The organism is Devosia sp. CAU 1758 (assembly GCF_054482695.1).
This window is the reverse complement of the sequence record NZ_JBTLRJ010000003.1, coordinates 339680-397350: the sequence shown is the minus strand read 5'-3', so window position 1 is coordinate 397350 and position 57671 is coordinate 339680. Positions and strand designations below refer to the sequence as shown.

Genomic DNA, 57671 nt, shown 5'->3' with positions numbered 1-57671 from the left:
AATTGCAGGCCTTTGCCAGCGATGGGCTTCTCAACATCGTCGGTGGCTGCTGCGGCTCGACGCCGGACCATATTCGCGCCGTGGCCCAGATGGCCGCGCAATATCAGCCACGTCCGGTGCCTGAGGCGGAAAAACTCCTGCGACTGGCGGGCCTCGAAGCCTTCACGCTGACCGACGAAATTCCCTTCGTGAATATCGGTGAGCGGACCAATGTCACGGGCTCGGCGCGGTTCAGAAAGCTGATCACCGCTGGCGATTATACCGCCGCACTCGACGTCGCGCGGGACCAGGTGGCCAATGGCGCCCAGATCATCGACATCAACATGGATGAAGGCCTGATCGACAGCCAACAGGTGATGATCGAGTTCCTCAACCTGCTTGCAGCGGAACCCGACATCGCCAAGGTGCCGCTGATGATCGACTCTTCCAAATGGGAAGTGATCGAGGCTGGGCTCAAATGCGTGCAGGGCAAGGCGCTGGTCAACTCCATCTCGCTCAAGGAAGGCGAGGAGGCGTTCATCCATCACGCCAGGCTGGTGCGGGCCTATGGCGCGGCCGTGGTGGTGATGGCGTTCGACGAGACCGGACAGGCAGACACCAAACAGCGCAAGGTCGAAATCTGTGCGCGGGCCTACAAGATCCTCACGGAAGTCGTTGGTTTTCCTGCCGAAGATATCATTTTCGACCCCAACGTGTTCGCGGTGGCGACGGGCATTGAAGAGCACAACAATTACGGCGTCGATTTCATCGAAGCGACCAGGGAAATCACAGACAGCCTGCCCCATGTCCACATCTCGGGCGGCATCTCCAACCTGAGCTTCTCGTTCCGCGGCAATGAGCCGGTTCGCGAGGCCATGCATGCGGTGTTCCTCTACTATGCCATCCAGAACGGCATGGACATGGGCATCGTCAATGCCGGTCAGCTGGCCGTTTACGAGACCATCGACAGGGAACTTCGCGATGCCTGCGAGGACGTGATCCTCAACCGCCGCGCGGATTCCACCGACCGCATGCTGGAACTGGCCGAGCGCTACAAGGGCCAGGCCGGCGGCGAAGGCAAGGCCAAGGACCTCTCCTGGCGCGAGCTGCCCGTGGGCGAGCGCATCACCCATGCGTTGGTCAATGGCGTCACCGAATATATCGAGGCCGATACCGAGGAAGCGCGCGCCCAGGCAACCCGGCCGCTGCACGTCATCGAAGGGCCCCTGATGGCCGGGATGAATGTGGTGGGCGACCTGTTCGGTTCGGGCAAGATGTTCCTGCCCCAGGTGGTCAAGTCTGCCCGCGTGATGAAGCAGGCCGTGGCCTATCTGATGCCCTATATGGAAGCCGAGAAGGACGCCAATGGTGATGCCGCCGGCCGCAAGAGTGCCGGCAAGGTGCTGATGGCGACGGTCAAGGGCGACGTGCACGATATCGGCAAGAACATCGTGGGCGTCGTGCTCTCGTGCAACAATTACGAGATCATCGATCTGGGCGTCATGGTGCCGACCCAGAAGATCCTCGAAACGGCACGATCCGAGAAGGTCGACATCATCGGGCTCTCCGGCCTCATCACCCCATCGCTCGACGAGATGGTGCATGTGGCCTCTGAGATGGAGCGCGAAGGCTTCGACATTCCCCTGCTCATCGGCGGGGCGACGACCAGTCGCGTGCATACGGCGGTCAAGATTCACCCGCGTTACGCTCGTGGCCAGGCCGTGCATGTCAACGATGCCAGCCGTGCTGTTGGCGTGGTTTCGAACCTGCTCTCGAGTGACACCAAGGTAACGTTCATCGAGGGGGTCCGGGCCGAATATGCCAAGGCCGCCGCGGCGCATGAGCGGGCCGAGTCCGAAAAGCGGCGCCTGCCGCTGACTTCGGCGCGCGCCAATGCCTTCAGACCGGACTGGACCGGCTATACACCGCCCAAGCCGAGCTTCACCGGCACGCGGGTGTTCACCGAGTTCGACCTGGGCGAACTGGCCCGCTACATCGACTGGACACCATTCTTCCAGACCTGGGAGCTCAAGGGCCGTTATCCGGCCATTCTCGAGGATGAGAAACAGGGCGAGGCCGCGCGCGCGCTCTGGGCCGATGCCCAGGCCATGCTCGCCCAGATCATCGAGGAAAAGTGGTTTGCGCCCAAGGCAGTCGTGGGTTTCTGGCCGGCCAATGCGGTGGGCGACGATATCCGCCTGTTCACCGGCGAGGATCGCCGCGAGGAACTGGCCACGCTGTTCACCCTGCGCCAGCAACTCTCCAAGCGCGATGGCAAGCCGAACATGGCGCTCAGCGATTTCGTCGCGCCGGTCGAGAGCGGCAAGGCGGACTATATCGGCGGCTTCGCGGTGACTTCGGGCATCGAGGAAGTGGCCATTGCCGAGCGCTTCGAACGAGCCAATGACGATTATTCGTCGATCCTGGTGAAAGCCCTGGCGGACCGCTATGCGGAAACCCTGGCCGAATTCATGCACCTCAAGGTGCGCCGCGAACTCTGGGGCTATGGCGCCGACGAGACTCTGACGCCCGAGGAAATCATCCTCGAAACCTATCGCGGCATTCGCCCGGCCCCGGGTTATCCGGCACAGCCGGACCACACTGAAAAGACTACGCTGTTCCGACTGCTGGACGCCGAAAACACGGTCGGCGTGACCCTGACCGAGAGCTTTGCCATGTGGCCCGGCTCATCGGTTTCCGGGCTCTATTTCAGCCATCCGGACGCCTATTATTTCGGCGTCGCCAAGGTCGAGCGCGATCAGGTGCTCGACTATGCGCAGCGCAAGGGTATGGATGTCGAAGAGGTCGAGCGCTGGCTGGCGCCGATCCTCAACTATATCCCGGGCAGGATCGCGGCGGAGTAGATTTTCCTCTCCCCATTGGGGAGAGGTGGCTCGGCGAAGCCGGGTCGGTGAAGGGAAGTCCGCCGCAGCGCTATTGGGTGTTTCTGCCTCCCCCTCATCCGGCGCTGCGCGCCACCTTCTCCCCGATGGGGAGAAGAACAAGAGGTGTCTTTTTGGAATGTCTCGTCTCGATCCCATCCCCGTGACCCTGATCACCGAAAGCGGCCACCTCGTCCCGCTGGACGGGAACACGGCGCTGATCCGCCTGCCGGCCAATACCGGGCATGGCCATGCCGATGGCGACCATTGCGTCGCCTGTGCGGCCCAGGCCGACATACGGGCCCTGCTCTACAATCTGCTCGAGGAACATCGCCGCGACATGCGTCCGGCATTCTCGCGGGTGGTTGTGGATGCCAGTGCGGTGGCCGATCCGCAGCAGGTCGTTCTGGCGCTGACAGGAAAATTGCCGGCGCAGGCGCTGCGGGATCACACGGTGGCGCGGATGTTTTATCTGGCGGGGACGGACTAGATATTTCTGCCACTCAGTGTCGGGTCTGATCGAGCTGGTTGACCAAGATGTACTCGACCGCACGCGACAAAATCAGCTCGAATTCAGCGATTTGATCTTGGGACGCCCCCAGCTTGGCCAGATGGGGCGCTGAGGTGCGTATGCCCGCGACATACTCGGCCAGTTGTTTCTCGAAGGTGCCACTTACAAAGGTTTCATAGTACAATTGAGGTGCGCAATCATAGATGCGCTCCTTCCGCCTGACCCTCGACCGGGCGGGGTAGCGCTCTGCCATGCCAGGCGGCATGATGATTGGTACATAGCGTAGCTTACAATCGAACGCGGGCAGCGCCGATTGAGCAAAAAGAGTGTTTAGTAGCGGCTCTACGGCGCGCCGGCACACCTCTGAGGCAAAACCAGCAGGCTTGTAAGTTTCGGATGAGGCCACAAAAATCACAGAAGCTACCCCGTTGGAGTCAACTATAGAATGGCACCAGCGGCGTATCGGCCCGCAGGTACAGCGGATGCTTGGGCGAGCCGTCGGCATTGATGCCGAAGCACCAGAGATCGATGCCGTCGGCGCGGAGCGCCTCGACGATTTCCTGTCCAGCCGGTGCCAGCGCCTTGTTGAGTTTGCCGTGGCAGAGCACGACCCGCCCCGCCCCGCGCGCGGCCTTGCGGATGGCGGGCAGGTTGGCGGGTGAGACGGCGACAATGCCCGGAGCGACCAGCATTTTGGGGTCCGTGGCGCGGTAGTCGCCGACATTGCACTTCACCATGGCTTCAAAGCCTTCGCGTTTGGCAAAGGTCCATTCGCGGGCACAGGTCGGGTCGTCGACAGTCGCATCCGCGGTCGAGGGGTTCATGCCGATGAAGAGGATGTAGCGCTCGGGGAAGCTCTCCCCAAGCCAGCGGCGCATGATCTGCCGATAGCGCCCATCCTCGCTCATCACCGCGTCGCCGCGCACGCCTTCGCCAAGGCGAAGGCGCACCTTGCCGCCGGGATCGTGGGCGAGATCACTCATGCGGTGAGGTCGCTCGGGGGGACAAGGCCATTGATCAGCGATGCGGTGGTGATGGTGTTGGCGAGGAGGCACGCAATGGTCATGGGGCCCACGCCACCGGGCACGGGCGTGATGGCGGCGGCGACTTCGGCAGCTGCAGCAGTATCCACGTCGCCGACAAGCCGCGTCTTGCCCTCGCCCTTTTCCGGCGCGGGAACGCGGTTGATACCCACATCGATCACGGTGGCGCCCGGCTTGATCCAGTCGCCCTTGATCATCTGCGGGCGCCCGACAGCGGCCACCACGATGTCAGCCTGCCGGACGATATCGGGCAGGTTCTGCGTGCGCGAATGGGCAACGGTGACGGTGCAATTGTCGCGTAGGAGCAGTTGCATCATCGGTTTGCCCACGAGGTTGGAGCGGCCGATGATGACGGCGTGCTTGCCTTCGAGCGAGCCGAGCTCATCGCGCAGCAGCATGAGGCTCCCGAGCGGGGTGCAGGAGACTGGTCCGGGCAGACCGATCTGCACCTTGCCGACATTGGCGGGTGTGAAGGAGTCGACATCCTTGGCCGGGTCGATCGCCTCGATGACCTTGTTGGGGTCGATATGCCTGGGCACCGGCATCTGGACGAGAATGCCGTGGACGGCCGGGTCGGCGTTGAGCTGGCGGACAAGCGCCAGCAGGTCGGCCTCGGGCACATCGGCGGGCAGCTCGTGCTTGAACGAGTTCATGCCGACCTCAGCGGTCTGCTTGGCCTTGGACGAGACATAAACCTGGCTGGCCGGGTCTTCGCCCACGATGACCACGGCAAGGCCCGGGGTGATGCCATGCTCGGCCTTGAGGCGTGCCACATGGCCGGCAATGCGGCCGCGCAATTCTTCAGCAAAGCGTTTTCCGTCGATGATTTTTGCGGTCATATCGGCCCCGATCTGCTTGAATGGCAACGCGCGGGAGGAGGTCCCGTCTTTCGGCTTCGACATAAGGGATGCACGATGATCCGTCCATTGCTTTGCCTGCCGCTACTGGCGGTTTTGACCGTGCCTCTTTCGGCACAGGAGGCTTCGCTCGAAAAGCGCGTGGCAAAGCTCCATGCACTGGCGGGTGGCGACTGGTGCGAGCCGAGCGGGGTGCTCTACGACGAGGAAGAGCGCTTCAAGAGCTGGACGTTTTCCTTTCAGCCCAAATGGGACCCTGAAGGCGAACCAGAAGAAGTGACCCTGTTCAGGCTCTGGTGCATGTCGGGTGCCTACAATATCAACCACGCCTACTACATTCTAACCGAGTCCCGTGGCTTGACGCCGCTCTCCTTCGCGACGCCGTCATACGAAGCTGAGTATGGCGGGGCAGGAAGCATCGATGGTGAACTGGAAAGCCTGACGATGACCGGAATGGGAACCAGCAATATTCTGGTCAATTCCATGTTCGACCATAATTCCTTGACCATCACCGCGCATTCGCTATGGCGCGGCGTAGGCGATGCGGCCTCGTCGGGCTGGTGGGTGTTCTCAGACGGTGAATTCATCCTGCAGCAATATGACATCGACGCCAGCTATGACGGGGAGATCAATCCGGAAACGATTGTGAATTATTAGCGAGGGTGACGATATGAGCGAACAGAAAAACAAGCCGGGTACCGGCGATGTGAAACAGTATCTGGAGTCTGTGGAGGACGCGCAAAAGCGCGCCGATTCGCAGGTGCTGGTGGAGATGATGAGCGCGGTGTCCGGCGAGCCGCCGGTGCTGTGGGGCACCATGGTCGGGTTCGGTCAGTACCACTACAAATATCCCACTGGCCACGAGGGTGACGCGTTCCTCATTGGCTTTGCGCCTCGCAAGGCCGAGTTCAGCATCTATCTAATGGGCACATATTTCCCCGAAGAAAAAACCCGGCGCGAAACCCTTCTGGCAAAGCTGGGCAAGCACCGCATAGGCAAGGCCTGCCTCTACGTCAAACGCCTCAGCGACATCGACATCGACGTCCTGAAGGAACTGGCCGACATTTCGGTCAAGCGGCTGCGCGACACCTATCCCGACGCATAGAGGCCGCCACGGCATTTCTGCCGGACGGCCTCTAAGGGGGATGCAGTCCACCGCGCTGTTGAGGGCTTGGGGGACATGCGGCGAACCGCTTCCCGCTCATCGGTTGCATGGGTCGTTTGCGTCGCCGATGAACTGCATGGAAAGATGGTGGCCAAATGCGGCGAGAAAAGAGCCGGTCACCGAAGTGTGAAAGTTCGGACCAACCCCGCCGCTGCGTTGAGAAGCCGTCATCTGGGTTCTATATTGGCGCGGATTGAAGACGACGATTCCAGCATTTGGCCGCCCGATCCGCGGGTCGGCTCATGAGGACCACCATGACGACACTCAGCCCGCCGCGCCTTGAAACGCAGTCCTTTACCGATCCCGAGGCGGCATGGGCGCATATCGCCCATATTTATCACCGTAATTGCGATTTTATCCGCGGACATCTGGGCGACCTGACTCAGGGCCGGATTCCGCCCGGCCGGGTTCGTGCCTGCTATCCCCAGGTTGAAGTGCGCTCGACCAGCTATTCCAAGCATGAGAGCACCCTGCCCTATGGGTATCTGCATACGCCGGGACTCTACCGTACCACGGTCACGGCGCCTGATCTGTTCAAAGGCTATCTGCAAGAGCAGTTCTCGGTCATCCTGCACAATCATGGCGGCACCATCGATATCGGGGAATCGGACACACCCATTCCGCTGCATTTTGCGCTGGGGCCGCGCGACCATCTGGACGGGGCGGCGATCAATGCCCTGGACGCGCCGCTGCGCGACGTGTTCGACGCGCCGGATCTGACCAATACGGACGATGAGATCGCCAATGGCACCTATGTGCCGCCGCGCGGTGGGCCCTATCCGCTGTCGGCCTTTACCGGTCCGCGCGTCGACTATTCGCTGTTCCGGCTGGCCCATTATACCGGCACCGATGCCGACCATTTCCAGAACTTTGTGATCTTCACTAATTACCAGTTCTACATCGACGAGTTCTGCCGGGTGGCGAAGGCATGGATGGCCGAGAAGCATCCGCACTATCAGCGCTTCATCGAGCCGGGCAATGTTGCCACGGACAATATGTTGACCGGCGGTTCCGTCACCGGCGAGCCGCCGCCGCGCTCCCCGCAAATGCCGGCCTATCACCTGGTGGGCGATCGCGGGCGCGGCATCACCATGGTCAATATCGGCGTCGGCCCCTCCAACGCCAAGACCATTACCGACCATATCGCCGTGTTGCGTCCGCATGCCTGGATCATGCTTGGCCATTGCGCCGGCCTCCGGAACAGCCAGGAACTGGGCGATTTCGTGCTGGCCCATGCCTATCTGCGCGAAGACCATGTGCTCGACGCCGACCTGCCGTTGACCGTGCCGGTGCCGGCGCTGGCGGAAGTCCAGGTAGCGCTGCAGCAGGCCGTGGCCGAGGTGACCCAGACCGAGGGCATCGAGACCAAGAAGATCATGCGGACCGGCACCGTCGCCACATTCGACAACCGCAATTGGGAATTGCGCGACCAGACCGAGATCGTTCGCCAGCTCAGCCAGTCGCGCGCCGTGGCCCTCGACATGGAGAGCGCGACCATCGCCGCCAACGGATTCCGCTTCCGCGTGCCCTACGGCACCCTGCTTTGCGTCTCCGACAAGCCATTGCATGGCGAATTGAAGCTGCCCGGCATGGCCTCGGACTTCTATCGCACCCAGGTCAATCGGCATCTGCAGATCGGCCTGAGGGCCATGGAAATCCTGCGTGACCAGCCGGCGGAGCGGCTGCATTCACGCAAATTGCGCAGTTTTGCCGAGACGGCGTTCCAGTAGAGGCTCGGTTACGTGGTCCCACTCGTCACGACTATCGCCCTGCTCATGGTCGTTGCGTCCATTGTTCTGTTCTTCTTCGCGTTCGTGCGGATATGGCTGTCCCTGAGACGGAACAAGGACCGTGACCTGTTGAGAGTGGCTGGGACAAGGCCCTACCTAAGCAACACAAAGCTTTTGGGCTTGGCCTTTGTGGGTGTCTTGTGCGGCACGTTGCTGATCGGCATCTTGGAATGGACGGGCATGGCTTTCGCCTGATCCGACAAAGAAGCCCGGCATTGCTGCCGGGCTTCTGCATTTCAAACCGGATCGAACCGATCAGCGGCCCTTGACCACTGAATAGCCGGCATATTTGGCCGAGGAACCAAGCTGTTCCTCGATGCGAATCAACTGGTTGTACTTGGCCAGACGATCCGAACGGGAAAGCGAACCGGTCTTGATCTGCCCGCAGTTCAAGGCGACCGCCAGGTCGGCAATGGTCGAATCCTCGGTTTCGCCCGAGCGGTGCGACATCACCGAGGTGTAGCCGGCGCGGTGTGCGGTATCGACGGCGTTGAGGGTTTCCGAGAGCGAGCCGATCTGGTTGACCTTGACCAGGATGGAATTGGCGACGCCCATCTTGATGCCGGAAACCAGGCGCGCGGTATTGGTGACGAAGAGATCGTCGCCGACCAGCTGCACCTTCTTGCCGATGGCGTCGGTCAGGGCCTTCCAGCCATCCCAGTCATCTTCGGCCATGCCGTCCTCGATGGTGATAATCGGGTAGCGATTGGCCAGGTCCTCGAGAAAGCGGACATTTTCGTCCGAGGAGAGCGACTTGCCCTCGCCCACCATCTCGTATTTGCCGTTCTTGTAATATTCGGTGGCCGCGCAATCGAGGCCGAGGAAAATGTCCTCGCCCGGCTTGTAGCCGGCCTTTTCGATGGAGCGCATGATGAAGCCCAGGGCGTCATCAGCGCTCTTGAGGTTCGGGGCAAAGCCACCCTCGTCGCCGACGGCGGTGTTGTGACCCTCGGCCGAGAGGCCCTTCTTGAGCGTGTGGAAGATTTCCGCGCCGATCCGCACCGCATCGGCAATCGAGGTGGCGCCGGCCGGCAGGATCATGAATTCCTGCATGTCGATGGGGTTGTCGGCATGCTCGCCACCATTGATGATGTTCATCATCGGCACGGGCAGGACATGGGCGTTCGGGCCGCCGATATAGCGATAGAAGGGCAGTTCGCTCGATTCGGCGGCGGCCTTGGCGACGGCCAGCGACACGCCGAGAATGGCGTTGGCGCCGAGCTTGCCCTTGTTGGCGGTGCCGTCGAGATCGATCATGGCCTGATCGATGGCAAGTTGGTCAAGCGCATCCATGCCCTGGATTTCGTCGGCGATGACCGAATTGACGTTCTCGACGGCCTGGGTGACGCCCTTGCCCATATACAGCTTGCCGCCGTCGCGCAGTTCCACCGCTTCATGGGCGCCAGTCGACGCGCCGGAAGGCACCGCCGCGCGGCCAAAGCTGCCATCGTCCAGCACCACATCGACCTCGACGGTCGGATTGCCGCGGCTATCATAGATCTGGCGGCCATTGACGTGGATGATTGAAGACATGCGTGCCCTTCCCGGAAAGCTTTTGGGGTGTGGGTGTCTGTCTAGACGGGCCGTGTGACAGTGAAAAGGGGGAACGTATAAAAAACGCGTCCGGCGCTGGTCCTAGATGGCCAGTTTCCCGTTGGCGACGAGCCAGGACACGGATTCCTGCACCGCCGCCAGCGAGGTATAGCGTGGCGCATAGCCAAGCAGGCGCCTGCCCTTTTCAATGCTGGCATTGGGACTGCGGATGATGTGCTCCCAGGTCGCCTGGGCGTTTTCCGGTGTCTGCATCGCCCGCCATTCTTCCCAGGGCTGGAAGCTCAGGGCAGGTTCCTTGCCGAACCAGCGATACATAGCCTCGGCATATCCGCGCAGCGTAACCGCGCCAGGCGAGACCGCGTGAAATGCTTCACCCTTGGCCGCGCTCCAGTTCTCCATGGCTCGCATCAGCAGCATGGCGATGTCGTCAGCATGGACATGATGCACGGTCTCCATGCCGATATTGGGCAGGGCCAACGGCTCCCCCCGCGCAATGGCCTCGAACGCCGCATTGTCAAAGTGGCCGGCCGGATTGAGCGGTGACCAGCCCTGCCCCACAATATGGCCCGGATGCAGGATGGTCACCGGCAAGCCGTCGCAACGCGCGAGACCGAGCAGATAATCCTCTATCGCAGCCTTTTGCACGCCATACTCGCCGAAGGGTCGCTTGGTCACGTCTTCTGGCGTTGGTACCACTTCAGAGAAGCCGTGGGTCCAGATTGTGCCGATATGCAGGAAATGCCGGACGTTCCCAATCAGTGCCTCGGCCAATTGCCGCGCGCTGTCGAGCGTGAAGCAGATATTGTCGACGACGATGTCGCCCCTCAGATCGGCAATGGCGCGGCCAAAATCGCCAGTGGCTTCCAGCGCGTCGCGATCGAGGGAGACACTCTCCACCCGGCTCCAGGCATTGTCAGCGACGTAAGGCTGAGATGTGCCACGCGAGACCGCGACCACCTCGTGGCCGGCGTGGACCAGCCGCGGTACCAGATAAGTTCCGATATGGCCGGTGGCTCCGATGACGATAATGCGCGACATAATTGTCCTGCTCCCATCTGGTCGGGACGTTCCGACTGTCCTAACATGTCAGTGCGAACTGTCCAGTTCGCATATTCCGGAGGACAGACAATTGACCAAACCCCTCGTCAAACAGGTGGCCCATACCTGCATTTTCGCCCGCGACCTCGACGCCGTCGAAACCTTCTATCGCGATGTGTTGGGCGTGGCGCCAAAGTTCGACTTCAAGCGCGGCGAGGATCGCATCGGCTTCTATCTGGATTTCGGCAACCGCACCTTTGTGGAAGTTTTCAAGAAGGGCGAAAGCCGCTTCGAGGAGAGCAACCAGATCAACCATATCTGCTTCGAGACCGACGACATCGACGGCTTCATGGCAAATGCGCGCGCCAAGGGCGTTGCCGTCACCGACAAGAAGCTTGGCGTCGATCACACCTGGCAATGCTGGCTGGCCGACCCGAGCGGCGTGAAGTTGGAAATTTTCCAGTACACACCCGAAAGCATGCAGTTCGGCCCGGATGGCGTGATCTGCCAGATCGACTGGTAGCGGGAATTCAGGTTCGGGCGAAGCGGTTGAGAAAACCGCGGGCCAGCCCCCGATGCGCGATGTTCTCGAACATTTCGTCCGCGCCTTCGGGATCGAGCACCTCGTTTTCGGCCAGCCATTGTTCGAGATCATTCAGTTCGGGCGGTTGATAGAGTCGTAGAGTTCGTCCCGCCTCGGGCGTTAGCGATTCAATCGTTTTGACCAGGGAGCCGGTCTTGGCAAGGCTGGCTCCCACTGCCTCAGGCGTGGTCACAAGGTGTTCGGCAATCAGGTCATTGCGGATCCAGGCGATACGCTCGTGCGTGGCCTCGTCTTCCTCGGACGCGACAAGCACGAGGTCGCATTCGGTGTCGAGCCGGAGAGAACGATTGTTAATGTTGGAGGAGCCCACTTTGAGAATAGCGTCGTCGGCTACCAAAACCTTGGCATGGGCGTAGATGGGCTGACCGGCTTCATCGAACGGATGGAACAGCCGAAACCGGTCATGGCGGTCCGCACGCTTCAGCCATGCGAAGAGCCGGGCACGTGCGGTATCCATGGCTATCGGTTCGAGCCAGCCTTGCGCGATTTCCGGGTTGATGACCACGATCTCGGGCCCATCGGCATCCGTCAAACGTTTGGCTAGTGCGGTCACGATAGCGCGCGAGGCGAAATATTGGCTCTCAATGTACAAAAATTTGCGTGCCGCAACGATTTGGTCGAGCCAAAGTCTCTCGACTTCAAGGACAGCCGGACGCTCATCCAGCTCCGGCGCTGACCGAGCAATACCCACCTGAACCTCCTCAAATTGCACGGGCAACTCATCGGGCCACAGTGGGGGCGTGCCCTCCAGTGGCACCATTTCGGGCTTGCCGGCCGCGAGGCTCCATCGTTCACGTACCAACCGTGCGACGCATTTGACGATTGGGCCCGAGGAGGCCGTGGTGACATCGTGCCATGGCTTGTAGCGGCGGCGCGTAAAGGGGCGCCGACGGCGTTCGTCATTATGGCGATGTTCACGGGTGTCCCAGCGATCTGCGGTCATATCGATGCCACCAACGAAAGCGAGCACGTCATCTACCAGCATCACCTTCTGATGATGCGAGGCGCCAAAAGGGTGAACACTGTCGAATTTAACGTGAATGCGGGGATGGAGAGCCCATTGTGCGAGCCGCAGAAGCGTGGTGCCTCGTTTGATCGATTTGACTATGCCGAAGTCCCACTGAAGGATGAATATTTCGAGCTCGGGAGATTGCTCGACGAGCCAGAGGATGAACCGACCCAATTCGGTGGGGGCGTCATCGTTTTCCGTTTCGTGCAACCCGATGCGAGTGTCAAAATCCCAGCCGACCAGCGCGATGCGGCGCCGGGCCCTCATCATGGCCGAGCGGGCGTGACGGAAATAGTCTTCGGCATCGACGATGACCGACAGGCGTTCTGCCGTATCGACGGCCATGCAATTGCGCTGGGGAACGAGTTTCAAGCCCGCCAATGGACGCTCCGGGTCCGGTTAGCACCGTCCGAACATAACGGAATTCCAGGCAAAAGTTTCCATACGCGCAACGCCTCCTCTATTTGGCAGGCGCCCTCTGTCAATGGTCGAGCTTGTGTCCGTCGACATGCTTCTCGGCCCGGGCCTTGTCAGCCTCGTCCTTGAGCTTCTCTGCCTTCGGGCGCCCGAATTTGGCGCGATTGGCTTCGGCCGTCGCTTCCTTTTCGGTGCGAGCCCTGGCCTTGCGGGCTTTGGAGAGAGAGAGGATTTCGGCCATGGAAAATCTCCAATGCGTCAGGGGGTGGCCCAATGGTAGCGCGTATATGTTCAAACTGCGCGATTGCCCGAAAGTCCAGCCGCTTCAATAGGGCAATACTGCGCGTGTTCCCGTGGGTGACGCCAGCAAAAAATAATGCTCGCTCCGCGCTCTTCGGCAGCGAAATCAACAACAGCCCGCACCGCTTCAGTCGCAACACCCCTTCCAGCATGGCAGGCTGCTAGCCAATAGCCGATGCCATATCGCGGTGGTTCCACGCCGAGGAGATCGACCCGGCCGGCAAGCTCTCCCCCGATATGGATACCGTACCGCCAATGGCGCTCTTGTTCCGAGGCCAACTCTGCAGCGATGTCTTCAAAGCTGGCGGTGCCCCGCTCAATACAGTCGCCATGAACGGTCAGGTGAGCCAGGTTCTCCTGCACCAGCCGAAAACCGACCCAGCATTGGTGGGTGTGAGCCGGCGTAGCGTTAGGTAGGGAATGGCGCTGGTCAGGACCGCCGGAGGCCCCGACGCCCCAAACGGCTCCTTGGTCACACCAACCGACTCTGATCCATCGCCGCAGCAATGAAACTTGTGAACAGCGGATGCGGCTCAAACGGCTTGGATTTTAGTTCCGGGTGGAACTGGACACCAATGAACCACGGGTGATCGGTGCGCTCGACGATCTCGGGCAACTTGCCGTCAGGTGAGACGCCGGAGAACAGCAGGCCATTGGCTTCAAGGCGCTTGCGATAGTCCATGTTCACTTCATAGCGGTGACGATGGCGCTCGGTGATGCGGGTGGAGCCGTATATATCGGCCACGCGGGAGCCGCGGGTGAGCTGGGCCGGATAGGCGCCCAGGCGCAGCGTGCCGCCCAGATCGCCTTCGGCAGAGCGGGCTTCCTTCTCGTTGCCCTTCACCCATTCAGTCATCATCCCCACGATCGGCTCCTTGGTGGGGCCGAACTCGGTGGAGGATGCAGCCTTGATGCCGGCAGTGTTCCGCGCGGCCTCGATACAGGCCATTTGCATGCCGAAGCAGATTCCGAAATAGGGCACATCCTTGATGCGGGCAAAGCGGGCCGCTTCGATCTTGCCGGCGGAACCGCGCTCGCCGAAGCCGCCCGGAACGAGGATACCGTGGACATGTTCGAGATAGGGCGCCGGATCATCGCGCTCGAAGACCTCGGAATCGATCCATTGCAGGTTGACCTTCACCTTGTTGGCGATGCCGCCATGGGTGAGGGCTTCCGAAAGCGACTTATAAGCATCCTTGAGGCCGGTATATTTGCCCACGATGGCGATGTTCACTTCGCCTTCGGGGTTGTGATAGCGGCGAGAGACCTCGTCCCAGGCCGACATGTCGGGCTCAGGTGCATCGGTGATGCCAAAGGAGGCGAGGATTTCGCGGTCGAGGCCTTCATTGTGATAGGCCACCGGCACGTCATAGATCGAGCCGACGTCGAGGCCCTGGATGACGGCGCTTTCGCGGACGTTACAGAAGAGGCTGAGCTTCTTTTTCTCACCGTCAGGGATGGGTCGATCGCAGCGCACCAGCAGTACGTCTGGCGCAATGCCGATGGAACGCAGTTCCTTGACCGAGTGCTGGGTCGGCTTGGTCTTCAACTCCCCGGCGGAGGGGATGTAGGGCATCAGCGTCAAGTGCAGATAGCAGGTGTCACCGCGCGGCAGGTCGTTACCGAGTTGGCGGATGGCCTCGAAAAACGGCAGACCCTCGATGTCACCGACCGTGCCGCCAATTTCGACGAGTACGAAATCGAAATCCTCATTGCCGTCCAGGACGAAGGCCTTGATGGCGTCGGTGACGTGGGGAATGACCTGTACGGTCGCGCCGAGAAATTCGCCCTTGCGCTCCTTGGCCAGGAGGTCCGAATAGATGCGGCCCGAGGTGACATTATCACGCTTGTTCGCGGCCCGGCCGGTGAAGCGTTCATAATGTCCCAGGTCGAGGTCCGTTTCGGCACCGTCGTCGGTGACGAACACCTCGCCATGCTGGGTCGGCGACATCGTGCCGGGATCAATATTGAGATAGGGGTCGAGCTTGCGGAGGCGCACCTTGTAGCCGCGCGCCTGCAGCACAGCGCCAAGCGCCGCTGAAGCCAAACCTTTGCCAAGGGAGGAGACCACGCCTCCGGTGATGAATACGTACCGAGCCATGGGCGATCACCATAAGCACATCAGGAATGATTCGCAGAGACGCAAGCGCGCTCTACACAAAAAGAAGAAGGGGATGTCGCCATCCCCTTTTTCAGGCACGCCTTGCGGCGGATCAGTTGCCCGCCGGTGCGGCGGGGTTTTCCTTGGGCGTTGCCGCCGCGTCGGAATTATCGGCAGGCGCCTCGGGAACCGGAAGGTCACCGCTTGTCGTGGTGGTTTCAGCGGCGGGCGCCTCGGGTTCGGTGGCCGGAGCCTGGGGGTCCACCGGCAGCGGCAAGTCGGACGTATCGTCACCCTGAAGAGCGTTCAGCGCGTCCAGAACCGTGGTGGGCTCGGCGCCGTCTTCTACCGACGTGGCGCTGTCCAGGATGCTCGACGTTCCGCGATCAATCTCATTGAGAACGGTGAGGCCAATGGCCGAGGCAAAGAACAGGACAGCCAGGATCGCCGTGGTCCGGGTCAGCAGGTTTGCCGAACCACGGGCGGTCATCATCCCGCCACCACCGCCGCCGCCACCAATGCCCAGTGCGCCCCCTTCGGAGCGCTGGATCAGGATGACGACAATCAGCGCCAGCACGATCAGCAGATAGGCGACGAGCAATACGTTGGCCATGAATCTCTTGTCTTCGCGTCAGTCCGGGCGTGCCAAATGGCCTCGCCCGGTTTGGAAAGGATGGGGGGTCATACACCCCTCGAATGGCAAATGCCAGCCGCCTGCGACGCTTTTTCGCCGCAAGCGGGCCGAGCCGATTGCCTCTAGACGGCGGAGATAATCGTATAGAAGTCCTTTGCCAAGAGGCTTGCGCCCCCGACCAGGCCGCCATTGACGTTGGCGACGCCCAAAATCTCGCGGGCATTATGGGGTTTCAGGGACCCTCCATAGAGAATGCGGATGCTTTCGCCCTTGGAGAGGCCGAACCGATCGACAAGACGGGCCCGGATGGCATCGTGCATTTGGCCGATTTCTTCCAGCAGCGGTGTGCGGCCCGTGCCGATGGCCCATACCGGCTCATAGGCGACGACGACCTCATGGTGCTCGGCGGCATCGGGAATCGAGGCGGCGAGTTGGGTCGACACAATTGATTCTGCGTCGCCAGCATCGCGCTGGGTCTTGGTTTCCCCCACGCAGATAATGGGTTTGAGGCCCGAGCCGATGGCAGCTTCGGCTTTGGCGCGTACCGTTTCGCTGGTTTCGCCATGATCGCTCCGACGCTCGGAGTGTCCGACAATGACATATTGGGCGCCGGCATCGGCCAGCATCGAGGCAGAGATATCGCCAGTGTGAGCGCCCGATGGCTCGGCATGACAGTCCTGACCACCGGCAATGATGCCGCTGGAGGCGCCTTGAGCTGCCACGGCGGCCAGCAAAGTTGCGGGCGGACAGACCACAACAAGGGCGCGCGGCGCCTCCCCGGTGGTCAGCAGGCGCGCCAGTTCACTCAGCTCATCAAGGGAATGGGTGAGCCCGTTCATCTTCCAGTTTCCTGCGATCAGCGGTGAGATGGTCGTCACTCTTGCTACTCCTGCCTCTTGCGCCGGAGAGGGGTTTGCCCTAACCCCGGCTGTCGTAATTGTCTTACTAGTCCGCCCCAGCCGCTAAGGTAAAGGCTCGGGCCCGAAACTGGAACGCTTTAGATGCTCGATGGTTTGCGTGATTTTGCAAAATCCTGGCCGGGAAAGATTTTTGGAGCGTTCCTGCTGGTTGGTGTCGCCGGCTTCGGCATCAACAATGTGATCGTCGATCTGGGCAGCAATACGCTCGCCCGCGTCGGTGACGAGGAAATCAATTCGCGTGAATTCCTGCGCGCCTATCAGAACCAGGCCAATGCCGTCGCCCAGCAACTGGGCTCCGTGCCGACCGCCGGTCAGGCTGAAGCTATGGGCATCCCCACGGCCGTGTTGCTCGGACTGTCGGAGGGCGCCGCCCTCGATACGCTGGCGAGCCGGTTCGGACTGGGCGTCTCGGAGGCCAAGCTCGCTCAGTTGCTGCGTGAGGACCCGTCTTTCCATGGCACGCTGGGCACGTTCGACCCGGCCCTGTTTACCCAGACCCTGCAGAGCGCCGGCTGGACCGAGGCGGAATATTTCGAGGTCCGCAGCGATGAAGCCCGCCGGGACCAGTTGACCAATGCGCTGCTGGCTAATGCCGGCATGCCTGATGTCGCTGCGACCCTCATCAACAATTACGCCAGCGCGACCCGTACCATCGACTATATCACGCTGAGCGAAACCAGTATCGAGACGCCGGCCGCGCCGACCGAAAGCGAGCTGGCGGCCTATCTCGCCGAGCACCAGAACGAGTTCCGCACCGTTGAGACCCGCACGGTCAAATTGCTCGACCTGTCTATGGCATCGCTGGCCGCGACCAAGGACATTTCGGAAGAGGCCGTCGTAGCCGAGTATGAAGCCACCCGCGCCTCGCTGACGACGCCCGAGCGCCGGACCATCGAGCAGGTTCCGCTCTCCACGCCCGAACTGGTTGCCCGGTTTGAAGCCGGCCTCGCCGCCGGAACCGATTTCGGCACGCTGATTGCCGAAGCCGGGCTCACGCCTGCCAGCCTTGGCACCCTGGCGCAGCCGGAAATCACCGATGCGCGCCTCGCCGCTGCAGCCTTCAGCCTGCCCGAGGATGGCTTTGCCATTATCGAAGGCATTGGCGGCCAGCGCGCGGTGCATGTGGTCGAGATCGAGGCCGCGCGTGAGCCAACCCTTGAGGAAGCGCGCGCCGACATTGTCGAGCGCCTGTCCCTGGCCGAGGCCCGCACCGAGATCAACGATGTCCTCGACCAGATCGAGGAATTGCGCGCGGCCTTCCAGCCGATCGACCAGATTGCCGATCGCTTCGGCCTGCCGGTCTATGAGGCCGATGTCACCTCCTCGGGCACCGAATTGTCTGTCCTGCCCAATCTTGCGCCAGCAGATTACGCCCGCGTATCGCAGGCCATTTTCGCGGCGGAGCAGGATCGTCTGGTCCCTTCTATCCCGCTCTCGGGCAATGCCCATCTCTGGTTCGACCTGGAAGACATCTCGCCGGCCCGCGACCAGACGCTGGATGAGGTCCGGTCCGAGGTCGAGGCGGCTATGACTCAGGAGCGCACCAACAATGCCTTGCTCGCCAGGAGCGAGGAAATCGTGGCGCGCCTCGAAGCAGGAGAGGCTCTGGCCGATATCGGTTTTGAGCTCAGCGCCTTCCCGCAATTGAGCGCGCCCTTCTCCCGCTTTGGTTCGGAAGACGGATTAATTGACAGCACGATGGCCTCCGCCGCCTTTGTCGGCGGCCCAAACCATGTCGGCTCCGTGGTCAACGAAAGCGGCGAGGTCGTGGTGTTCCAGGTCGTGGACACCGCCGAGCCGTCTGCCCCCCTCGAGGCCCAGGCGATTGACGCACTCGATGCCGAATATCGCGCAGGCCTCAGCTCCGAATTCGTCGCCGCCGTGCGCGATGATGCGGGCTTGAGGATCAACCAGCAGGCTCTCAATCAGCTGCTGGTACAGAATTACGGCCAGTAACGGCGTAACCACCAACGGAACCAGACCAAAATGGGCGACGACTATTCCAAGACCTTTGCCGCGCAATACGATGCCGGAAAGTCTGGACTCGTCTGGCGTCGCATCGTCGCGGATCTGGAAACTCCGATTGGCACCTATCTCAAGCTGGCCGCAGACCGGACCCATTCGTTCCTGCTTGAAAGCGTGCAGGATGGCACCACGCGTGGCCGCTATTCCATCATCGGGCTGCTGCCGGACCTGATCCTCAAGGTCGAGGACGGCACGGCCTCGATCAATCGCAGCGCCCAGACGGCTCCGGATGCCTTCGAGCCGATGGCCGACCTGCCGCTCGATGCGCTGCGCAAGCTGGTGGCCGAAAGCCAGATCGAGATGCCGGCGGGCCTGCCGCCGCAATCGGCGGGGATCTATGGCTATCTCGGCTACGAGATGGTCCGCTACATGGAAGTGCTGCCCAACGGCAATCCTGACGATCTCAAGACGCCCGAGGCTGTGCTGATGCGGCCCTCGCTGCTGGCGATCTTCGATACGGTCAAGGACGAGCTTTATTTCACCGCACCGGCCTATGTCCGCAGCGGCGTCAGTGCGGCTCAGGCACTGGCCGCGGCCGAAAGCCGGATCGATGACGCCATCGCCCGGTTGTCACGGTCGCTGCCCACGAGTCCTGCCCTGCCCGATCTCGATGCCATTGCAGTCACCAGCAATACCTCGCGGGACGCATATTTCGCCATGGTCGCTCGGGCCAAGGACTACATCACCGCCGGCGACATTTTCCAGGTGGTACTGAGCCAGCGCTTTTCGGCCGATTTTACCCTGCCCCCGACGGCTCTCTACCGGGCATTGCGGCGCACCAATCCCAGCCCGTACATGTATTTCCTCGATTTTGGCAGCTTTGCCGTGGCGGGATCGAGCCCGGAAATCCTGGTGCGGGTGCAGGATGGCGAAGTCACCATTCGTCCCATTGCCGGCACCCGCAAGCGCGGATCCACCCCGACCCGGGACCAGGAACTGGCGGCAGAACTGCTCAGTGACCCCAAGGAACTTTCCGAGCATCTGATGCTGCTCGACCTGGGGCGCAATGATGTTGGCCGGGTGGCCAAGACCGGCACGGTGAAGGTCACCGACAAGTTCTTCCTCGAATATTATTCCCACGTCATGCACATCGTTTCCAATGTGGTGGGCGTGCTCGACCCGCTATATGACTTTGTTGATGCCCTCTCGGCCGGTTTCCCGGCTGGCACGGTTTCGGGTGCGCCAAAGGTGCGAGCCATGGAGATCATCGACGAGTTGGAAACCTCGCGACGCGGCATCTATGGCGGTTGCGTAGGCTATTTCGGCGCCGATGGGACGATGGACACCTGCATCGTGCTGCGCACCGGTATCGTCAAGGATGGCAAGCTCCATGTGCAGGCCGGAGCCGGCATCGTTGCCGACAGCCAGCCCGAACTCGAGCAGATGGAATGCGAGAACAAGGCTCGCGCCCTTTTCAGCGCCGCCGAGGAAGCGCTACGCTATGCCGGCGAGGCGGGAGTGGGGCAGTGATGGGCTTGATGAACATGATTTTGCGATGGCGCGGCTGGTTCTGAAACCCACCGTACAGAACCGCTCCATGAGGACAGGCCAATGACCAAGACCCTCGTCATCGATAATTATGACAGCTTTACCTACAATCTCGTCCATTTTCTGGGTGAGCTTGGCGCCGATATCAGCGTCAGGCGTAACGACAAGGTTACACTTGAAGAGATTGCCGCCATGGCGCCGGAGGCCATCGTGCTCTCGCCCGGTCCGTGTACCCCCAATGAGGCCGGCATCTGCCTTGCGGTGATCGACCGGTTCAAGTCCACAATTCCCATGCTGGGCGTCTGCCTTGGCCACCAGGCCATGGGTCAGGCGCTGGGTGGCGATGTCATTCGGGCGCCGAGCCTGTTCCACGGCAAGACCAGCACGATCAACCACAATGGCAAGGGCCTGTTCCGCGGCCTCAATGCAGGCTTTGAGGCGACGCGCTACCATTCGCTGATCGTTCAGCGCGATACCCTGCCGGATGATCTGGAAATTACCGCCACCACCGATGACGGGCTCATCATGGGCATGCAGCACCGATCGCTCCCCATCCATGGCGTGCAGTTCCATCCAGAAAGCATTGCCAGCGAGAACGGGCACGCCCTCTTGCAGAACTTTCTCAACATTGCCCGCGATTTCAACGGACGGAAGGCAGCGTGATGGACATCAAGCAGGCCCTCAACAAGATCGCTGACGGCAAGGACCTCACGGGCGAGGAAATGCGCGCGGTCATGCGCGTCATCATGGCCGGCGAAGCGACCCCGGCCCAGATCGGCGCCTTCCTCATGGGTATGCGCATCAAGGGCGAGACCGTGGGTGAGATCGCCGCTGCCGTCTCCATCTTGCGCGAGCAGATGGTGCCGGTCCCGGCGCCCGAAAATGCCATTGATATCGTTGGCACCGGCGGCGATGGCCTGGGCAGCCTCAATATCTCGACGGCCACCGCCCTTGTGGTCGCGGCAGCCGGTGTGCCGGTCGCCAAGCACGGCAACAAGGCGCTGTCCTCCCAGTCCGGCTCCTCCCAGGCGCTCGAAGCTCTGGGGGTCAAGCTGGATCTGACGCCCGAGCAGATCGGCAGGACCATTGCCGAGGCCGGGATCGGCTTCATGTTCGCCCCCAATCATCACCCGGCCATGCGCCATGTGGGCCCGGCGCGCGCCGAGATGGGCGTGCGGACGCTGTTCAACCTCCTGGGTCCCCAATCCAACCCTGCAGGGGTGCGGCGCTACCTGCTTGGCGTCTATTCGCAGCAATGGGTGGAGCCGGTAGCCGCCGCGCTTCTCGCCAATCGGGCCATCAAGGCCTGGGTGGTGCATTCGAGCGAGGGGCTGGACGAATTGTCGACCTCCGGACCCAATTTCGTGGCGCAGATCGCCAATGGGGACCTGCGGAGTTTCGAAATTCACCCCGACAAGGTCGGCCTCAACCTCACCGACCCCAAGGACCTGCGGGGCGGCGAACCGGCAGAAAACGCGGCAGCCATCGTTGCCCTGTTCGATGGCGCGCCCGGCGCCTATCGCGACACGGTGCTGCTCAATGCCGGGGCGGCCCTGCTGGTCGCCGACAAGGTCTCCACCATCGAGGACGGCATTGCGCTGGCCCGTGACACCCTTGACAACGGCAAGGCGAAAGAGACCCTTGCGCGCCTTGTCGCCGTATCGAACGGACAAGCCTGATGAGCGACATTCTCCAGCAGATCGAAGCCTATAAGCGCGAAGAAATCGCGGCCGCGAAATCCATGCGACCCTGGGCCGAAGTGGTGGCCGGGGCCCATGACCAGCCGCCGCCACGCGGCTTCGTCAAGGCCATCAAGGACAAGCGGGCGCGGGGCGACTATGCCCTGATTGCCGAGGTGAAGAAGGCCAGTCCCTCCAAGGGCCTGATCCGTGCCGATTTCAACCCCGCCGAGATTGCCCGCGCCTATGAAATGGCGGGCGCTGCCTGCCTTTCGGTGCTCACCGACCGGCCGAGCTTCCAGGGCTCGCCCAGCTATCTGATCGAGGCCCGCGCCGCGACGCGACTGCCGGCCCTGCGCAAGGATTTCCTGTTCGAAACCTATCAGGTGGCCGAGGCCCGATCCTGGGGCGCGGACTGCATTCTCATCATCCTGGCCGCGGTCGGGGACGATGTGGCGCGCTATCTGCTCGATGCCGCCGAGGAATGGCACATGGATGCGCTGGTGGAAGTGCATGACCAGCTCGAACTGGACCGCGCCCTGGCGCTCGACGCCAAGTTCATCGGCGTCAACAACCGCAACCTGCGCACCTTCGAAACGACGCTCGAAACCACGGTGAACCTGGCCGCTGGCGTGCCGGACGATGTGCTGCTGGTCAGCGAAAGCGGCATCGTCACCCATGAGCATGTCCGCATGCTCGACGAGCGGTGCAATGTCGGCACTTTCCTTGTCGGGGAAAGCCTGATGCGGCAGGACGATGTGGTTGCTGCCACCCGCACCCTGTTGGTGGGTCATGCGGAAACGGTGCGCTGATGGCCGGGGGCCTCACCCATCTCAACGAGCGGGGCGAGGCCCATATCGTTGATATCGGTGACAAACCGGTTACGCGACGGCGTGCCGTGGCGCGGGCGCGACTGAGTGGCGAGGCTGCCACCATGGCAACGATCCTGGGCGGCGGTCTCAAGAAGGGCGACGCCCTTGCCGTGGCGCGCATTGCCGGCATCATGGCGGCCAAGAAGACGTCGGAGCTCATTCCGCTTTGTCACCCGATCCCGCTGTCCAAGGTCAGCGTCGAGATCAATGCCGATGGCAAGCATGCCATTATCATTTTGGCGACCGCCGAGACCACCGGCCAGACCGGGGTGGAAATGGAAGCCCTGGTCGCTGCCTCCACCGCGGCACTGACGCTCTATGACATGGCCAAGGCCATCGACCGCGCCATGGTCATTTCCGACATCTGCCTCATTGAAAAATCCGGCGGCAAGTCGGGCGATTTCGTTCGGACGCCATGAGCCTGCTTCCGGTCGACGACGCGCTGAAGGCAATTCTCGCGCATGTGCCGCCGGTTGTGCGCGAAAATGTGCCGCTGGCAGAAGCATCTGGCCGTGTGCTGGCTGAACCGCTGAAGGCCCGCCATGATCAGCCGCCCTTTGATGCCAGCGCCATGGATGGCTATGCGATGCGCGCTGCCGATGCCGCCGAGGGCGCGTTCCTCGACCTTGTCGGCACCTCACAGGCTGGCGCCGGCTTTGGCGGGTCGGTTGGTCCGGGCCAGGCCGTCCGCATCTTTACCGGGGCGCCGGTCCCGGCTGGGGCAGACACGGTCATCATGCAGGAAGAGGCCGTGCGCGAGGGCGACCGGGTGCGGTTCACCGCCCCTGCCCGGCCAGGCCACAGCATCCGCTCCAAAGGCAACGACTTTTCAACTGGCCAGGTGCTGGTGGCGGCCGGAACGCGGCTGACGCCGATGCAGATTGCGGTGGCGGCGGCGGCCAATGCGGCGAGCCTGTCTGTCGCGTGCCGCCCGCATCTGCACCTGATGGCCACCGGCGACGAACTGGTCTTGCCCGGCACGCCGCTTGGCCCGGACCAGATCGTGGCCTCCAACAGTTTCGGGCTGGGCGCCATGCTCGCCCCATATGCCCAGACCATCACCGACCATGGCATTGTCCGCGACGACGCAGCGACGCTCCGCGCCAAGGTTGCCGCCAGTCTTGCCGCCGAGCCCGACTTCCTCATCACCACGGGCGGCGCCTCGGTGGGAGAGCATGATCTGGTCCAGGACGTACTGAGGGAACTCGGCGTTACCCTCGATTTCTGGCGCATCAACATGCGGCCGGGAAAGCCACTGATGTTTGGCACGTGCGGCCGGACCCTTGTCTTTGGCCTGCCGGGCAATCCCGTGTCGGCCATGGTTACGGCCATGGTTTTCCTCAAGCCGGCCCTGCGGGCCTGGCTTGGCCTCGCCGAACCTCCGGCCTGGCGGCTGCCCCTGGCCGCGCCGACATCGCCCAACAGTGCCCGCCGCCACTTCATGCGGGCTCGCCTCGTGCAAACAGACGCCGGCCCCATGCTACAGCCCGTCTCGCAGACGGACAGTGGTCATACCTCGTCTCTGGCCGGCTCCGACTTCCTCATCGTGCAGCCTGAGCATGATCCGGGTCAGCCGGTCGGGACCATCGTTGAGGCTGTGCCCCTGAATGCCTTCTGAGGCGTTCATCTTGTTGCTTTTCGTTCATGACGGGACTCCTGGATCGAGGCATTGCAGAACATTAGTGGAACATGTATGGTCGTTCCGTCTATGTTCCGATTCTGGATGGTGGGGCCAATGCTGACGCGCAAACAACACGAATTGCTGATGTTCATCCACGAGCGGATGAAGGAAAGCGGCATTCCCCCGAGCTTTGACGAGATGAAGGATGCCCTTGATCTTGCGTCAAAATCCGGCATCCATCGGCTGATCACGGCGCTTGAAGAGCGTGGCTTTATCCGTCGCCTGCCCAATCGGGCGCGCGCGCTGGAAGTGGTCAAGCTCCCCGATTCCATGAACCCCTCGCTGGGTGGCCGCAAGTCGCGGTTCGAGCCTTCCGTCATCGAAGGCAATCTGGGCAAGGTCGCCAATCCGCCAGTTCGAAATAGCGCAATGGGATCAGATGATTACGCCAGGCCGGTGTCGATCCCGGTCATGGGCCGCATCGCCGCCGGTACGCCGATCGAAGCCATCCAGACCCACTCCCATACCATTGCCGTGCCGCCTGAAATGCTGGGTGCCGGCGAGCACTATGCCCTTGAAGTGCGTGGTGATTCCATGATCGAGGCCGGCATTTTCGACGGCGACACGGTGCTTATCAAGAAGCAGGAGCATGCCTCGACTGGCGAGATCATCGTTGCCCTGGTCGATGACGAGGAAGCCACGCTCAAGCGCCTGCGCCGCAAGGGCGACACGGTGGCGCTTGAAGCGGCCAATCCGGCCTATGAAACCCGCATCTTTCCGCCCGACCGGGTCAAGGTGCAGGGCCGGCTAGTGGGCCTGCTGCGCAAATACTGAGCCACATCCGCGATGAGAAAAGGCCCGCCTATCTGGCGGGCCTTTGTTATTGGCGAGAGTGCGCGGAGCTAGTGGTTGTCGCGCGGCACGCCTTCGGTCTGGGCGATGCGCTGATACTTGACTGCTGGGCGCAGGACAGCGCCGCTGCCGAGCTGGTCGACCAGGCCGCGCTGGATTTCCTGCCATGGAGTCTGGTGCTTGGGAAACTTATAGCCCCCTGACGCTTCCAGCGCTGCGCGGCGCGTGGCGATTTCCTCGTCGGAAATAAGGATATCGGCCTCGCCCTTGTTGAGGTCGATGCGAACGCGATCACCAGTCTTGAGAATGGCAAGATTGCCCCCGGCCGCGGCTTCCGGAGAAGCATTGAGAATGGAGGGTGAACCCGAAGTGCCGGACTGGCGGCCGTCGCCGATACAGGCCAGCGAGTGGATGCCCTTCTTGATCAGGTAGTCGGGCGGACGCATGTTGACCACTTCGGCAGCGCCCGGATAGCCAATGGGGCCGGCGCCGCGCATGAAGAGCAGGGTGTGCTCGTCGATGTCGAGCGAGGGATCGTCGATCCGGTGATGGTAGTCCTCCGGGCCATCGAACACCACGGCCTTGCCCTCAAACATGCCCGGATGTTGCGGATCGGACAGGTAGCGCTCGCGGAACTCGGGCGAGATCACGCTGGTCTTCATGATGGCGTTGTCGAACAGATTGCCGCGCAGTACCAGGAAACCCGATTCCGCCTTGAGCGGATTGCCGAACGGCCGAATGACCTTGTCATCCTGGATGGGTGTCGCGCGGCAATTCTCGCCAATGGTCTTGCCATTCACGGTCGGGGCATTCTCGTGGATGAGTCCCTGGGCCATCAACTCGTTGACGACCGCCGGGACACCACCGGCGTGGTAATAGTCCTCGCCCAGATATTCGCCTGCCGGCTGCAGGTTCACCAGCAGCGGCACCTTCAGTCCATGCTGCTGCCATTCGTCGATATTGAGATCGACGCCGATATGGCGGGCAATGGCGTTGATGTGGATCGGTGCATTTGTCGAGCCGCCAATGGCTGAATTGACCACGATGGCGTTGAGGAAGTTTTCCTTGGTCAGAATGTCCGAGGGCTTGAGATCCTCATGTACCAGTTCCACGGCGCGCTTGCCGGTGCGGTAGGCCATTTCCTGGCGATCGCGATAGGGCGCGGGAATGGCGGCCGATCCTGGCAACTGCATGCCCAGGGCCTCGGCCAGCGAGTTCATGGTCGAGGCGGTGCCCATGGTATTGCAATAGCCAGTCGAGGGCGCTGACGAGGCCACCAGTTCGATAAACTTGGGATAGTCGATCTCGCCGGCCGCCATCATCTGGCGCGCCTTCCAGACAATGGTACCCGAGCCAGTGCGCTCTCCCTTGTGCCAGCCATTGAGCATAGGGCCGACGGAAAGGGCGATAGCGGGGATGTTAACGGTCGCGGCGCCCATCAGCATGGCCGGTGTTGTCTTGTCGCAGCCGATGGTCAGTACGACGCCGTCGAGGGGGTAACCGTAGAGCACCTCCACGAGGCCTAGGTAGGCCAGGTTGCGGTCGAGGCCGGCCGTCGGGCGCTTGCCGGTTTCCTGGATGGGGTGGACAGGGAATTCGATGGCGATGCCGCCTGCCTCGCGAATACCCTCGCGGACGCGTTCGGCGAGCACGATATGGTGTCGATTGCAGGGACTAAGATCGGACCCGGTCTGGGCGATGCCGATGATCGGCTTGCCGGACTGCAGTTCCTCGCGCGACACTCCGAAGTTCATGTAGCGCTCCAGGTAGAGCGCCGTCATATCGGGATTGTCGGGGTTATCGAACCACGCGCGCGAGCGTAGTTTGCGGCCGCCGGTGCCGCCATTGTCTGCAGTCATCTTGCCTGTTCCTTGCTCGTCCGCAGGGCGCGGATGTGAGGGCCTTGGTGGACGTTGTTCTATCACGCCGAACCGTTGTGTGAATGGGTTGGAGGAAAAAATCATACAAATAGCGCCGGTTCCTGCATCCTTTAGTGGAAATCTGCCTACCGACGCAATTCAGCTTACCGGCGGACGGGCGTTTGGTCGGACGCTGCGCTATTGAAATGCTGGCGGGGAATCGGTCTGGCCAGTTGCACAGCGGGGCATTAGGGTCACGCCGCGCCAGAGCCGGGAGCGAGGACAACTTGACTGAGTCGATTGCATGGATCGCCGTGGACTGGGGAACATCCAACCTGCGCGCCTGGGGCATCAGCACCGATGGCTCCGTCGTCGCGACGGCCGGGTCCGACAAGGGCATGGGCAAGCTCTCGCCTGATCAATTTCCGGCGGCGTTGAGTGCGGTAGCAGCTCAGATGCCCTTGCCGGCGGGCATGTTGGATGTAGTTGTCTGCGGTATGGCTGGCGCCCGACAGGGCTGGATGGAAGCGCCCTATCTTGACGCGCCGACAGACCTCGGCCAGTTGGGACGTGGCGCCGTGCATCCGTCGGTACCGGAGACGCACCTGGCAGTGTCCATCCTGCCCGGCGTCTGCCAGCGAGACGGTGGCGAAAATGTCATGCGCGGCGAGGAGACCCAGCTTCTGGGCCTCGCATCCATCATGCCGGGCTATTCGGGCCTGGTCTGCATGCCCGGAACGCACTCGAAGTGGGCGCGGCTCGACGGCACACGGATCACAGGTTTCTCCACCGCTATGACCGGGGAGATGTTCGAACTGCTCAAGACCCATTCCGTGCTGCGCCATTCTCTTTCGGGTGACCTCGACGGACCCGAACGCGACAATGGGTTCCAGACCGGTGCGCGCGATGGCCTTGACAATCCGGCGGACTTGCTGGGCCAGTTGTTCCGGGTTCGGGCTAGCGCCTTGCTCTCGGGTCGCACGCCGGACTGGTGCGCCGGTTACCTGTCGGGCCTTCTCATTGGCACGGAGATTGCCGCCAACAGTAGCCAGATCGCTACCGATCCCGTGCCGCTGATCGGCTCCGCTGCCCTCTGTGCGCTCTATGCCCAGGTGCTGGCCATGACCGGAGCGACCGGCCGCATCGTTGATTCCACCGAAGTGGTGCTGGCAGGCCTCAAGGCCGCACGTGCATCCATTGCCTGAGGATTTTCAGAAGTGTCCCATCGTCATATCATCGCCATCCTGCGTGGCATCACTCCGGACGAAGCCGTGCCGGTATGCACTGCTCTGGTGGAAGCGGGCGTCACGTTGATCGAGGTGCCGCTCAACTCGCCGAATGCGATTGACAGCATCGGGCGCGCTGCTGCCGCCCTGTCTGGCCGGGCGGAAATCGGCGCGGGCACGGTACTGACCGAGGAGAATGTGCGGGCGGTGGCCGCCGCCGGCGGCACTTTCATCGTGTCCCCCGACACCAATCCCGAGGTCATATCCGAGACGGTCCGGCTGGGTCTCAAGTCCTACCCCGGCGTATTTTCTCCTACCGATGCTTTTGCTGCGATTCGGGCAGGAGCGACGGGTCTCAAGTTCTTCCCCGCAGAAGTTCTAGGCGCCAAGGGCATCATGGCGATGAAAGCGGTGCTCCCGCCTGCCCTGCCCGTCTATGCCGTGGGCGGGGCCAACCCCGATAATTTCCACGAATTCTTCACAATCGGGTGCACGGGGTTCGGGCTAGGCACCTATCTTTTCAAACCCGGCATGAGTGTCGCTGAAGTCTCCGCACGGGCCGAACTGGCCGTGGCCGCTTATGAACGGGGTGTATCGAAATGACGGAAACCGCCAAGCTTCTCATCGACAGCAAGTGCGCCCTGGGTGAAGGTCCGTTCTGGCATGATGGCCGTGTGCAATTGTTCTGGTTCGACATCAACAACCAGACGCTATTCGCCGCTAGCGCCGAAGGCGATATGCAGGAGCAGTGGCACTTCGACGAATCCGTCGCTGCAGCCGCCATCATTGATGACGACACCCTGGCGATTGCCACCGAAACTGGCCTGAAGCGCCTGGATCTGGGGTCTGGCGCAATCACCAAAATCATCGACATTGAGCGCGACGTTGTCACCAACCGCACTAATGACAGCCGGGTACACCCCTCGGGGGCCTTCTGGATCGGGACAATGGTCAAGGATGAGGGGCCCAAGGAGGGCGCGGTCTACCATTATCGCGCAGGCGTCCTGAGCCGGATCATCGCGAATGTGGCGATTCCCAACGCCACCTGCTTTTCGCCCGATGGCCGGATCGCCTACTGGACCGATACACCGAGTCAGAAAATCCTCAGATGTGAAACAGATCCGGAAACCGGCATGCCGCTGGGTGAATGGAAATTGTTCGCAGATGTCTCGGATCATCGCGGCTATCCTGACGGTGCTGTCGTCGACAGCGCGGGCTATCTCTGGAATGCCCGCTGGGGCGGTTCCTGTGTCATCCGTTATGCCCCTGACGGCACGATTGACCGTATCATCGAGGTGCCTGTCAGCCAGGTCACCTGCCCCGCCTTTGGCGGCAAGGATCTCAAGCGCCTGTTCCTGACCAGCGCCAGCAAGACCCTGTCGTCTGACCAGCTTGCTGACGAGAAGGTCGCAGGCGGCGTGTTCTATATCGATCTCGATGTCGCCGGTCAGCCCGAACCAAGAATCAAGCTCTGAGACCTTCATGACCCCCACGCTCGGCGTCTGCTACTACCCCGAACATTGGCCCGAAACGATGTGGGAGACCGACGCGACCCGCATGGCCGAAGTGGGGATAAAGTTCGTGCGTATCGGCGAGTTTGCCTGGTCGCGCATTGAGCCGAGCGAAGGCAATCTACAACTCGACTGGATGATCCGGTCCATGGACGTTCTGGGCCGGCACGGTCTCAAGGTCATTGTCGGCACACCCACGGCGACGCCGCCGCGCTGGATGATCGACAAGCATCCGGACATGCTGGCAGTGGACGCCGCAGGGCGGCGCAAAGGCTTTGGGTCGCGCCGTCACTATGATTTTTCTCACCTCGGCTATCGCGCAGAGGCTGGCCGGATCACTCAGATACTGGCCGATGCGCTCGGCGACCATCCGGCATTGGCCGGGTGGCAGACCGACAATGAATATGGCTGTCACGGCACTACCTATACCTATTCGCCAGCGGCACGAGACGGTTTCCGGCTGTGGCTGGAGACAAAGTACGGGACCATCGAGGCGTTGAACGCCGCCTGGGGCAATGTTTTCTGGTCGATGGAATATAACCGCTTCGAGCAGATCGGACTGCCCAACCTCCTGGTCTGCGACGCCACGCCTGCCCATGAACTGGATTTCCGGCGCTATTCGTCGGACCAAGTCTCGGCTTTCAACAGGGTGCAATATGACATCCTCAAGGCCAGGCGTCCGGACCTGCCGGTGATCCACAATTTCATGAGCCGCTACAGCGAGTTCGATCATTACAAGCTGGCCGAGACGCTGGATATCGCCAGCTGGGATTCCTATCCCATCGGTCACCTGGCGATGAGCGACGAGACGGAGGAGCACAAGGCGCAATATCTGCGGCAGGGCGACCCCGACAATGCCGCCTTCCACCATGATCTCTATCGTACCGTCGGCCACGGCCGCTGGTGGATCATGGAGCAGCAGCCCGGCCCGGTGAACTGGGCCAATGCCAATCCTGATCCGCTGCCTGGCATGGCGCGGCTCTGGGCCTGGGAAGCATTTGCCCATGGCGCGGAAGTCGTGTCCTATTTCCGCTGGCGTCAGGCACCCTTTGCGCAGGAGCAGATGCATGCCGGGCTGTTGCGGCCCGACAGCGAACCGGCCCCGGCCTATCACGAGGCCAGCCAGGTGGCGCGCGAACTGGGCGAGGTCGGTCTTTTCGGTATCGCGGCCAAGGGCAGGGTCGCCCTGGTGTTCGATTATGAAAGCGAATGGGCATGGGAGATCCAGCCCCAGTCGGCCGGCTTCAAGCATGGCAATCATGTGCGCGGGCTCTATGCTTCGTTTCGAAAGCATGGGCTGGACGTCGATGTGCTGCCGCCTTCGACCACCAGCTTTGCCGGCTATGACATTGTCGCAATACCCGCGCTGCTGGCCTGGAGCGATGCGCTGCGCGAAGCGGTGGCCAGCTTCGAGGGCTACCTGCTGGTCGGTCCGCGGACCGGCTCGAAGACCGAACACTTCTCCATTCCGTCACGACTGGGGCCGGACCTGCCGCGGAACCAGCTTGATGCCAGGGTGGCGCGGGTGGACAGCCTGCCGCCGGGCGTCGAAGTGACGGTCAAGGGCGGCGGCGCTGCACGGTTGTGGCGGGAAAAGGTCGAGGGCGGCGCCGAAGTGGTGATGGAGGATGTCGAGGGCGTGCCCGTGCTGCTGTCGCAGGGGAAGCTCTTCTACCTCACGGCCAGCGGCGACAGGGCTCTGATACAGCGTGTGGTCGACTACCTGATCGCCGAGGCGGATACGCCGACGCTCACCCTTCCGGCGGGCGTCCGTTGTCGGGTTCGCGGCGGGTTCCGCATCTATGTAAACTATGCGGCGAGCGCCCAGAGCCTGACCCCGGCACCAGATGAAACCGGCTATGTGCTGGGCGGGGCTGAAATCCCGGCTGCCGGGGTTACCGTGTCGAAACTCGCCAGGGGCGGTTGAGGGTTTCGATGGCGGGGCGGATATCGAACCGCCCTGCCCCTGCATTCCAGGAGAGCCAGTGAACGCCGCCGCTCGAAAGCTGGGCAGGTCCGATGACCTGCCCGAGCGCGAAGCAGTCCCTGGGTGGATAGATGCGGGCGATGAGCAGGTCGTGCCGGCCGCAATCTTCGGCGAAGGCGGCGGCGTTGCGAATGATGGCCAGACTGTAATCAGGCGCGTTGATGATGCAGCCAAGGCTGTCGCAGCGCATGCGGGAATGGCTTGCCGCAATCTCGGTCTGGTAATGCTGGCTCCAGACATCAACGGCGAAACTGCCGGTGCGACCGCTGCCCAGCGCCATGCCGTCCCCATCGCGAATGGCAACGGCCTGAGTCGTATCAGCCACCAGGATATCCGGACGTGGCTCGAAGCCAAAAGCGAGAACGATTGCGGCAGCGCTAAGCGGAGCAAGTAGGCGCCACCGGTTTTCGATGAAGGCGAACCATGCGAGGCCGAGCAGCCCTACGCCCAACGTCCAACTCGCAAGCAAGGGGTTGCCGGTGAACCCCTGGCTCCAGCCGGCCACCAGCTCGGCCACATCCACCATGCGGTCGATGCCCCAGCCCATGATGGTGATGAAGGGCGCTTCGACGCCGAAGGGCATGGCGAGCACCGAAAACACGCCGAATGGCATGATCACCAGACTGACAAAGGGCAAGGCCAGCACATTGCCGATCACGCCGAGCGGTGCAGTCTGCTGAAAATGGTAGGCGGAGAAGAGCAGCGTCGCCAAGCCGGCAATGAAGCTTGTCCATGCGGTCGCTGCGATCACATTGCCGATCCGCGCCAATCGTCCGGGCGATCCGGCAATCTGCGGTCGCGGCAGTTCATAGATGCCGATCAGGCCGACGACGGCCGCAAATGAAAGCTGGAAGCTGGGGCGAAAGATGCTCGACGGATCGATCAGCACGATCAATATGGCGGCGATGGCGACATTGCGCATGGTCAGCGCCCGCCGCCCGGCCAGCACGGCGCCGAAGATGAGGGCCAACATCAGGGTCGAGCGGAAGGCAGGTACATTGTCGACGCCGCCGGCGAGCAGCAGGTAGAGAAAGGCCGCAACAATGCCGACCAGTGCCGCGATCTGCTTGACCGGCCAGCCCACTAGCGCCGGCAGGGAGGCCAGTGCGAGGCGCACGAGCCAGAAGATTCCGCCCGCAACGATCGAGAGATGCAGGCCGGAGATCGAATAGATATGGGCCAGTCCCGAGGCGGCCATGACCTCCCGGGTTTCATCGGTGATCCCGCTCTGGTCGCCGACCACCATGGCCCTGCCAATGGCTGCGCTGTCGCCTTCCAGAACCGTAGCGATGCGGTTGCCAATGGCCATGCGGAGCGCGAGGACTTGCCGGGCGAGACTGAAGTTGTCCCCATCCGCAATGCGCTCAACACTACCGGTGGCCGAGCCATAGGCGCCAACGCCGATGAAGTAGGCATGGAACTGGCCGTCATGGGCGCCGGGCAGGATCGGTCCGGGGATGGGTGCCAGGCGCAGTGCGGCCCGCAGGCGGTCGCCCGGTTGCAGTGGCGGATCGGAGGGCAGCAGCAGGCGAGCACGACGGATCGGAACGGAACGCGCATCCTCGACGGGCGTAAGACCGGAGACGATCACCCGGCGCTGACTATCATCGGCAGAGAGGACCTCGTCGACCACCGCCTCGTAAGTCCCATAGGCGGGAAAGGCGAGCATGGGCGTACCGAAGGCCAGGCCATGCAGCGGCAAGAGGCAAAAGCCCAGCCAGAGGCCCATGGCCTGCACGGCGACCCGGACTCCGGAGACCGATTTCTGCCAGATTGCCCCCACGAGGATCAGAAGCGTCGCCATTGTGCCGCCTATATAAATATGTGCAGGCGGTTCAATGGGGAGGACGGCGTAGCAGACCAGGCCGACAATGAGGCCGAATGGAAGGAGCACGAAGAGGCGCCGTTGCTGCATGGCGGCGACGATGGCGGCAAATATGCCACGGGGCCCGACAACCTGGCTTTCACCAGGCGGCCAGGTCGAACCCGTCTTACGGACCCGCAGCCAGCCCAGTAGCCCAGCGGCGCTGCCCAAAGCCCCCTGTCCCGCCTCCATGTGCCCCTACCCTTGCGCTCAAGCCCGCCTATGCTACACACGGCCCGCAATTCCTCCAATCCTCCCGGTTGTCCATGTCTCAGGTCGTCACCCGTTTCGCCCCTTCTCCTACCGGCTATCTGCATATTGGCGGCGCACGCACGGCCCTGTTCAGTTGGGCCTATGCCCAGAACAAGGGCGGCAAAATGCTGCTGCGCATCGAGGATACCGATCGGGAACGCTCGACCGAGGCAGCCGTCACGGCGCTCGTTGATGGATTGAAATGGCTAGGATTGGACTGGGACGGCGAGCCGATCAGCCAATTCGCACGCGCCTCGCGCCATGCCGAGGTGGCGCACGAACTGGTCCGAAACGGTCATGCCTACTACTGCTATTGCTCCCCGGCGGAACTCGACCAAATGCGCGAAGAGGCCCGCGCCGCAGGCAAGCCCCCGCGCTACAATGGCTATTGGCGTGATCGCGATGCCACCGAGGCGCCGGAGGGCATCAAGCCTGTCGTGCGTATCAAGGCGCCGCTCACGGGCGAGGTCGTGGTCCGCGACCATGTGCAGGGCGACGTTGTGTTCAAGACCGAGAACCTGGATGACTTCATCATCCTGCGCTCGGACGGTACGCCAACCTATATGCACGCCGTGGTCGTCGACGACCACGATATGGGTGTCACCCACATCATCCGCGGCGATGATCACTTGACCAATGCTGCGCGTCAGATCGTGATCTATGATGCTATGAATTGGACCGTGCCAGAAATGGCGCACATTCCGCTGATCCATGGACCGGATGGCGCCAAGCTTTCCAAACGCCACGGCGCACTTGGCGTCGAAGCCTACCGGCAGATGGGCTACCTTCCCGAGGCTGTGCGCAATTACCTGGCGCGCTTGGGCTGGAGCCATGGCGACGACGAAATCTTCTCCACTGAGCAGATGGTGGAATGGTTCAGCCTCGAGGGGCTCAACAAGGGCGCGGCTCGCTTCGACTTCGTAAAGCTCGAGAATATCAACGGCCACTATATCCGCGAATCCGATCCCTCGTATCTCTACGGAGTGATGATTGCGACGGCGCAGGAAGTGGGCCGCGACGGCGACGCGAACGGGCTGATGGCCAACCACGATACCGTTCTGGCCGCTCTGCCAGAACTGCAGCCGCGCGCCAAGACCGTGCTGGAACTGATCGACCTGGCGCAATTCATCTACGCCCTGCGACCCATCCAGCCAGATGCTGCCGCGGCGGCGCTCCTGACCGATGACGCGAGGCTGGTGCTCAAGAGCATTGCCGATACGTTAGGGGGGCTTGCCGATTGGTCAGTGCCGGCCATCGATGCAGCCATGCGCGCCCTGGCCGAGGAGAAGGGGCTCAAGCTGGGCAAACTCGCCCAGCCGTTGCGTGCGGCGCTCACCGGACGCACTGTTTCTCCGGGGATTTTCGAGGTCATGGTACTGATCGGCCGCGAAGAAAGCCTGGCCCGACTCGGAGACCAGATAGGCAGCTGATACCGATCGACGTGCCTGTCGCCAGCCTGTCGGATAGATAAGTCATACTCACCAATCGGTTGCTTGCTACGGGCAAGACCTGATACCTCTTCACGGGAAAATCGACGCTTCCAAAGCGTCGACCCCCGGGTCCGCATTTCGTGTCCTTTCCTGCGGGCGAGAGGGGTGTAGCGAGGAGAGCTCAATGACCGATAAAGTCGCCAAACTCGTCATTGGAGACCAGACCCACGAATTTCCGATTCTGAGTGGTACGTTGGGTCCGGATGTGATGGATATTCGATCGCTGTATGCCAAGACGGGCCTGTTCACATACGATCCTGGCTTCACGTCGACGGCAGCCTGCGACAGTGCCATCACCTTTATCGACGGCGACGAGGGCGAACTGCTTTATCGCGGCTACCCCATCGAGCAACTGGCCGAGAAATCCAATTATCTGGAAGTCTGCTACCTACTGCTCTACGGCGAACTGCCGAGCACGACGCAGTTCAAGGAATTCGAAGAGCTGGTGACGCGCCACACCATGGTGCACGAGCAGATGCACTATTTCTACCGTGGCTTCCGCCGTGATGCGCACCCGATGGCGATCATGACTGGCGTGGTCGGCGCAATGGCTGCCTTCTACCATGACTCGACCGACGTCAACGATCCGCAGCAGCGCGAAATTGCCTCCATTCGCATGATCGCCAAGATGCCGACGATTGCGGCCATGGCCTACAAGTATTCGGTGGGCCAGCCTTTCGTCTATCCGCGCAACGATCTCGATTACGCGTCCAACTTCCTGCATATGTGCTTCTCGGTTCCGGCCGAGGAATACAAGGTCGATCCCAAGATCGCCCGGGCCATGGACCTGATCTTCACCCTGCATGCGGACCATGAACAGAACGCTTCGACCTCCACGGTGCGCCTCTCCGGTTCATCAGATGCCAATCCATTTGCCTGTATCGCGGCGGGCGTGGCCTGTCTCTGGGGGCCGGCACATGGCGGCGCCAACGAGGCGTGCCTCAACATGCTGCGCGAGATCGGGACGGTCGACCGCATTCCAGAATTCATCGCACGCGCCAAGGACAAGAACGATCCGTTCCGACTGATGGGCTTCGGGCACCGCGTCTACAAGAACTTCGATCCGCGCGCCAAGGTCATGCAGGCCACTGCCAAGGAAGTGCTCGAAATCCTCGGCGTCGGCAACAATCCGACCTTGCAGGTGGCACAGGAACTCGAACGCATTGCGCTTGAGGACCAGTACTTCATCGACCGCAAGCTTTATCCAAATGTGGACTTCTATTCCGGTGTGATCCTGGACGCGATTGGCTTCCCGACCTCCATGTTCACCGTGCTGTTCGCCGTGGCCCGCACCGTGGGCTGGATCAGCCAGTGGAAGGAAATGATTGGCGATCCGCAGAAGAAGATCGGCCGCCCGCGCCAGCTCTATAACGGCTCCGTGGCCCGCGACTACGACGCAGTCTGATTGCGCCAGATAGACAGGACCTGCTCGGTCGGGTCCTGCCGTCCATGCGGGGGCATCCCCGCCTGCATCACGTTCATCAGCTCGCCAAACGCCGACATCTGGTCGTGGCGGGCTTTTTTGTCGGTCAGCAGATCCATGATTGGCGGCTGAACACCCGTGGGAAGCAGGGGTGCTGCAACGATCTCGGGCACTAGGGATTGTCCGAGGATAATGTTGGGCAAGGACACCTGGGGGCGCCCCAGTCTCTCGTAAATGCGCGCCTGGTGGCCATCGAGTGCATAGATGACCACCATGGGCACGCGCGCGAGAGCCAGTTCCAGGGTGGCTGTACCGGACACACATATTGCAGCCACGGATGCCCCGTAAAGCTCACGCCGCGCCGCCCTAGTGTCCACAATTCGGACGGGCACCGGCCAGCCTGCCGTTGCCGCCTCAAGACCCCCGCGCAGTCGTGGCAGGGTCGGGATTACCAGTTCGGTTACTTCCGGCCGGGCCGCAAGATCCCGGGAGAGGGGCGCCAGAACCGGCAGATGCCGTCGAAGCTCTCCGGCGCGACTACCGGGCAGCAAAAGCAGAGGCCCCCGATCCGGTGGGTCGCGGTCAGGCAGAGCCTCGGCGAGCCCGGGGTGGCCGACATAGGTGGTTGGCGGACCGTCGAGCTGTTTCATGACCGCCGGCTCGAAGGGCAGGACCGCCAGGACCGCATCGAACAGTGGTTTCAAACGGGCGGCACGTTCCGGATTCCTGGCCCAGACGGATGGGGCCACATAGAGGATCAATTTTCCCGCAAAGCCGCGCTTGCGCAGCCGAGCAGCCAGCAACCGGGAAAAATCCTGCGCATCAACCAGCACGACGACATCGGGACGCGAAGACATGATCGCCCGCGCCGCCTGCTCCAACCGCCATAGCAATCTTGGCAGATTTAACAGAACATCGGTGATGCCCATGACCGCCAGGTCCGACATCGGAAAAAGCGACCGAAGACCCTGTGCCGCCAGTTCGTCGCCGCCAATACCGGTGAGCGTCAGTGAGATCTGCCGGCGGAGCCGCATGACCAGATCCGCGGCGATACGGTCACCGGACGGCTCGCCCGCCAGGACGAACAGGCGCAGCGTTTGGCTCATGGCCGCCTCTCCCGTGACGCAGCTATTCGCTCTCGTGCCCATTGCGCGGCAAGAGAATGGGGCGGTCTTCTGCCTCGGAGATGAACCGCACCACCTCCTGCACCAGAACATCGTCCCGGAACAATTCGGCGGCGTCCTCGACCCGCTCGCGCAGCGTGCCTTCGCTGGCAAAAATCTGTCGATAGGCCGCACGCAGCCGGTGAATGTCTTCACGCTCGAAGCCCCGGCGCTTGAGACCGACGAGGTTGAGGCCGGTCAGCGCGGCGCGATTGCCGACGGCCATGCCATAGGGTATGACGTCGCCATCGACCATGGACTGCGCGCCGATAAAGGCATGTGAGCCGATGCGCGTGAACTGGTGGATGACGCAGGTGCCGCCAAACCGCACAAAGTCACCGATACGACAATGCCCGGCGATGCCGACATAGTTGGTGATCACCACATCATTGCCCAAGATCACATCGTGAGCGATGTGGGCGCACGCCATGATCAGGCAATTGTCTCCGATGCGGGTGAGCATGCCGCCGCCTTCGGTGCCGGGATTGATGGTCACCGATTCGCGGATCGTGCAGTTCGCACCGATTTCCAGGCGCGAATCCTCGCCGTGAAATTTCAGATCCTGCGGCTGATGGCCTACCGACGCAAAGGGAAAGACGCGCGTTCCGGGGCCAAGAGTCGTGTTGCCCTCCACGACGGCATGCGACACCAGTTCGACATTGTCCCCAAGCGTGACGCGGGGCCCGACAATGCTGTAGGGGCCGACGCGAACGCCTTTACCGAGCTTGGCGCCGTCAGCGATGATCGCCGTGGGATGAACGGCGGGAGCACTCACGAGGGCACACCCACGATCATCGCGGTGATTTCGGCCTCGGCAATCACGACGCCATTCACCTTGGCCTTGGCCTCGTAGCGGCCAACGTTGCGACGACGATGCATCTTGGTGATGTGAAATTCAATCGTGTCGCCAGGTCCTGCGGGCTTGCGGAAGCGCGCATTGTCCACGCCGAGCATGAGCACGATGTTCTTGGTCCCGCCGGTGGAGTCATGCTTGATGACGATGGCGCCGGCCGTCTGGGCCATGCCTTCGATGATCAGCACGCCCGGGAAGATCGGATTGCCCGGAAAATGTCCGGTGAAAATGGGTTCGTTGTAAGTGACGTTCTTGATGCCGATAGCCGATTCATCGCCATTGATGTCGACAATGCGATCAATCATCAGGAAGGGATAGCGGTGCGGCAGCGCTTCCAGAATTTCAGCAATGCTCATGGCATTGAGCTCTGTTACGGCGGTGGTATCGTTCATCCCCGCTTCTCCCCCTTCGACAGTTTACGCATAACGGCGAGTTCACGCCAAAAATCTCTTATATCCTGCGCCGGCGCACCGGCAAGCTTGGAGCCGGCCGGCCAATCCTTGGTGACGGCAGCGCGACCATGGATGACCGATCCGGCGCCGATGCTAAGGTGGCCAGAAGTGCCAACGCCGCCACCCATGAGCACCCCATCGCCAACAATGGTGGAACCGGAGAGGCCGCTCATGGCGGCAATCAGGCAGTAGCGGCCGATGCGGCAATTGTGGCCGATCTGGACCAGATTATCGATCTTGGTTCCCTCGCCGAGCACCGTGTCGCCGAGGGCACCGCGGTCGATGGTGCTGTTGGCGCCGATCTCCACCCGGTCCTGGATAACGACCCTGCCAAGCTGGGGTATCTTCCGGTTTGACCCGCCGAAATCGAGCCAGCCGAAGCCTTCCGTGCCGACGCGTACACCGGAATGCAGCACGACATCATTGCCAATATGGGCACAATCAATGGTGCTATTGGCGGCGATGACGCAGTTTCGGCCGATAGTGACGCCAGCGCCGATCACGGTATTGGCGCCGATAATGGTGCCGCGGCCGATCTCGACCCCGGCGCCGACCACGACATTAGTGCCGAGGGTGACGTCGCGCTCGAAGATCGGCGCGCCCAGATCATCACGACGCGAGGCAATCACCGAGCGCGTGCTGGAGGGATAAAGCGTGTCGAGGATGTCGGCAAAGAGATCGTGCGGCTTGTCGATGGAAATAGCAATGCAACCGGCGGGGACCGCGTCGAGCAGCGCCGGAGTCACCAGAACGGCACCGGCCGCAGTGCGACGCAGTTCTTCAATGTAGCTGGGCTGAGCAGCAAAGGCGAGATCACTCGGCTCGGCCAGATCGAGCTCGGATACGCCAGTAATGACCTGGTCGGTATCTGAAAGGCTTCCGGCAAGATCGGCGCGACCAAGCTGGGCCAGCAGGGCGCCCAGTGTCAGCGGGCCGGCAAAGCGGTGAAAACGGGTGTCGACCATTGTGTCATCTGGCGCGCAGGCCGTTCTTGTTGAACAGAATCGCGCGCTCTGGATCCTTGTTCGCACACCGGAGTGGCCCGAAAACCGCCTCGCACTTTTCGGTCCGATGTTTCAAAATAGAAGGAGCCGCGGCGCTACCGCCCCGCGGCTCCAAAACTTTGTCACGCCGCTCTGGCTAGAGCAAGGTGGAGATGGTGAACTGGAACATCTGCGTCCGGTCGTCGGTCGACTTGTTGAGGACATGCGCGAAGTCGCCACGCAGCGGACCAAACGGCGAATCCCAGATCAGAGACGCACCAACGGAGGTGCGCCATGGCTGGTCGTTGCTCGTCGCAACAGCACCGCCGCCACCCAAAATGTTGCTGCTGTCGCCAATCCAAGCAGCATCGGCCCAGACCGCACCGCTCAAACCATAGTTTTCGGGCAGGCCGGGGATGGGGAACTCGATTTCGCCAGAGATACCAGCAAACATCGTGGTGCCGACATACTCGCCAGTTCCCAGGCGCGGGCCGAATCCCCTGCCCTCAAAGCCTCGGATAAGCTGCGAGCCCGGCGTGAAGGCTTCAACCGGATGAACCGTACCACCGTTAAGGCTATTGATAACACCGGCCTGGCCACGCACACTGGCCACCATGCCGCTATCTGGAATGAGTGGCATGAAGTAACGCGCCCGCGCTTCGGTGCGCAGCAGGTTGTGATCCCAGCCGATATATTGCTGGGTGAACGTAGCATAGAGGCCTTCGGTCGGGTTCTGAACGTCGTCGACGCCATTCCAGGTCAACGTATAGCCGATGAATGCTTTGTTAAACGTGTCGCCATTGGTGACCAAAGTCGAATTCGGCGCATCGACATCCTTGATCAACTTGCGCTCGTAGCCACCGAAAAACTGGGCATTGAGAGCACTGGTCAGCGGCACGCCGACGCGCAACTGACCACCGGTCGCTTCAGAACCGTAGTAGCTGGCGGAGGTTTCGTCGTTGATGCGGTGATAGGCGTCAACGCCGGCCGAGACCCGCAGGCCCATGAAGCGCGGCTCGGTAAAGGAGAAGTCGAAGGTGCGACCCGACTGGGACGCGCCAATGGCGGCGCGCAGGTATTGGCCACGGCCAAGGAAATTGCGCTCGGACAGGGACAACTCGCCCAAAATGCCGTCCGAAGTCGAATAACCCGCCGTCACGCCGTACTCGCCAGTCGACGCTTCTTCCACGTTGATGTTGAGTACGATCTTGTCAGGCGCCGAGCCAGGACCTGTCGTGACGTCAACCTTGGAGAAGAACCCGAGGCCGTCGATGTTATTGCGGCCGCGCACCACCATGGAGCGGTTGAACGGGTCGCCTTCAGCAAAGTCCAGCTCGCGCCGGATGACGAAGTCGCGGGTTTTCACATTGCCGGTGATATTGATGCGCTCGACATAGATGCGAGCGCCTTCATCGACCAGGTAGGTCACGTTGAAGCTGTTGGTGGCCACATCGCGATCAAGGCGCGCGCGGACGTCGGCAAAGGAATAACCCTGCGCAGTCGCCTCATAAGCCATGTCCTCGATGGACTGCTGCAGGTCCATGACCGAATAGGTCGCCCCCTGCCCCGTCCGGACGGTACCGCGCAGCACATCGGTATTGAGGCCATCAATGCTGGTCTCTATACCGACATTGCCGAACTCGTACTTCTGGCCTTCATTGATGGTCACGTTGACGAAATAGGCATTGCGCGAAGCGTCATACTCGGCAACCGAGTTGACCTGGGCGTCGGGAAAGCCGCGATTGGCGTAATAAAGGCGGATGCGCTCGCGATCGACCGCCATCTTCTGCTCGTCATAGGTATCGTCGCGGAGCAGCCAGCTCAGCACGCCCGATTCCTTGGTGAGCATGGTGCCTTTGAGGTTGTTGCCACCAATCGAATTATTGCCGGTGAAGTTGATCGCCGCAATACCCGCGCGTTCGCCTTCATTGACAGTGAAGATCACCCGGACGCGACCATCGTCGGTTTGCTCGGTCCTTGCCGTTACCGAGACGGAAGTGAACCCGTCGCGGTCATAGGCCATGCGAATGCTCTCGATATCGGCATTCAGGCGCTGCTGGCTGAAGATGCCCGAGGTCGACATATCGACCATCGCCAGGAGCTGGCTGTCGGGGAAGCGACGGTTGCCCTCGAAAAGCACGGAAGCAACGAGTTGCTCCTGCGCCTGCGCAGTCACGACGCCAAGGACAGGCACGCCAGCGGCCATGGGGGCTGCCCCTAGAATGGCGATCGCGGAAACCGCGCCACGCATCAGCTTGGTGGGGTGAATCATATTGTTATTGCCTTCTGCGACCGGCCCGGAGAATCGCCATGCACAGCGCTCCCCCAAGCTAACTCCATTGAACTGTTTTACTGTTTTTTTAACCAGGAACAAGGCGTGAGTGACCACGCGGTTAGTAATTCATTGGCGCACTTGTATTCATGCAACACCTTGCGAACCAAGGTTAACAATGGGTTAGCGAAAAATGCCGAAATGGTCGAATACCGTGTCATTGAACAGTGTAAAGACCATCAAGGCCAGCACCAGGGCAAACCCGAACCTGAACCCGATCTCCTGAATACGCAGGCTGAGCGGACGGCCACGGACAGCTTCGACCAGATAATACAGCAGGTGTCCACCATCGAGCATGGGCACTGGCAGGAGATTGAATACGCCGATATTGAGCGAGAGCAGCGCCATCAGGTTAATGAACGCGACAATTCCAAGAGTGGCCACCTCCCCAGAAACCTTGGCCACCTTGACCGGCCCGCCCAGTTGCTCGACATCACCCCGACCTACGAAGAAGTCTCCCAGGAAGGCCGCTGTGCGCTGCACGATGAAGCGGATTTCCTCCAAGGTCATGCCCACCGCTTCGATGGGGCCAGGGCGATAGAGGGTCAATTCGCCCTCCTCGACTTCTCGACTAACGCCTATCCGGCCGATTCTCTGGTCATTGCCGAAGCGATCTTCGACCTCCACCGCTTCAGGAACCAGAGTGATAACCTGCACGGCACCATCGCGATCGAGTTCGACAGCCACAGTGCGCTCCGGGCTAGTGGCGACATAGCGCTGGAAATCCTCAAATCCGCGCACGGCATAGCCGTCAACCGACAGAATTTCGTCTCCAGGCCTGAACCCGGCAGACTCGGCCACCGACCCGTTCAGCACATCGCCGACAACGGGCGGGAGGGTATAGCGGCCATAGCCGAGCAGCAGGGCGTAGAGGATGACAAAGGTCAGCAGGACATTGGCCAGCGGACCCGCAGCGACAATGGCAATGCGTTGCCAGACATTCTTGTTCTTGAACAGACGCGGCGCCAGTTCCGGCGGTACAGCTTTGGCCGCCTCGGGGTCTGGGACGCTCGCCGCGTTCATGTCTCCCACAAAGCGGACGTAGCCGCCAAGCGGAATGGCCGAGATACGCCAACGCGTCCCATGCCGATCGTCCCAGCCGATCAATTCGCGGCCGAAGCCCACCGAGAAGGTCTGGATGGCAACGCCGTTCCAGCGCGCGACGAGATAGTGCCCCATCTCATGGACGAACACGATGACCGTGAGCACCACCAAAAAAGGCGCGAGGTAGGATAGGAGCCAGAGCGCAAATTCAAACATGCAGTTTCCAAAACAGGTGCGCCCGGAGACGGAGCCGGGGCACTACCAGTGGAGTAATCCCTCAGCAATGGCGCCGAATCCACCATGTGCCGCGCCCAGAATAACAACCAGGAACACGCCGAATGTGAGGCTGTCGAGCCGATCCATCAACCCACCATGACCAGGAATAATGTCGCCGCTGTCCTTGATGCGGAAGAAGCGCTTGATGGCACTCTCGGTTAAATCTCCGGCCTGCCCAAGGATGCTGATTGCCGCAGAAAGCAGGACCCCGATCCAGATTGGGGAATCTGTCACCCAAAGCCAGACAATGAGACCTGCGCCAGTTCCCAGCGCCAGTCCGCCCAGGGCGCCTGACCAGGTCTTGGAGGGCGAAATGTCTGGGGCCAGCTTTTCACCGCCAATCTGCCGGCCAGTGAAGAAGGCGGCCGAGTCGGTCATCCAGACCACGGTGCCCAGATAGAGTCCCGCCCAGATGCCGTCGAAGCCCGAGCCGCGCATGGCGAGAATCGAAACGATCAGCAGGCCGAAGAGCACCAGCCCGCCGACGCGCCAGACCAGGTGCTCGCGCTCCATGAAGCCGGCCAGAATGCAGGCCAGGGCGATCGCCGAGAACGTGCCGAGTGGGCCGAAGGCGGGGTAGAGGAGCCCCGAAATTCCGACGATTCCGATTAGCACCCACCCCACAGGTGTCAGGGGCGAGCGCGACACCATGGTTTCCCACTCGCGGTACGCGCCGCCATAGACAGCGCCGACCACCGCTGCGAACAGGTAACTGCCGACATAGAGGGCGGTTGTTGTCAGGGCGATCAGCACAAAGGCCGACGCTAGCCGCGGCCCCACATCGGCCCAGGAGCGCCGGGCCGGTGTCGCAGACTCTGCATGATGGCCCCGCGGTTCGGTCAAGTCGCCGTCGCTCCAATGCCGCCAAAGCGCCGATCACGCTGGGAAAACACTTCGAGGACCCGGACGAAGCTGGCCTCGTCAAAATCGGGCCAATGCTCGTCGACAAAGACGAACTCGGCGTAGGCGGCCTGCCAGAGCAGGAAATTGGACAGGCGCTGCTCGCCGCTGGTGCGGATGATCAGGTCGGGGTCCGGCAACCCGGCCGTATAGAGGGCATCGCCCAGGCGCTGTTCATTGATGTCCTCGGGATCGAGCCGCCCGGCCGCGACTTCCCGCGCCAGATGGCGGGCCGCAGCCACGATCTCGGCCTTGCTGCCATAGTTGAAGGCAACGACCAGGACGAGGCCGGTATTGGCCGAAGTCTTGGCCTCGACATCTTCGATCAACCGCACCAGCGAGGGATCCAGTCCCTCGCGCGCGCCAATGATCCGCACCCGGACATTGTTGCGGATCAGCCGCTGAAGATCCGAAGCAACAAAGCGCCGCAGCAGATTGAATATGAAGGACACTTCATCGGGCGGTCGCGACCAGTTTTCGGACGAGAAACTGAAGACCGTCAGATAGGAGACGCTATAGGTGATGCAATGCTCGACAAGGCCACGCAGAGCCTTGACGCCCTCAACATGCCCCTCGGTCCGCCGCTTGCCGCGCGACTTGGCCCAGCGTCCATTGCCGTCCATGATGACGCCAAGATGACGCGGGATTTTCAGGCCCACGCCCGTCTCGACTTTCACACTGGCGGCCGGTTCCCCTGCCATAAATGCCCTCCCGGCGCGAGATCCGCGGTCTATCAGACCTGCATGATCTCCTGTTCCTTGCTCGCCACCACGGCGTCGATATCGGCGACGGCGTCATCGGTGGCCTTCTGCACCAGTTCCGACTGCTTCTTGGCGTCGTCCTGGCTCATGTCGCCGTCCTTCTCCGCCTTTTTCAAGGCATCCATACCGTCGCGACGAATATGGCGGACGGCAACGCGGGCCTGTTCGGCATAATTGTGTGCAACCTTGGCCAGTTCCTTGCGGCGCTGCTCGTTGAGCTCGGGCAGCGGCACGCGGATGACCTGACCCTCGCCCATCGGGTTGAGGCCAAGGCCGCTATCGCGGATCGCCTTCTCAACGGCGTTGGCCATGGTGCGGTCCCAGACCTGCACCGAAAGCATGCGCGGCTCGGGAACGGTAACCGTGGCGACCTGGTTGAGCGGCATGCGCGACCCATAGGCCTCCACCGTCACCGGTTCGAGCAGGCTGGCGCTGGCCCGGCCCGTTCGCAGGCCACCCAGTTCCTCCTTGAGGGAGGCAATGGATTTCTGCATCCGGGCCTTGAGGTCATTGAGATCATAATTTGCGGCCATTGCCGTTTCCTTCCAGTTCTTTGCCGGGCCTGGTCTGCTGCCCCGCGCCTGGCCTATATCTGGTGACCTGCCAATTCAGGGAACCGACAGGTACGATTGCCAAGGTCAGGCCGGGTCGCCAACGCGTGTTGACAGACCCCTGCCCTCCAGCACGCCGGCCAAGCCTGCTTCGTCGTCCAATGCATATACGATTATCGGCATGGCGTTGTCGCGGGCAAGCGCGAATGCGGCTGTGTCCATGACCTTGAGATTCTGGCTGATAACATCATCATAGCTGATCTGGCTGTAGCGTGTTGCTGTCGGGTCCTTCATTGGATCGGCCGAATAGACGCCGTCGACCTTGGTACCCTTAAGCACCATGTCGCATTCCAGTTCTATGGCACGCAGGGTCGCGGCCGTATCGGTGGTGAAGAACGGATTGCCGGTGCCACCACCCAGGACGACAACAAAGCCCTCTTCGAGCGCCAGCTTTGCGTCCCGCGCGGTGAAGGTATCGGCGACCGAGGGCATGGTGGCGGCACTAAAGGGCTTTGATTTCACGCCCTGGCGAGTGATCGCATTGCTCAGGGCCAAAGCATTGATCATGGTGCCGAGCATGCCCATCAGGTCCGCTGTGACCCGATCTGTTCCGTCAGCGGCCCCGGCCATGCCGCGGAAGATGTTGCCACCACCCACCACGATGGCGACCTGTACGCCCGAGCGCGCTACGTCGGCGATCTGAGCCGCGATGCCCTGCAAGAACGGCGGCTCGATGCCAAATGAATTGTCCCCTGCCAGCGCCTCACCCGAAACCTTGAGCAATATGCGCTTGTAGGCAGACGACATCGGCCAGACCCCTTGATCGGAATTGTGGGCCACCGAATCCGGCGAACCGGGGCGAACCCTAGGGCAAAACGCCCGGCAAATGAAGCCGAGGCTCTGCATGAGATGAATGAGAAATGCACAGGCTCGATCCAGAACTGGACAGTGCTGGAGAGCGAAGGACGGGCCCGAGGGCCCGCCCCCAATTCGAGCGGCTACTTTGCGCCGGCAGTGGCTGCCACTTCGGCAGCGAAGTCGCTTTCGACCTTCTCAATGCCTTCGCCGAGAGCGAAACGCACGAACTTGGTCAGCTTGATCGGAGCGCCGGCGTCTTTTTCGGCGTTCTTGATCGCGTCGGCCACCTTGGTCTCGCCATCGATCACAAAGACCTGGCTCAGAAGAGTGACTTCTTCGAAGTACTTGCGCATGCGGCCTTCGACCATCTTCTCGGCGATGTCCGCGGGCTTGCCGCTTTCCTTGACCTGCTCGAGAATGATGGCGCGCTCGCGGGCGACCAGATCCTGGTCCAGTTCATCGGGCGAAATGGCCTGGGGCTGGGCAGCGGCGATGTGCATGGCAAGCTGCTTGCCAAGGGCCGAGAGGGCCGCCTTGTCGCCGGTCGACTCGAGAGCCACCAGAATGCCGATCTTGCCGAGGCCGGCCTTGACCGCATTGTGGGTGTAGCTTTCCACGACGCCATCGGTCACCGAGACCGTCTGCGTGCGACGAAGGTTCATGTTTTCGCCGATCTTGGCGATGGCTTCGGTCAGCTCGGCGGAAACCGAGTGGCCGGTGCCGGGGAACGGCATCTCGCCCAGCTTGACGACGTCACCATCGGCGTCGAGTGCCAGCTTGGCGACAGTGCCCACGATGTTCTGGAACTGTTCGTTGCGGGCAACGAAGTCGGTCTCGGAATTGACTTCCACGACAGCAGCCTTGGTGCCGGCGGTGGCAACACCGACCAGACCTTCAGCAGCAACGCGGTCGGCTTTCTTTGCGGCCTTGGCAAGACCACGGGTGCGCAGCCAGTCGACTGCGGCTTCCATGTCGCCATTGGTTTCGGCCAGGGCCTTCTTGCAGTCCATCATCCCGACGCCAGTCGAGTCGCGGAGCTGCTTGACCAGTGCAGCAGTGATTTCCATGGGTTCACCTCTTGGCGCCCCCTCACGGGGCGCTTTTTTGGTTGGATTAGCCCGGATCGGGCCGGGCATGCCTCTCATCGAGAAAGGCATGCCTGCACGACGATTAGTTGACGGCAGCTTCGCCTTCGCTCGGCAGGTCTTCGGCCGGCGCTTCGGACGCGGAACCGATGTCGTTGCCGAGCGCGCTGGACGAACGGCCGATGCCGTCGATGGCAGCGCGCGAAATCAGCGAGACATAGAGCTCAAGGGCGCGGCTGGCGTCGTCATTACCGGGAATGGCGAAGTCGACAATGTCGGGATCACAATTGGTATCAACAATGGCAACGACCGGGATGCCCAGACGACGGGCTTCCTTGATGGCGTTTTCTTCCTTGTTGGTGTCGATCACGAACAGCAGGTTGGGCAGATTGCCCATGTCCTTGATGCCGCCCAGGTCGCGCTCGAGACGCTCCTGCTCGCGGGACATCATCAGGCGTTCCTTCTTGGTGCGCAGGGCCAGATCGGCCTCGCTCATGGACTCGAGCTCGCGCAGGCGGGCGATCGAGTTGGAGATAGTCTGCCAGTTGGTCAGCGTGCCGCCGAGCCAGCGGGAATTGACATAATACTGGGCCGACTGCTTGGCGGCGTCAGCCACCAGCGGTGCAGCCTGACGCTTGGTGCCGACGAACAGCACGCGGCCGCCATCTGCCACAGTGTCGGACACCAGCTGCAGCGCGCGGCTCAGGGCCGGCACGGTCTGGCTCAGGTCAAGGATGTGGATGTCGTTGCGAACGCCGAAAATATAGCGTTCCATCTTCGGGTTCCAGCGATGCTTCTGGTGACCGAAGTGAACGCCAGCTTCCAGAAGCTGACGCATGGAGAATTCTGGCAGTGCCATGATGGGCTGCTCCTTTACCGGTTGATGCCTCCACGAAACGTGCAGCGGAACCCGCCACCGGATGGATTTCCAGCGAAGGAAAACCTGTTTCGTGTGTGAAATCACGTCCGGCCGAGCCGAACGCGTGGGTGCTATAGGCGAACGTGCCCCAGTTGGCAAGCGATCAGCGCAAGACGCCGGGATGAATGGCATTTTCACGAATATGTCAAGGAACCCGCCTCACCTGAGTGCTATTGTTCCATCATAGACCCGCGCCCGGACGCGGGGACAAGGGTGAAAGCCCCTATGCGGGAGAGACGGAGCAGATGTTCCCTCTCCCGCGTTCGTTGGCGCAGCCCATCAAGCGAACCGCACGTCTGTCACTCCCTCGAGCGCCTTGATGCCCCCCGCAACTTCGGGGGTGATGCTGTATTTACCGGGAAGCTCGATCTCATATTCGCGGGCGCCGCCATCGCGGATCACCACGAAATTGACGGTGCCATTGCCGCCCCGCCTGAGCTGGGCACTTATGGCCCCCAGGGCCTTGGCATCGGCGGTGAACACGGTCAGTTGCCGATCGACGCGCTCGGCCATGCCCTCGATTGGCTCGGCTGAGATCAGACGCAGGCTGATGCCTTCGGCGCGCTCATCGGCTCCCACATGAAGAATGACCGAATTGCCGGGCTGGAGGATGGCACCGAACTCATTTATCTGCTCGGAAAAGGCGATGGTCTCGAAGGTGCCGCTCTGATCGGACAGGGTCAGGATCATCATCGGCGTGCCCTTACGCGTTCGCCTGTCGTTACGCGACGAAATTGTGCCAGCCAGTCGTCCCGCCCCTGCCCCGTCCTTGACGGCGCGCTCGAAATCGCTCCAGCGCTGTACGCGCAGCTTTTCGAACAGGTCCGCATAGGCATCGAGCGGATGGGCCGATAGGTGAAAGCCGATGGCGGCGAGTTCCCGGTCTGCCCGCTCGGTGGAATTCCAGACAGCAACGCCCGTGGGGAGGCGGAACGGCTCTTCCTCAGCGCTGTCGAACATCGAGACCTGGCCACTTGACCGATCCGCCGTTAGCGACTGGGCCGTGCCGATGACCGATTCCACGGCGGCAAAGGCCACCTCGCGACGCGGCGCCAGGGCATCAAAGGCACCTGCATTGACCAGAGTTTCGAGCGTGCGCTTGTTGAGGACGCGCGGATCGACCCGACGGGCGAAGTCGCCCATATTCTTGAAGGGCCGATCCCCACGCATTTCGACAATGTGCTCGGCCATAGCGCGGCCTACGCCCTTGACCGCGGACAGGCCATAATGGACGCGATCGTCCTTGACCGAAAATACCACCTCGGACTGGTTCACGCAGGGCGGGACAACCTCAATGCCCTTCTTGCCCGCCTCGCGCCGGAAATCGGCGAGCTTGTCAGTCTGGGCCATATCGAGCGTCATCGAGGCCGCATAGAATTCGTGCGGGAAGTGTTCCTTGAGATAAGCGGTCTGGTAGGAGACCCAGGCATAGGCTGCCGCGTGGCTCTTGTTGAAGCCGTAATTAGCGAACTTGGCCAGGAGGTCGAATATCTGGTCGGCGAGCGCCTCGCTGACACCCTGGGGCCCGGAGCCGTCGCGGAAGCGGACGCGCTGGGCATCCATTTCCGCCTTGATCTTCTTGCCCATGGCGCGGCGCAGCATATCGGCTTCACCCAGCGAATAGCCCGAGAGGAGCTGGGCGATCTGCATCACCTGTTCCTGGTAGACGATGATGCCATAGGTCTCGTCGAGCACTTCCTTGAGCGCGGCGTGGGGATAATCCACCTCCTCGCGCCCGTGCTTGCGGTCGATGAAGCTCGGGATATTGTCCATCGGACCGGGCCGATAGAGCGCGTTCATGGCGATGAGGTCTTCGATGCGGTCGGGCTTGAGTTCCATCAGCGCCCGGCGCATGCCGGCCGATTCAAACTGGAAGATACCGTAGGTATCGCCACGGGCATAAAGCCTGTACGTCGCCGCGTCATCGATGGGGATGGCGTCGATGTCGAGTTCGACGCCCCGGTTTTTCACCATGTCCACCGCATAGCGGATGGTGGTTAGGGTTTTCAGCCCAAGGAAGTCGAACTTCACCAGCCCAGCGGATTCAGACCACTTCATGTTGTACTGGCTGACCGGCATGTCGGATCGGGGATCGCGGTAGAGTGGTACCAGTTCCTGAAGCGGGCGGTCACCGATAATAATGCCCGCAGCGTGGGTCGAGGCGTGGCGGAACAGACCTTCGAGGGCTTTCGCCACCTCAACCAGCTGCCCGACCGTCTCGTCCTCGTCGGCCATCTGCTTGAACTGGGGCACTTCCTTCATGGTCCGCTCGATGGACCAGGGATCGGCCGGATTGGCCGGGACAAGCTTGCAGATGCGGTCGACCTGGCCATAGGGCATCTGCAAGACGCGACCCACGTCGCGCAGCACGGCGCGGGCCTGGAGCGTACCGAAAGTGATGATCTGGGCGACCTGGCTGGACCCGTATTTGTCCTGCACATAGTCGATGACTTCCTCGCGCCGATCCTGGCAGAAGTCGATGTCGAAGTCCGGCATCGAGACGCGCTCAGGATTGAGGAAGCGTTCGAACAGCAGATTGTAGCGGAGCGGGTCCAGGTCGGTGATGGTGGTGGCATAGGCCACCAGTGAGCCGGCGCCCGAGCCACGGCCTGGCCCCACTGGAATGTCGTGTCCCTTGGCCCATTGGATGAAGTCGGCCACGATCAGAAAGTAGCCGGGGAATTTCATGTTCTCGATGACGCCCAGCTCGAAATCGAGGCGCTCGCGATATTCCTTTTCTCCCTTGCCCGGCGCCAGGCCTACGGTTTGCAGGCGCTTGTCTAGACCCTCCACAGCAATCTTGCGCAGCGCGGCGGCTTCGGCGGCAACCACTTCTTCTTCGGTAGCGTGTGAGCCCGCGGCGAATTTTGGCAGGATGGGCCCGCGGGTACGCGGACGGAAGGCTACGCGCCGGGCAATCTCTATCGTTGAATCCAGCGCTTCGGGCAGATCCGCAAAGAGCTCGACCACCTCTGCACGGGACTTGAAAAAATACTGGTCGTTGAGCTTGCGGCGCTCCGTCTGAGCCAGCACGGAGCCGCCGGCTATGGCCAGCAAGGCGTCATGCGCCTCATATTCCTTTTCGGTCTTGAAGTAGGGTTCGTTGGTCGCGACCAAGGGGATGCCCTTGCGATAGGCGTAGTCGACGAGGCGCGGCTCAACTGTCGCCTCCATGGGCCGGCCGTGGCGTTGCAATTCGACATAGAAGCGGTCACCGAAGAGATCGACAAGGCGATCCAGGCGGCGGACAGCATTTGCATCCTGGCCATTGGCAAAAGCCATATCGATGGCGCCTTCGGGACCGCCGGAGAGGCAGATCAGGCCCGAAAGACTTTCGCGGGTCATCCAATCCAGCTTTGCCCGCGCCAGTCCGTCCTCGCCTTCGAGGTAAGCGCGGGAGACGAGCTGCGAGAGGTTGGAAAAACCCTCCTCCGTCTGGGCCATGAGGACAATGGAGGACTTGCCCGTCCAAGCGGTGTGGCCCCTTTCGCTGACCCGCTCTTCGGCGGCAGCGAAATCGACGGCCAGCTCAACGCCGATCAGCGGCTGAATGCCCTTTTTGGTGGCCTTCTCGGAGAACTCGAGGGCGCCGAAGAGATTGTTGGTGTCGGCTATACCGAGAGCCGGTTGTTCATCCTCTGCGGCGAGCTTGAGAATGGTCTCCAGCTGCAAGGCGCCTTCGAGAAGCGAGAAGGCAGAGTGAACATGAAGGTGAATGAAGCCTGGGCCGCGCATTTGCATCTCCTGGTCTGACCCTGCGGCACAGGTCGCGCGGGGTCAAACCGCCGTTGCGTCAATCCACAGCCATCAGGCGATGTGGGTGACGATATCCATCCAGGTCAGCAAACCGATGGTAAAGGCGCCCAGGGTAACGAAAGCGGCGAGGTCTTTGACAAAATCGAGCATTTTGGTCTCCTGTGTTTCTGTAATGTTCTTTTATATTCTCGATTTGTTCTCGTCCAGACGGGAAGAGCGGTGAAACCGGGGACAGCGGTTAATTGGTTAGAATTTCGTTAGGAGAGGTTGGTCGGGTGTTAAGATTCGGGACGTGCGGAAGAGCCGACCGGCCTCTCGGCTTGTGGTAACGAACGGCCAAGGGCCCAGAAATATGAATGTTCAAGTGAAAGAGCCACTGGCCGTTCGTCACGGAAGCACGGATTTTGCACGGGTCCGGATTCAGGCGGTACCGTTCTTGCAGGTCCGGCTGCGGAGCTTCAACTCGCGTAAAGAGGCGCCCCTCTTCCCGGCCTCCCTGCCCGGCCCAGCGTCGAGCCGCGTGTGTGACGGGGATGGAAGGAGTATGGTGGAGGGTTTGCGCGCGGGGATTACTTTTTCGTCCAGCAGGAATCCTACCTAAGCTCCCCTTGAATGAGGGGGAAGGACCGATCGGGATCGTGGAAGCCCCTGAGGTCAACACCTGTTCTGGTCTTCCCCTGAAACAGGAGTAGGCCGTGTGGGGGCCACGAAACGGTTGGATGGCAGGAAATGCCTTCATTGCGACCGTCGAGTTCATGCAATGAGACGACGAAAATCTGCCGTCACCCACCAGTTGTCACCCCGGCGAAAGCCAGGTTCCATCCTGAGCTCTGCCCACTTACACCGAAAGGCGTCCAGCTCGCGCGCCATCTCAGGATGGGCCCCGGGTCAGGCCCGGGCGACAGCCGGTGGGCGGCGGTGCTCTGCAGTCAGCGGTGACATCTCAAGGACATTCAACCCGCCGGCCAGGGCAGCCCGGGCGGCCGTCAGAGGGTATGCGGCATCACCAGACCGCCCCTGAGCGTCACGATACGGTCGGCGCGGCGGGCGAGGTCGTGATTGTGGGTGGCGATGAGGGCGGCGGCGCCTTCATTCCTGATCAGGTCCTTCAGGGCCCCGAAGACCAGATCGCTGGTTTCCGGATCGAGATTGCCGGTAGGTTCATCGGCCAGGATGACGCGGGGATGATTGGCGGCGGCGCGGGCAATTGCAATGCGCTGCTGTTCGCCGCCCGAAAGTTCGGCGGGGCGATGGGTGGCGCGCGGGGCGACCCCGAGCAGATCGAGCAATTGCATCGCCCTGCCCTCGGCGACCTTCTGATCGACGCCGGCGATCAACTGGGGCATCACCACGTTTTCGAGCGCGGTGAATTCGGGCAGCAGGTGGTGGAACTGGTAGACGTAGCCGACCGTCGAGCGACGCAACTGGGTGCGTGCGCGGTCGCCGAGCCTGCTGGTGGGCTGGCCGATGATCTCGATCTCGCCGCCCTGGGGGGATTCGAGCAGCCCGCAAAGATGCAGCAAGGTCGACTTGCCGGCGCCCGAAGGGGCAACCAGGGCAACCAGTTCGCCGCTTTCGACGATGAGGTCGGCGGCCTCGAGTACGCGGACCAGCCGGTCGCCCTCGCCATAGTGGCGGTGGACGCCGCTGAGCCTGAGATGCGGCTTACTCATATCGCAGCGCCTCCACCGGATCATATTGGGCGGCGCGCCAGGCCGGATAAAGCGTGGCGAGGAAGCTTAGGCCGAGGGCCATGCAGACCACCACGGTGACCTCCATGGGGTCGGTGCGACTGGGGAGCGAGGAGAGGAAGAAGACTTCCGGTGGAAAGAGGGTAACCCCGAGCAAGCCGGAGATGGAGGCGCGCAGGGTCTCGGCATTGGCGGCGACGACCAGGCCCATCCCGGTGCCGACCAGGGTGCCAATGACGCCGATAGCCGTGCCGGTGAGAGAGAAGATGCGCATGATGGCGCCGCGCGTGGCGCCCATGGTGCGCAGCACGGCGATATCGGCGCTCTTGTCTTTTACCAACATGATGAGGCTGGAAATAATGTTGAAGGCGGCGACCAGGATGATCATGGAGAGGATGGTGAACATCACCACCCGCTCCACCTGCAGGGCCGAAAAGAAGGTCTCGTTACGCTGCTGCCAATCAGTCAGCACCAGCGGGCGGACACCCGGCGCCGATTGCAGGCGCTGACGCATGAGACCCACCTCATCGGGATCGTCGATGAACACTTCCACCGCCGAGGCGTGGGGAATGCGTTGATAGGCGGCATCGATTTCCGCGTCGGAGGCCAGCGGGTCGAGCTGGGCGAAGCCGGGTTTGAGCACCTCATCGACCATGCGGAAATAGTCCTGTGCCGGTTCGAGCGGCATGTACATGAAGAAGCTGTCGAACTCGACCATGCCCAGATTGTAGATGGCATTGACCGGGTAGGAGCGGATCTGCGGGGTCGAGCCGAAGGGGGTCATCGCCCCATCGGGGTTGATCAACTGCACCTGATCGCCAATGCCGACGCCCAGGGTCTGGGCGAGGCGATAGCCGATGGCGACGCCCCGGCTATCATCCCATTGATCGAAACCGCCTTGCTCGGCCGAATTGTAGAGCAGGTCGAGCTTTTTGAGATTCTCCTCGTCCATTCCACGCACCGAGACGCCGGTGGAGTCAAAACCTGAGGCGAGCACCTGGCCCTCGACGAAATAGACGGCAAAAGAGACGCCATCGACCTGTTCGAGCGCGGCCACCGTCTCCTTGTAGTCGGTGAACTGGCTCTCGATGGGGTGGGCGGTGAAATGCCCATTCAGCCCGAGGATCTTGTCGAGCAGTTCGCCGCGAAAGCCGTTCATCACCGACATGACGACGATAAGCGTCGCCACGCCAATGGCGACGCCCACCATGGTGAGGCTGGCGATCACCGAAATGAACGCCTCCTTGCGGCGGGCGCGCAGATAGCGTCCGGCAATCATCCACTCGAACCGGGAGAAAGGCCGGGTTGCCCGGCCTCCCGGTGCTGCGCGCGCGCTGTTGGTCAAATGTCGGTCATCCGCTGGGGTTCGATCAGGCTCTTGAGGCGGGTGACCGCCCCGGTGAGCGGCAGCGTTTCACGCTCGCCGGTCTTGCGATGCTTGATCTCGACTTCGCCGGATTTAAGGCCGCGCGGCCCGAGGATTAGCTGATAGGGAATGCCGACGAGATCGGCCGTGGCGAATTTGGAGCCGGCGGGCTGGTCGCGGTCGTCATAGAGCAGGTCGATGCCGGCGGCGGTCAACTCGGCATAGAGCGCGTCGCAGGCGGCGTCAGTGTCCGCATCGCCGGCCTTGAGATTGATCAAAACAGCCTCAAAGGGCGCGACGGAGACCGGCCAGATAATGCCGGTCTCGTCATGGCTGGCCTCGATGATGGCGGGGACGACGCGGGTCGGGCCGATGCCATAGGAGCCCATGTGGACAGTGATATCCTTGCCGTCGGGGCCGGTAACATTGGCCTTCATGGGCTCTGAATATTTGGTGCCGAAATAGAAGATGTGGCCGACCTCGATGCCGCGGGCCATCAACTGACGGTCCTCGGGCACGGCAGCGCGGAACCCCGCCTCGTCGGTCATCTCGTCGGTGGCGGCGAAGAGCGAAGTCCAGTCCTTGAAGATCGGATCGAGATCGCCACGGAAATCGGTGTCGGCAGGCGGAATGGGTTTGTCGAGCAGGCCCTTGTCGAGGAAGACACCGCTTTCGCCGGTATCGGCCAGGACGTGGAATTCATAGGACAGGTCGCCGCCGATGGGGCCGGTATCGGCGCGCATGGGAATGCCGACCAGGCCCATGCGACGGAAGGTGCGCAGATAGGCCACGAACATGCGCTGGAAGGCTTTTACGGCCGCCGCTTCGTCGAGATCAAAGGAATAGGCGTCCTTCATCAGGAATTCGCGCGAGCGCATAGTGCCAAAGCGGGGGCGCACCTCGTCCCGGAACTTCCACTGGATGTGGTAGAGATTGAGGGGCAGGTCCTTGTAGGACTTCACATAGGTCCGGAAGATATCGGTGATCATCTCCTCATTGGTGGGACCATAGAGGAATTCGCGCTCATGCCGGTCCTCGATGCGCAGCATCTCCTTGCCATAGGCGTCATAGCGCCCCGACTCGCGCCAGAGATCGGCAGACTGGATGGTGGGCATGAGCAGCTGGATCGCGCCGGAGCGGTTCTGCTCCTCCTCGATGATCTTCTGCACCTTCATCAGAACCTTGTAGCCGAGCGGCAGCCAGGAATAGAGGCCGGAGGCCTGCTGGCGGATCATGCCGGCGCGCAGCATCAGGCGATGGGAGACGATCTCGGCCTCCTTGGGGACGTCACGCAGCACCGGCAGGAAATAGCGGGAAAGGCGCATGGGAACTCCAAAGAAAAGGTCAGGCGACTCGAGGGTTTCGCCGATGCCCACTCAAACCGCAAGCGTCCATTCGATGCAAGCATGCAAGCTATGCAGAATCTACTTGGCAGACCCATTTTCTGTTGTTAGGGTCCGCCCCAATAAAACAAAGGCGGCCCAAACCGCCGGACGTCGACAACGTCAAGGGAGGAGCGTTGGCTGCCGCTGTATAGCGTGCCTAAGACCAACGTATTGTCGAACAAACTTTCAAAAGCAGGGCTTCGTGCCCTGCTTTTTTTATTTCAGGAGCAAGGGGCTATGGCTGACTCTGAATGTTTCACCCGAATTGCGCTGGCCTTGCCGGGCACCAATTCCGCGCCGCATTTCGACCGGACCGCTTACAAGGTCCATCGCACCTTTGCGA

The 57671-nt window shown here is 61.8% G+C and carries 50 protein-coding genes (2 of these 50 running past the window's edge); 21 read left to right on the top strand and 29 right to left on the bottom strand.

Annotated elements, in window-relative coordinates:
• Together metH and ACXYMS_RS12020 are read left to right on the top strand one after the other, a co-directional pair.
• On the top strand, positions 1-2843 hold the 3' portion of the coding sequence (gene metH, locus ACXYMS_RS12025; protein WP_458906578.1) for a methionine synthase. Its footprint begins 925 nt before the window's first position; only the last 2843 of its 3768 coding nucleotides appear in the window; its start codon lies beyond the left edge, outside the window; it ends in the stop codon at positions 2841-2843.
• Between the two features lie 157 nt (positions 2844-3000).
• Positions 3001-3351 carry a hypothetical protein gene (locus ACXYMS_RS12020; protein WP_458906576.1) on the top strand — a complete coding sequence of 117 codons (351 nt, stop codon included), beginning with the start codon at positions 3001-3003 and terminating at the stop codon, positions 3349-3351.
• 13 nt (positions 3352-3364) lie between these two features.
• Here the strand turns inward: ACXYMS_RS12020 and ACXYMS_RS12015 are convergent, their stop codons facing one another.
• From ACXYMS_RS12015 to folD, 3 genes are read right to left on the bottom strand one after another with little or no spacing between them, the layout of a single operon-like run.
• Positions 3365-3787 carry a hypothetical protein gene (locus ACXYMS_RS12015; protein WP_458906574.1) on the bottom strand — a complete coding sequence of 141 codons (423 nt, stop codon included), beginning with the start codon at positions 3785-3787 and terminating at the stop codon, positions 3365-3367.
• 19 nt (positions 3788-3806) lie between these two features.
• Positions 3807-4355, bottom strand: coding sequence for a DUF1643 domain-containing protein (locus ACXYMS_RS12010; protein WP_458906572.1), 549 nt, complete (start codon positions 4353-4355; stop codon positions 3807-3809).
• The gene (gene folD, locus ACXYMS_RS12005) at positions 4352-5254 is read right to left on the bottom strand and encodes a bifunctional methylenetetrahydrofolate dehydrogenase/methenyltetrahydrofolate cyclohydrolase FolD (protein ID WP_458906570.1); all 903 of its coding nucleotides are present in this window, start codon (positions 5252-5254) and stop codon (positions 4352-4354) included. The genes ACXYMS_RS12010 and folD overlap by 4 nt, the downstream gene beginning before the upstream one ends.
• Before the next feature lie 75 nt (positions 5255-5329).
• On the opposite strand from folD, the gene ACXYMS_RS12000 reads away from it, so the two are divergent.
• From ACXYMS_RS12000 to ACXYMS_RS11990, 3 genes are all read left to right on the top strand, one after another.
• Complete coding sequence (locus tag ACXYMS_RS12000) at positions 5330-5929, top strand: DUF1176 domain-containing protein (protein ID WP_458906569.1); 600 nt, start codon at positions 5330-5332, stop codon at positions 5927-5929.
• Between the two features lie 13 nt (positions 5930-5942).
• A complete protein-coding gene (locus ACXYMS_RS11995; protein WP_458906567.1) occupies positions 5943-6377 on the top strand; it encodes a DUF1801 domain-containing protein in 435 nt (144 codons plus the stop codon).
• Between the two features lie 314 nt (positions 6378-6691).
• A complete protein-coding gene (locus tag ACXYMS_RS11990) occupies positions 6692-8167 on the top strand; it encodes an AMP nucleosidase (RefSeq protein WP_458906566.1) in 1476 nt (491 codons plus the stop codon).
• A gap of 315 nt (positions 8168-8482) precedes the next feature.
• On the opposite strand, the gene eno is transcribed toward ACXYMS_RS11990, so the two are convergent.
• A complete protein-coding gene (gene eno, locus ACXYMS_RS11985) occupies positions 8483-9760 on the bottom strand; it encodes a phosphopyruvate hydratase (RefSeq protein WP_458906564.1) in 1278 nt (425 codons plus the stop codon).
• A gap of 102 nt (positions 9761-9862) precedes the next feature.
• Positions 9863-10819 carry an NAD-dependent epimerase/dehydratase family protein gene (locus ACXYMS_RS11980; protein ID WP_458906562.1) on the bottom strand — a complete coding sequence of 319 codons (957 nt, stop codon included), beginning with the start codon at positions 10817-10819 and terminating at the stop codon, positions 9863-9865.
• A 91-nt stretch (positions 10820-10910) separates the two neighbouring features.
• On the opposite strand from ACXYMS_RS11980, the gene ACXYMS_RS11975 reads away from it, so the two are divergent.
• The gene (locus ACXYMS_RS11975; protein WP_458906560.1) at positions 10911-11342 is read left to right on the top strand and encodes a VOC family protein; all 432 of its coding nucleotides are present in this window, start codon (positions 10911-10913) and stop codon (positions 11340-11342) included.
• A 7-nt stretch (positions 11343-11349) separates the two neighbouring features.
• Here the strand turns inward: ACXYMS_RS11975 and ACXYMS_RS11970 are convergent, their stop codons facing one another.
• The 6 genes from ACXYMS_RS11970 to tpiA all read right to left on the bottom strand — a co-directional run bounded on the left by ACXYMS_RS11970 (position 11350) and on the right by tpiA (position 16762).
• The gene (locus ACXYMS_RS11970) at positions 11350-12804 is read right to left on the bottom strand and encodes a phospholipase D-like domain-containing protein (RefSeq protein ID WP_458906559.1); all 1455 of its coding nucleotides are present in this window, start codon (positions 12802-12804) and stop codon (positions 11350-11352) included.
• Between the two features lie 109 nt (positions 12805-12913).
• Positions 12914-13090, bottom strand: a complete 177-nt coding sequence (locus tag ACXYMS_RS11965; RefSeq protein ID WP_458906557.1) for a DUF4169 family protein — start codon at positions 13088-13090, stop codon at positions 12914-12916.
• Positions 13091-13140: 50 nt separating this feature from the next.
• Complete coding sequence (locus ACXYMS_RS11960; RefSeq protein WP_458906555.1) at positions 13141-13512, bottom strand: GNAT family N-acetyltransferase; 372 nt, start codon at positions 13510-13512, stop codon at positions 13141-13143.
• 109 nt (positions 13513-13621) lie between these two features.
• On the bottom strand, positions 13622-15250 hold the full coding sequence (locus ACXYMS_RS11955; RefSeq protein ID WP_458906553.1) for a CTP synthase: 1629 nt from the start codon (positions 15248-15250) through the stop codon (positions 13622-13624).
• 112 nt (positions 15251-15362) lie between these two features.
• The gene (gene secG, locus ACXYMS_RS11950) at positions 15363-15863 is read right to left on the bottom strand and encodes a preprotein translocase subunit SecG (protein WP_458906551.1); all 501 of its coding nucleotides are present in this window, start codon (positions 15861-15863) and stop codon (positions 15363-15365) included.
• A gap of 143 nt (positions 15864-16006) precedes the next feature.
• Positions 16007-16762, bottom strand: a complete 756-nt coding sequence (gene tpiA, locus ACXYMS_RS11945; RefSeq protein WP_458906549.1) for a triose-phosphate isomerase — start codon at positions 16760-16762, stop codon at positions 16007-16009.
• 123 nt (positions 16763-16885) lie between these two features.
• Here tpiA and ACXYMS_RS11940 point away from each other — a divergent pair, with 123 nt between their 5' ends.
• From ACXYMS_RS11940 to lexA, 8 genes are all read left to right on the top strand, one after another.
• Positions 16886-18760, top strand: coding sequence for a peptidylprolyl isomerase (locus tag ACXYMS_RS11940; RefSeq protein ID WP_458906547.1), 1875 nt, complete (start codon positions 16886-16888; stop codon positions 18758-18760).
• A gap of 30 nt (positions 18761-18790) precedes the next feature.
• On the top strand, positions 18791-20299 hold the full coding sequence (gene trpE, locus ACXYMS_RS11935; protein ID WP_458906545.1) for an anthranilate synthase component I: 1509 nt from the start codon (positions 18791-18793) through the stop codon (positions 20297-20299).
• 81 nt (positions 20300-20380) lie between these two features.
• The gene (locus tag ACXYMS_RS11930) at positions 20381-20980 is read left to right on the top strand and encodes an anthranilate synthase component II (protein ID WP_458906543.1); all 600 of its coding nucleotides are present in this window, start codon (positions 20381-20383) and stop codon (positions 20978-20980) included.
• A complete protein-coding gene (gene trpD / locus ACXYMS_RS11925; RefSeq protein WP_458906542.1) occupies positions 20977-21996 on the top strand; it encodes an anthranilate phosphoribosyltransferase in 1020 nt (339 codons plus the stop codon). Before ACXYMS_RS11930 ends, trpD begins: the two co-directional genes overlap by 4 nt.
• A complete protein-coding gene (gene trpC, locus ACXYMS_RS11920) occupies positions 21996-22808 on the top strand; it encodes an indole-3-glycerol phosphate synthase TrpC (protein ID WP_458906540.1) in 813 nt (270 codons plus the stop codon). Before trpD ends, trpC begins: the two co-directional genes overlap by 1 nt.
• The gene (gene moaC, locus ACXYMS_RS11915; RefSeq protein ID WP_458906538.1) at positions 22808-23287 is read left to right on the top strand and encodes a cyclic pyranopterin monophosphate synthase MoaC; all 480 of its coding nucleotides are present in this window, start codon (positions 22808-22810) and stop codon (positions 23285-23287) included. Before trpC ends, moaC begins: the two co-directional genes overlap by 1 nt.
• Positions 23284-24486 (top strand): molybdopterin molybdotransferase MoeA, encoded by a 1203-nt coding sequence (locus tag ACXYMS_RS11910; protein WP_458906537.1) that lies wholly within the window; start codon positions 23284-23286, stop codon positions 24484-24486. Before moaC ends, ACXYMS_RS11910 begins: the two co-directional genes overlap by 4 nt.
• Positions 24487-24603: 117 nt before the next feature.
• Entirely contained in the window at positions 24604-25323 is a 720-nt protein-coding gene (gene lexA / locus ACXYMS_RS11905; protein WP_458906536.1) for a transcriptional repressor LexA, read from the top strand.
• 68 nt (positions 25324-25391) lie between these two features.
• On the opposite strand, the gene ACXYMS_RS11900 is transcribed toward lexA, so the two are convergent.
• A complete protein-coding gene (locus tag ACXYMS_RS11900; protein ID WP_458906535.1) occupies positions 25392-27200 on the bottom strand; it encodes an IlvD/Edd family dehydratase in 1809 nt (602 codons plus the stop codon).
• Positions 27201-27487: 287 nt separating this feature from the next.
• On the opposite strand from ACXYMS_RS11900, the gene ACXYMS_RS11895 reads away from it, so the two are divergent.
• From ACXYMS_RS11895 to ACXYMS_RS11880, 4 genes are read left to right on the top strand one after another with little or no spacing between them, the layout of a single operon-like run.
• Complete coding sequence (locus ACXYMS_RS11895; RefSeq protein WP_458906534.1) at positions 27488-28405, top strand: 2-dehydro-3-deoxygalactonokinase; 918 nt, start codon at positions 27488-27490, stop codon at positions 28403-28405.
• Between the two features lie 12 nt (positions 28406-28417).
• Positions 28418-29029, top strand: coding sequence for a 2-dehydro-3-deoxy-6-phosphogalactonate aldolase (locus ACXYMS_RS11890; RefSeq protein ID WP_458906533.1), 612 nt, complete (start codon positions 28418-28420; stop codon positions 29027-29029).
• Positions 29026-29901, top strand: coding sequence for an SMP-30/gluconolactonase/LRE family protein (locus tag ACXYMS_RS11885; RefSeq protein WP_458906532.1), 876 nt, complete (start codon positions 29026-29028; stop codon positions 29899-29901). Before ACXYMS_RS11890 ends, ACXYMS_RS11885 begins: the two co-directional genes overlap by 4 nt.
• A 7-nt stretch (positions 29902-29908) precedes the next feature.
• Positions 29909-31864 carry a beta-galactosidase gene (locus tag ACXYMS_RS11880; protein ID WP_458906531.1) on the top strand — a complete coding sequence of 652 codons (1956 nt, stop codon included), beginning with the start codon at positions 29909-29911 and terminating at the stop codon, positions 31862-31864.
• Here ACXYMS_RS11880 and ACXYMS_RS11875 read toward each other — a convergent pair.
• Positions 31833-33980 (bottom strand): ComEC/Rec2 family competence protein, encoded by a 2148-nt coding sequence (locus tag ACXYMS_RS11875; RefSeq protein ID WP_458906530.1) that lies wholly within the window; start codon positions 33978-33980, stop codon positions 31833-31835. The two genes, ACXYMS_RS11880 and ACXYMS_RS11875, sit on opposite strands and share 32 nt — an antisense overlap.
• 74 nt (positions 33981-34054) lie before the next feature.
• Here ACXYMS_RS11875 and gltX point away from each other — a divergent pair, with 74 nt between their 5' ends.
• The gene (gene gltX / locus ACXYMS_RS11870) at positions 34055-35470 is read left to right on the top strand and encodes a glutamate--tRNA ligase (RefSeq protein ID WP_458906529.1); all 1416 of its coding nucleotides are present in this window, start codon (positions 34055-34057) and stop codon (positions 35468-35470) included.
• Positions 35471-35654: 184 nt separating this feature from the next.
• Positions 35655-36935: a citrate synthase gene (gene gltA, locus ACXYMS_RS11865; RefSeq protein ID WP_458906527.1), complete on the top strand. Its 1281-nt coding sequence runs from the start codon at positions 35655-35657 to the stop codon at positions 36933-36935.
• On the opposite strand, the gene ACXYMS_RS11860 is transcribed toward gltA, so the two are convergent.
• The 16 genes from ACXYMS_RS11860 to proS form a co-directional block, all read right to left on the bottom strand.
• Complete coding sequence (locus ACXYMS_RS11860; RefSeq protein ID WP_458906525.1) at positions 36920-38059, bottom strand: lipid-A-disaccharide synthase; 1140 nt, start codon at positions 38057-38059, stop codon at positions 36920-36922. The two genes, gltA and ACXYMS_RS11860, sit on opposite strands and share 16 nt — an antisense overlap.
• A 22-nt stretch (positions 38060-38081) precedes the next feature.
• Complete coding sequence (gene lpxA, locus ACXYMS_RS11855; protein ID WP_458906523.1) at positions 38082-38891, bottom strand: acyl-ACP--UDP-N-acetylglucosamine O-acyltransferase; 810 nt, start codon at positions 38889-38891, stop codon at positions 38082-38084.
• Positions 38888-39361, bottom strand: coding sequence for a 3-hydroxyacyl-ACP dehydratase FabZ (fabZ, locus tag ACXYMS_RS11850; RefSeq protein WP_458906522.1), 474 nt, complete (start codon positions 39359-39361; stop codon positions 38888-38890). The genes lpxA and fabZ overlap by 4 nt, the downstream gene beginning before the upstream one ends.
• Complete coding sequence (gene lpxD / locus ACXYMS_RS11845) at positions 39358-40386, bottom strand: UDP-3-O-(3-hydroxymyristoyl)glucosamine N-acyltransferase (RefSeq protein ID WP_458906520.1); 1029 nt, start codon at positions 40384-40386, stop codon at positions 39358-39360. Before lpxD ends, fabZ begins: the two co-directional genes overlap by 4 nt.
• A 175-nt stretch (positions 40387-40561) precedes the next feature.
• Complete coding sequence (gene bamA / locus ACXYMS_RS11840) at positions 40562-42676, bottom strand: outer membrane protein assembly factor BamA (RefSeq protein WP_458906519.1); 2115 nt, start codon at positions 42674-42676, stop codon at positions 40562-40564.
• Between the two features lie 183 nt (positions 42677-42859).
• Complete coding sequence (gene rseP, locus ACXYMS_RS11835) at positions 42860-43996, bottom strand: RIP metalloprotease RseP (RefSeq protein WP_458906517.1); 1137 nt, start codon at positions 43994-43996, stop codon at positions 42860-42862.
• 42 nt (positions 43997-44038) lie between these two features.
• Positions 44039-44899, bottom strand: coding sequence for a phosphatidate cytidylyltransferase (locus ACXYMS_RS11830; RefSeq protein WP_458906515.1), 861 nt, complete (start codon positions 44897-44899; stop codon positions 44039-44041).
• Positions 44896-45657 (bottom strand): isoprenyl transferase, encoded by a 762-nt coding sequence (locus ACXYMS_RS11825; RefSeq protein WP_458906513.1) that lies wholly within the window; start codon positions 45655-45657, stop codon positions 44896-44898. Before ACXYMS_RS11825 ends, ACXYMS_RS11830 begins: the two co-directional genes overlap by 4 nt.
• A gap of 32 nt (positions 45658-45689) precedes the next feature.
• Entirely contained in the window at positions 45690-46250 is a 561-nt protein-coding gene (frr, locus tag ACXYMS_RS11820; RefSeq protein WP_458906512.1) for a ribosome recycling factor, read from the bottom strand.
• Positions 46251-46355: 105 nt separating this feature from the next.
• Positions 46356-47075, bottom strand: coding sequence for a UMP kinase (gene pyrH / locus ACXYMS_RS11815; protein WP_458906510.1), 720 nt, complete (start codon positions 47073-47075; stop codon positions 46356-46358).
• Positions 47076-47266: 191 nt separating this feature from the next.
• On the bottom strand, positions 47267-48193 hold the full coding sequence (gene tsf / locus ACXYMS_RS11810) for a translation elongation factor Ts (protein ID WP_458906508.1): 927 nt from the start codon (positions 48191-48193) through the stop codon (positions 47267-47269).
• Between the two features lie 103 nt (positions 48194-48296).
• Positions 48297-49070: a 30S ribosomal protein S2 gene (rpsB, locus tag ACXYMS_RS11805; RefSeq protein ID WP_458906507.1), complete on the bottom strand. Its 774-nt coding sequence runs from the start codon at positions 49068-49070 to the stop codon at positions 48297-48299.
• Positions 49071-49409: 339 nt separating this feature from the next.
• Complete coding sequence (gene dnaE, locus ACXYMS_RS11800; protein WP_458906505.1) at positions 49410-52865, bottom strand: DNA polymerase III subunit alpha; 3456 nt, start codon at positions 52863-52865, stop codon at positions 49410-49412.
• 1007 nt (positions 52866-53872) lie between these two features.
• The gene (locus ACXYMS_RS11795) at positions 53873-54559 is read right to left on the bottom strand and encodes an ABC transporter ATP-binding protein (RefSeq protein ID WP_458906503.1); all 687 of its coding nucleotides are present in this window, start codon (positions 54557-54559) and stop codon (positions 53873-53875) included.
• A complete protein-coding gene (locus tag ACXYMS_RS11790; RefSeq protein WP_458906501.1) occupies positions 54552-55856 on the bottom strand; it encodes an ABC transporter permease in 1305 nt (434 codons plus the stop codon). The genes ACXYMS_RS11795 and ACXYMS_RS11790 overlap by 8 nt, the downstream gene beginning before the upstream one ends.
• 62 nt (positions 55857-55918) lie before the next feature.
• The gene (gene proS, locus ACXYMS_RS11785) at positions 55919-57268 is read right to left on the bottom strand and encodes a proline--tRNA ligase (RefSeq protein ID WP_458906500.1); all 1350 of its coding nucleotides are present in this window, start codon (positions 57266-57268) and stop codon (positions 55919-55921) included.
• A gap of 297 nt (positions 57269-57565) precedes the next feature.
• Here proS and ACXYMS_RS11780 point away from each other — a divergent pair, with 297 nt between their 5' ends.
• Positions 57566-57671: the start of an MmcQ/YjbR family DNA-binding protein gene (locus ACXYMS_RS11780; RefSeq protein ID WP_458906498.1), read on the top strand. Its footprint extends 212 nt past the window's final position; the window shows 106 of its 318 coding nt (coding positions 1-106); it begins with the start codon at positions 57566-57568; its stop codon lies beyond the right edge, outside the window.

Excerpts from the sequence above, each read along its gene's own strand:
- ACXYMS_RS12020 (WP_458906576.1), top strand. The coding sequence starts at position 3,001 with ATGTCTCGTCTCGATCCCATCCCCGTGACCCTGATCACCGAAAGCGGC.
- ACXYMS_RS12010 (WP_458906572.1), bottom strand. The coding sequence starts at position 4,355 with ATGAGTGATCTCGCCCACGATCCCGGCGGCAAGGTGCGCCTTCGCCTT.
- folD (WP_458906570.1), bottom strand. The coding sequence starts at position 5,254 with ATGACCGCAAAAATCATCGACGGAAAACGCTTTGCTGAAGAATTGCGC.
- ACXYMS_RS12000 (WP_458906569.1), top strand. The coding sequence starts at position 5,330 with ATGATCCGTCCATTGCTTTGCCTGCCGCTACTGGCGGTTTTGACCGTG.
- ACXYMS_RS11995 (WP_458906567.1), top strand. The coding sequence starts at position 5,943 with ATGAGCGAACAGAAAAACAAGCCGGGTACCGGCGATGTGAAACAGTAT.
- ACXYMS_RS11990 (WP_458906566.1), top strand. The coding sequence starts at position 6,692 with ATGACGACACTCAGCCCGCCGCGCCTTGAAACGCAGTCCTTTACCGAT.
- eno (WP_458906564.1), bottom strand. The coding sequence starts at position 9,760 with ATGTCTTCAATCATCCACGTCAATGGCCGCCAGATCTATGATAGCCGC.
- ACXYMS_RS11980 (WP_458906562.1), bottom strand. The coding sequence starts at position 10,819 with ATGTCGCGCATTATCGTCATCGGAGCCACCGGCCATATCGGAACTTAT.
- ACXYMS_RS11965 (WP_458906557.1), bottom strand. The coding sequence starts at position 13,090 with ATGGCCGAAATCCTCTCTCTCTCCAAAGCCCGCAAGGCCAGGGCTCGC.
- ACXYMS_RS11955 (WP_458906553.1), bottom strand. The coding sequence starts at position 15,250 with ATGGCTCGGTACGTATTCATCACCGGAGGCGTGGTCTCCTCCCTTGGC.
- secG (WP_458906551.1), bottom strand. The coding sequence starts at position 15,863 with ATGGCCAACGTATTGCTCGTCGCCTATCTGCTGATCGTGCTGGCGCTG.
- ACXYMS_RS11940 (WP_458906547.1), top strand. The coding sequence starts at position 16,886 with ATGCTCGATGGTTTGCGTGATTTTGCAAAATCCTGGCCGGGAAAGATT.
- trpE (WP_458906545.1), top strand. The coding sequence starts at position 18,791 with ATGGGCGACGACTATTCCAAGACCTTTGCCGCGCAATACGATGCCGGA.
- ACXYMS_RS11930 (WP_458906543.1), top strand. The coding sequence starts at position 20,381 with ATGACCAAGACCCTCGTCATCGATAATTATGACAGCTTTACCTACAAT.
- trpC (WP_458906540.1), top strand. The coding sequence starts at position 21,996 with ATGAGCGACATTCTCCAGCAGATCGAAGCCTATAAGCGCGAAGAAATC.
- moaC (WP_458906538.1), top strand. The coding sequence starts at position 22,808 with ATGGCCGGGGGCCTCACCCATCTCAACGAGCGGGGCGAGGCCCATATC.
- ACXYMS_RS11910 (WP_458906537.1), top strand. The coding sequence starts at position 23,284 with ATGAGCCTGCTTCCGGTCGACGACGCGCTGAAGGCAATTCTCGCGCAT.
- lexA (WP_458906536.1), top strand. The coding sequence starts at position 24,604 with ATGCTGACGCGCAAACAACACGAATTGCTGATGTTCATCCACGAGCGG.
- ACXYMS_RS11900 (WP_458906535.1), bottom strand. The coding sequence starts at position 27,200 with ATGACTGCAGACAATGGCGGCACCGGCGGCCGCAAACTACGCTCGCGC.
- ACXYMS_RS11885 (WP_458906532.1), top strand. The coding sequence starts at position 29,026 with ATGACGGAAACCGCCAAGCTTCTCATCGACAGCAAGTGCGCCCTGGGT.
- ACXYMS_RS11880 (WP_458906531.1), top strand. The coding sequence starts at position 29,909 with ATGACCCCCACGCTCGGCGTCTGCTACTACCCCGAACATTGGCCCGAA.
- ACXYMS_RS11875 (WP_458906530.1), bottom strand. The coding sequence starts at position 33,980 with ATGGAGGCGGGACAGGGGGCTTTGGGCAGCGCCGCTGGGCTACTGGGC.
- gltX (WP_458906529.1), top strand. The coding sequence starts at position 34,055 with ATGTCTCAGGTCGTCACCCGTTTCGCCCCTTCTCCTACCGGCTATCTG.
- gltA (WP_458906527.1), top strand. The coding sequence starts at position 35,655 with ATGACCGATAAAGTCGCCAAACTCGTCATTGGAGACCAGACCCACGAA.
- ACXYMS_RS11860 (WP_458906525.1), bottom strand. The coding sequence starts at position 38,059 with ATGAGCCAAACGCTGCGCCTGTTCGTCCTGGCGGGCGAGCCGTCCGGT.
- fabZ (WP_458906522.1), bottom strand. The coding sequence starts at position 39,361 with ATGAACGATACCACCGCCGTAACAGAGCTCAATGCCATGAGCATTGCT.
- lpxD (WP_458906520.1), bottom strand. The coding sequence starts at position 40,386 with ATGGTCGACACCCGTTTTCACCGCTTTGCCGGCCCGCTGACACTGGGC.
- bamA (WP_458906519.1), bottom strand. The coding sequence starts at position 42,676 with ATGATTCACCCCACCAAGCTGATGCGTGGCGCGGTTTCCGCGATCGCC.
- rseP (WP_458906517.1), bottom strand. The coding sequence starts at position 43,996 with ATGTTTGAATTTGCGCTCTGGCTCCTATCCTACCTCGCGCCTTTTTTG.
- ACXYMS_RS11825 (WP_458906513.1), bottom strand. The coding sequence starts at position 45,657 with ATGGCAGGGGAACCGGCCGCCAGTGTGAAAGTCGAGACGGGCGTGGGC.
- frr (WP_458906512.1), bottom strand. The coding sequence starts at position 46,250 with ATGGCCGCAAATTATGATCTCAATGACCTCAAGGCCCGGATGCAGAAA.
- pyrH (WP_458906510.1), bottom strand. The coding sequence starts at position 47,075 with ATGTCGTCTGCCTACAAGCGCATATTGCTCAAGGTTTCGGGTGAGGCG.
- tsf (WP_458906508.1), bottom strand. The coding sequence starts at position 48,193 with ATGGAAATCACTGCTGCACTGGTCAAGCAGCTCCGCGACTCGACTGGC.
- rpsB (WP_458906507.1), bottom strand. The coding sequence starts at position 49,070 with ATGGCACTGCCAGAATTCTCCATGCGTCAGCTTCTGGAAGCTGGCGTT.
- dnaE (WP_458906505.1), bottom strand. The coding sequence starts at position 52,865 with ATGCGCGGCCCAGGCTTCATTCACCTTCATGTTCACTCTGCCTTCTCG.
- ACXYMS_RS11795 (WP_458906503.1), bottom strand. The coding sequence starts at position 54,559 with ATGAGTAAGCCGCATCTCAGGCTCAGCGGCGTCCACCGCCACTATGGC.
- ACXYMS_RS11790 (WP_458906501.1), bottom strand. The coding sequence starts at position 55,856 with ATGATTGCCGGACGCTATCTGCGCGCCCGCCGCAAGGAGGCGTTCATT.
- proS (WP_458906500.1), bottom strand. The coding sequence starts at position 57,268 with ATGCGCCTTTCCCGCTATTTCCTGCCGGTGCTGCGTGACGTCCCCAAG.